The 48,946-nt window shown below is 70.2% G+C and carries 45 protein-coding genes, 3 tRNA genes and 1 pseudogene; 27 read left to right on the top strand and 22 right to left on the bottom strand.

Going from position 1 to position 48,946, the window contains the following annotated elements; genetic code table 11:
- On the bottom strand, positions 1–761 hold a 761-nt coding region (locus tag TR46_RS17560; protein ID WP_152626542.1), incomplete at its 3' end, for a DUF2637 domain-containing protein.
- 237 nt (positions 762–998) lie between these two features.
- On the opposite strand from TR46_RS17560, the gene TR46_RS17555 reads away from it, so the two are divergent.
- Together TR46_RS17555 and TR46_RS38065 are read left to right on the top strand one after the other, a co-directional pair.
- Positions 999–2,369 (top strand): DUF2786 domain-containing protein, encoded by a 1,371-nt coding sequence (locus TR46_RS17555; RefSeq protein ID WP_084718635.1) that lies wholly within the window; start codon positions 999–1,001, stop codon positions 2,367–2,369.
- 194 nt (positions 2,370–2,563) lie between these two features.
- A complete protein-coding gene (locus TR46_RS38065; RefSeq protein ID WP_052432891.1) occupies positions 2,564–4,939 on the top strand; it encodes a helicase-associated domain-containing protein in 2,376 nt (791 codons plus the stop codon).
- Between the two features lie 161 nt (positions 4,940–5,100).
- Here TR46_RS38065 and TR46_RS17545 read toward each other — a convergent pair whose 3' ends face one another.
- The 11 genes from TR46_RS17545 to TR46_RS17495 all read right to left on the bottom strand — a co-directional run bounded on the left by TR46_RS17545 (position 5,101) and on the right by TR46_RS17495 (position 20,745).
- A complete protein-coding gene (locus TR46_RS17545; protein ID WP_042401590.1) occupies positions 5,101–9,000 on the bottom strand; it encodes a DNA-directed RNA polymerase subunit beta' in 3,900 nt (1,299 codons plus the stop codon).
- Between the two features lie 104 nt (positions 9,001–9,104).
- Positions 9,105–12,578 carry a DNA-directed RNA polymerase subunit beta gene (rpoB, locus tag TR46_RS17540; protein WP_042401587.1) on the bottom strand — a complete coding sequence of 1,158 codons (3,474 nt, stop codon included), beginning with the start codon at positions 12,576–12,578 and terminating at the stop codon, positions 9,105–9,107.
- Between the two features lie 911 nt (positions 12,579–13,489).
- Positions 13,490–13,873: a 50S ribosomal protein L7/L12 gene (gene rplL / locus TR46_RS17535; protein ID WP_042401584.1), complete on the bottom strand. Its 384-nt coding sequence runs from the start codon at positions 13,871–13,873 to the stop codon at positions 13,490–13,492.
- An 88-nt stretch (positions 13,874–13,961) separates the two neighbouring features.
- Positions 13,962–14,525 (bottom strand): 50S ribosomal protein L10, encoded by a 564-nt coding sequence (gene rplJ / locus TR46_RS17530; protein ID WP_030251668.1) that lies wholly within the window; start codon positions 14,523–14,525, stop codon positions 13,962–13,964.
- 353 nt (positions 14,526–14,878) lie between these two features.
- Positions 14,879–15,712: an SCO4651 family lipoprotein gene (locus TR46_RS17525; protein ID WP_052432890.1), complete on the bottom strand. Its 834-nt coding sequence runs from the start codon at positions 15,710–15,712 to the stop codon at positions 14,879–14,881.
- A 137-nt stretch (positions 15,713–15,849) separates the two neighbouring features.
- Positions 15,850–16,572, bottom strand: a complete 723-nt coding sequence (gene rplA, locus TR46_RS17520; RefSeq protein ID WP_042401580.1) for a 50S ribosomal protein L1 — start codon at positions 16,570–16,572, stop codon at positions 15,850–15,852.
- Between the two features lie 90 nt (positions 16,573–16,662).
- Entirely contained in the window at positions 16,663–17,097 is a 435-nt protein-coding gene (rplK, locus tag TR46_RS17515) for a 50S ribosomal protein L11 (protein ID WP_042401576.1), read from the bottom strand.
- Positions 17,098–17,248: 151 nt separating this feature from the next.
- Positions 17,249–18,994, bottom strand: coding sequence for a hypothetical protein (locus tag TR46_RS17510; protein ID WP_042401573.1), 1,746 nt, complete (start codon positions 18,992–18,994; stop codon positions 17,249–17,251).
- Between the two features lie 129 nt (positions 18,995–19,123).
- A complete protein-coding gene (gene nusG, locus TR46_RS17505) occupies positions 19,124–20,047 on the bottom strand; it encodes a transcription termination/antitermination protein NusG (RefSeq protein ID WP_042401571.1) in 924 nt (307 codons plus the stop codon).
- Between the two features lie 182 nt (positions 20,048–20,229).
- Positions 20,230–20,562, bottom strand: a complete 333-nt coding sequence (secE, locus tag TR46_RS17500) for a preprotein translocase subunit SecE (RefSeq protein WP_042401569.1) — start codon at positions 20,560–20,562, stop codon at positions 20,230–20,232.
- 110 nt (positions 20,563–20,672) lie between these two features.
- A tRNA-Trp gene (locus TR46_RS17495) sits at positions 20,673–20,745 on the bottom strand.
- A gap of 228 nt (positions 20,746–20,973) precedes the next feature.
- Here TR46_RS17495 and TR46_RS17490 point away from each other — a divergent pair.
- A complete protein-coding gene (locus TR46_RS17490) occupies positions 20,974–22,221 on the top strand; it encodes a pyridoxal phosphate-dependent aminotransferase (protein ID WP_042401566.1) in 1,248 nt (415 codons plus the stop codon).
- A gap of 145 nt (positions 22,222–22,366) precedes the next feature.
- Positions 22,367–23,404: an adenosine deaminase gene (locus TR46_RS17485; RefSeq protein WP_042401563.1), complete on the top strand. Its 1,038-nt coding sequence runs from the start codon at positions 22,367–22,369 to the stop codon at positions 23,402–23,404.
- Between the two features lie 93 nt (positions 23,405–23,497).
- On the opposite strand, the gene TR46_RS17480 is transcribed toward TR46_RS17485, so the two are convergent.
- From TR46_RS17480 to TR46_RS17445, 8 genes are all read right to left on the bottom strand, one after another.
- Entirely contained in the window at positions 23,498–24,556 is a 1,059-nt protein-coding gene (locus tag TR46_RS17480) for a UDP-N-acetylmuramate dehydrogenase (protein WP_042401562.1), read from the bottom strand.
- Between the two features lie 122 nt (positions 24,557–24,678).
- Positions 24,679–26,112, bottom strand: a complete 1,434-nt coding sequence (locus tag TR46_RS17475) for a DHA2 family efflux MFS transporter permease subunit (protein WP_042401558.1) — start codon at positions 26,110–26,112, stop codon at positions 24,679–24,681.
- Positions 26,113–26,237: 125 nt separating this feature from the next.
- Positions 26,238–26,798 carry a TetR/AcrR family transcriptional regulator gene (locus TR46_RS17470; RefSeq protein ID WP_236655365.1) on the bottom strand — a complete coding sequence of 187 codons (561 nt, stop codon included), beginning with the start codon at positions 26,796–26,798 and terminating at the stop codon, positions 26,238–26,240.
- Between the two features lie 171 nt (positions 26,799–26,969).
- Positions 26,970–27,398, bottom strand: a complete 429-nt coding sequence (locus TR46_RS17465) for a MaoC family dehydratase (protein ID WP_042401553.1) — start codon at positions 27,396–27,398, stop codon at positions 26,970–26,972.
- Between the two features lie 2 nt (positions 27,399–27,400).
- Entirely contained in the window at positions 27,401–27,853 is a 453-nt protein-coding gene (locus TR46_RS17460; RefSeq protein WP_042401551.1) for a MaoC family dehydratase N-terminal domain-containing protein, read from the bottom strand.
- Positions 27,854–28,079: 226 nt separating this feature from the next.
- The gene (rpmG, locus tag TR46_RS17455; protein WP_006604855.1) at positions 28,080–28,244 is read right to left on the bottom strand and encodes a 50S ribosomal protein L33; all 165 of its coding nucleotides are present in this window, start codon (positions 28,242–28,244) and stop codon (positions 28,080–28,082) included.
- Between the two features lie 87 nt (positions 28,245–28,331).
- Positions 28,332–28,407 (bottom strand) — tRNA-Met (locus TR46_RS17450).
- Between the two features lie 44 nt (positions 28,408–28,451).
- A tRNA-Thr gene (locus TR46_RS17445) sits at positions 28,452–28,524 on the bottom strand.
- Between the two features lie 285 nt (positions 28,525–28,809).
- Between TR46_RS17445 and TR46_RS17440 the strand changes: the two genes are divergently transcribed.
- The gene (locus TR46_RS17440) at positions 28,810–30,144 is read left to right on the top strand and encodes an amidohydrolase family protein (RefSeq protein ID WP_042401548.1); all 1,335 of its coding nucleotides are present in this window, start codon (positions 28,810–28,812) and stop codon (positions 30,142–30,144) included.
- Here the strand turns inward: TR46_RS17440 and TR46_RS38060 are convergent.
- On the bottom strand, positions 30,137–30,712 hold the full coding sequence (locus TR46_RS38060) for a GNAT family N-acetyltransferase (protein ID WP_052432889.1): 576 nt from the start codon (positions 30,710–30,712) through the stop codon (positions 30,137–30,139). The two genes, TR46_RS17440 and TR46_RS38060, sit on opposite strands and share 8 nt — an antisense overlap.
- Before the next feature lie 638 nt (positions 30,713–31,350).
- On the opposite strand from TR46_RS38060, the gene TR46_RS17430 reads away from it, so the two are divergent.
- The 3 genes from TR46_RS17430 (at position 31,351) to TR46_RS39520 (ending at position 33,817) form a co-directional block, all read left to right on the top strand.
- Positions 31,351–32,130: an HNH endonuclease signature motif containing protein gene (locus TR46_RS17430; protein ID WP_152626541.1), complete on the top strand. Its 780-nt coding sequence runs from the start codon at positions 31,351–31,353 to the stop codon at positions 32,128–32,130.
- Positions 32,131–32,498: 368 nt separating this feature from the next.
- Positions 32,499–32,918, top strand: coding sequence for a GntR family transcriptional regulator (locus TR46_RS17425; protein WP_369405997.1), 420 nt, complete (start codon positions 32,499–32,501; stop codon positions 32,916–32,918).
- Entirely contained in the window at positions 32,915–33,817 is a 903-nt protein-coding gene (locus tag TR46_RS39520) for a phosphotransferase enzyme family protein (RefSeq protein ID WP_084718630.1), read from the top strand. The genes TR46_RS17425 and TR46_RS39520 overlap by 4 nt, the downstream gene beginning before the upstream one ends.
- Positions 33,818–33,821: 4 nt before the next feature.
- On the opposite strand, the gene TR46_RS17420 is transcribed toward TR46_RS39520, so the two are convergent.
- Positions 33,822–35,195 carry an NsdA family TPR-like regulatory protein gene (locus TR46_RS17420; RefSeq protein ID WP_042401546.1) on the bottom strand — a complete coding sequence of 458 codons (1,374 nt, stop codon included), beginning with the start codon at positions 35,193–35,195 and terminating at the stop codon, positions 33,822–33,824.
- A 316-nt stretch (positions 35,196–35,511) separates the two neighbouring features.
- On the opposite strand from TR46_RS17420, the gene TR46_RS17415 reads away from it, so the two are divergent.
- The 19 genes and pseudogenes from TR46_RS17415 to TR46_RS17325 all read left to right on the top strand — a co-directional run.
- Complete coding sequence (locus TR46_RS17415) at positions 35,512–35,847, top strand: hypothetical protein (RefSeq protein ID WP_042401544.1); 336 nt, start codon at positions 35,512–35,514, stop codon at positions 35,845–35,847.
- The gene (locus TR46_RS17410; protein ID WP_042401542.1) at positions 35,844–36,854 is read left to right on the top strand and encodes a DUF2637 domain-containing protein; all 1,011 of its coding nucleotides are present in this window, start codon (positions 35,844–35,846) and stop codon (positions 36,852–36,854) included. Before TR46_RS17415 ends, TR46_RS17410 begins: the two co-directional genes overlap by 4 nt.
- Positions 36,851–37,171: a hypothetical protein gene (locus TR46_RS17405; protein ID WP_042401539.1), complete on the top strand. Its 321-nt coding sequence runs from the start codon at positions 36,851–36,853 to the stop codon at positions 37,169–37,171. Before TR46_RS17410 ends, TR46_RS17405 begins: the two co-directional genes overlap by 4 nt.
- Positions 37,172–37,191: 20 nt before the next feature.
- Positions 37,192–37,437 carry a hypothetical protein gene (locus TR46_RS17400; RefSeq protein ID WP_042401536.1) on the top strand — a complete coding sequence of 82 codons (246 nt, stop codon included), beginning with the start codon at positions 37,192–37,194 and terminating at the stop codon, positions 37,435–37,437.
- A gap of 101 nt (positions 37,438–37,538) precedes the next feature.
- Positions 37,539–39,887 (top strand): cell division protein FtsK, encoded by a 2,349-nt coding sequence (locus TR46_RS17395; RefSeq protein WP_152626540.1) that lies wholly within the window; start codon positions 37,539–37,541, stop codon positions 39,885–39,887.
- Between the two features lie 139 nt (positions 39,888–40,026).
- Positions 40,027–40,278 carry a hypothetical protein gene (locus TR46_RS17390; protein WP_042401533.1) on the top strand — a complete coding sequence of 84 codons (252 nt, stop codon included), beginning with the start codon at positions 40,027–40,029 and terminating at the stop codon, positions 40,276–40,278.
- Positions 40,279–40,368: 90 nt separating this feature from the next.
- On the top strand, positions 40,369–40,554 hold the full coding sequence (locus TR46_RS17385; protein WP_042401529.1) for a hypothetical protein: 186 nt from the start codon (positions 40,369–40,371) through the stop codon (positions 40,552–40,554).
- A 23-nt stretch (positions 40,555–40,577) separates the two neighbouring features.
- Positions 40,578–41,192 carry a hypothetical protein gene (locus tag TR46_RS17380; RefSeq protein WP_042401526.1) on the top strand — a complete coding sequence of 205 codons (615 nt, stop codon included), beginning with the start codon at positions 40,578–40,580 and terminating at the stop codon, positions 41,190–41,192.
- The gene (locus TR46_RS17375; protein WP_042401524.1) at positions 41,189–41,401 is read left to right on the top strand and encodes a hypothetical protein; all 213 of its coding nucleotides are present in this window, start codon (positions 41,189–41,191) and stop codon (positions 41,399–41,401) included. Before TR46_RS17380 ends, TR46_RS17375 begins: the two co-directional genes overlap by 4 nt.
- Before the next feature lie 29 nt (positions 41,402–41,430).
- A complete protein-coding gene (locus tag TR46_RS45330) occupies positions 41,431–42,423 on the top strand; it encodes a MazG-like family protein (RefSeq protein WP_063770606.1) in 993 nt (330 codons plus the stop codon).
- Complete coding sequence (locus tag TR46_RS17365) at positions 42,420–42,659, top strand: hypothetical protein (protein ID WP_042401519.1); 240 nt, start codon at positions 42,420–42,422, stop codon at positions 42,657–42,659. The genes TR46_RS45330 and TR46_RS17365 overlap by 4 nt, the downstream gene beginning before the upstream one ends.
- Before the next feature lie 15 nt (positions 42,660–42,674).
- Positions 42,675–43,268: a single-stranded DNA-binding protein gene (locus TR46_RS17360; RefSeq protein WP_084718628.1), complete on the top strand. Its 594-nt coding sequence runs from the start codon at positions 42,675–42,677 to the stop codon at positions 43,266–43,268.
- Positions 43,269–43,369: 101 nt separating this feature from the next.
- Positions 43,370–43,576, top strand: a complete 207-nt coding sequence (locus tag TR46_RS17355; protein WP_042401517.1) for a hypothetical protein — start codon at positions 43,370–43,372, stop codon at positions 43,574–43,576.
- Positions 43,576–44,103: pseudogene (locus TR46_RS43665) on the top strand (DNA cytosine methyltransferase); the annotation flags it as partial. The gene TR46_RS17355 and the pseudogene TR46_RS43665, both read left to right, overlap by 1 nt.
- Positions 44,104–44,712: 609 nt before the next feature.
- A complete protein-coding gene (locus TR46_RS43660; RefSeq protein WP_201776412.1) occupies positions 44,713–45,006 on the top strand; it encodes a hypothetical protein in 294 nt (97 codons plus the stop codon).
- Positions 45,003–45,224: a hypothetical protein gene (locus TR46_RS17340; RefSeq protein WP_042401514.1), complete on the top strand. Its 222-nt coding sequence runs from the start codon at positions 45,003–45,005 to the stop codon at positions 45,222–45,224. Before TR46_RS43660 ends, TR46_RS17340 begins: the two co-directional genes overlap by 4 nt.
- Entirely contained in the window at positions 45,221–46,369 is a 1,149-nt protein-coding gene (dnaN, locus tag TR46_RS17335; protein WP_042401511.1) for a DNA polymerase III subunit beta, read from the top strand. The genes TR46_RS17340 and dnaN overlap by 4 nt, the downstream gene beginning before the upstream one ends.
- Positions 46,370–46,437: 68 nt before the next feature.
- Positions 46,438–47,376 carry a bifunctional DNA primase/polymerase gene (locus TR46_RS17330; RefSeq protein WP_042401508.1) on the top strand — a complete coding sequence of 313 codons (939 nt, stop codon included), beginning with the start codon at positions 46,438–46,440 and terminating at the stop codon, positions 47,374–47,376.
- The coding region (locus TR46_RS17325; protein ID WP_063770605.1) for a YfjI family protein at positions 47,373–48,946 on the top strand (1,574 nt) is incomplete at its 3' end. The genes TR46_RS17330 and TR46_RS17325, both read left to right, overlap by 4 nt.

Raw genomic sequence — 48,946 nt, 5'->3', positions numbered from 1 at the left:
GGCGCGTCCTGCGCCGCGCCGGGCGCGAGCTGCGGCGCGGGCACCGGCTGGCTCTGCGCGGGCTGCTCCGCCTGCCGCGCCGCGGGCAGCGGGGCGCTGCGGATCACCTCCAGATCCAGCGGCACACCGTACTTGGCCAGCTTCAGCGGCAGCAGGGTCTCGATCGGCGCCTGCCGGCGCCAGCCGCGGCCGTACCTGGCCCGCAGATGGGTGCGGTAGACCAGCCGGTTCTGCTCCAGCCGCACCACGTCGTCGTAGGAGCGCAGCTCCCACAGCTTCATCCGCCGCCACAGCCGGAAGGTGGGCACCGGCGAGAGGATCCAGCGCATCAGCCGCACCGACTCCATGTGCCGGTCCGCGCTGATGTCGGCGATCCGCCCGATCGCGTGCCGGGCGGCCTCCACCACCACCACGAAGAGCACCGGGATGATCGCGTGCATCGCCATCGCCAGCGGGTCCCCCCAGGAGGAGGCGGCGTTGAAGACGATGGTCCCCGCGGTGAGCAGCCAGGCGGTCTGCCGCAGCAGCGGGAACGGGATCCGCAGCCAGGTCAGCACCAGGTCCAGCGCCAGCAGGACGGCGATGCCGACGTCCACGCCGATCGGGAAGACATAGGAGAAGTTCCCGAAGCCCTTGTGCAGGGCCAGTTCACGCACCGCGGCGTAGGACCCGGTGAAGCCGATGCCGGCGATGATGAAGGCGCCGGCGGCGACCACTCCGATGAGTGCGCGGTGCGTACGGGTTATCGCAGGGCCTGCCATCGCTCGTTCAACCCCTGGGTCTGCTCGTTCAATTGGGTTTGGCGGTCTCGTTGTGCTGCGGGCGGGGGACAGCTTGCCACAACGGAGTCCCTGCTTCTTCAGGCGATCGGGGATGTCACACCCTGCTGGGACACTGTCGCGGAGCGTGTTCGTCGGGGTCGGTCCCGCCCTTCCGGGACAATGGTGGTCGGCAATGTCTTCGGCATCTTCGGCGCCGCACACAGAAGGAGGGCCGTCATGGGCAAGCGCAACCCGCAGTACCGCCGGGTCAAGAAGCGGGACCAGACGGCCCACCAGCAGGCCCGGCACGCACAGCCCCCGCAGCAGCACGCCCGGGCGCAGCCCGGGGAGCCCCCACTGGGGCAGCTGGTGGAGGCGGCCTGCGGCGCGGTGCTGCACGCCGCCGAGGACGACTACCACCTCGCCCTGGACCGGGCTGCGAGCCTGCTCTCGGAGCCCGCCGCGCGCTGGCCGGAGACCGGGCGGGCGGTGCTGCTGGTCAGCGCGGCGCAGCTGGCCCGGCTGTGGCAGTCCGGCTGGCAGCCCGCCGACCTGGCCCGGGCGGTCCGGCGCGAGTTGACGCCGCGACACCTGCGGCTGGCGGTCGACCTGGTCGCCGCCGAGCTGCGCGGCTACGCGGCGGCCGGCCTCGACCCGCGCTGGGCCGGCCAGCTCCGCGAGCTGGAGGCCGCCGACTGGTGGGGCCAGGACGACGCCTTCCTGCCCGGAGTCGCGGAGCGCGAGCGGCTGGACCGCTTCTCGGTGGCGACCCTGCTGCTGGAGCTGTACCGGCTGATCGGGCGACTGCCGCGGCTGGCCCCGCTCGGACCGCCGCCGGGGGCCGTGCCGCGGGCCCAGGGGTCCGCCCTGCCGTTCGCGCAGAAGACCGGGAGCGAGCCGAGGATGCTCGGCCGGATCCGGGCGCTGCTGGCCAAGGCCGAGTCCACCGGGTTCCCGGACGAGGCGGAGGCGCTGACCGCCAAGGCGCAGCAGCTGATGGCGCAGCACAGCATCGACGAGGCGCTGCTGGCGGCCTCCTCGGGCAGCCGGATCGAGCCCGGGGCCTGCCGGATCGGGGTGGACAACCCCTACGAGGCGCCCAAGGCACTGCTGCTGGACGCGGTTGCCGGCGCCAACCGGGCCACCTCGCTGTGGACCAGGGAGCTGGGCTTCTGCACGGTGGTGGGCTTCCCGGCCGACCTGGAGGCGGTCGAGCTGCTGTACACCTCGCTGCTGGTGCAGGCGACCAGCGCGATGAACAGTGCCGGGATACAGAACGGCGGCGCCGGGAGTTCGAGGACCAAGGCGTTCCGGCACTCCTTCCTGCTGTCCTATGCGGCCCGGATCAGGGAGCGGCTCTCCGGGGCGACCGCGCAGGCGACCGAGGAGGCCCTGAACGGGCTGCGCGCGGAGGGCCGCGAGGACTCCTCCTCGCTGCTGCCGGTCCTGGCCGCCCGCGAGGAGGCGGTACGCCGCTCCACCGAGCAGATGTTCCCCAACGCCCGCGCCGGCCGGGCGATAAGAGCCAGCGACTACGAGGGCTGGACCCAGGGGCGCGCTGCCGCCGACCGCGCGCAGTTGCGGGGGCACGGGGAGCTGTCGCAGTAGCGGTGCAGCCTGTGCATGGTTGTTCGCGCAGTTCCCCGCGCCCCTGACCCATGGCAACCGGGCCAGTTGCAGCCAGGGGCGCGGGGAACTGCGCGACAAGCCCCCTACGGTCCGCACCGGAGCTCCCACAGAACCGCCCGCCCCGGACCCCGCACGCGGTAACGTCGAGTGACCGTCGCACCTGGAGTTCGCCCGTGAAGTCCGTTCAAGCTCTCGCCGAGCACCTCGCCACCCGCTCCGCCGACGAACTCGCGGACCTGCTGGAATCGCGGCGGGTCCAGAGCGACACCCGCGGCGGGCGTATCCCGCAGAGCCTCGACGCCCTGGCCCAGCAGCTCCTGGAGGACCGTTCGGTCGGGGCGGCCGTCAGCCGACTCACCGCGCCGGGGCTGCAACTGCTGTCCGCCGGGGTGTGGCTGGCCGCCCGGCGGCACGGGGCGCTGCTGCCGCAGCCCTACTGGACCGCGCTGGAGCCGTCCACCCGACCGGTGGCGACCGAGGCCCTGCTGGACTTCCTCGCCGGCGACGACAAGGGCCTGCGAGCCGCCGCAGAGCGGGTTCTGACGGAGCTTCAGCGCCTGGCGCTGGTGCTGCCGGCCGGGGCCGGGGAGCTGGCGCTGCCCGCGTTCCTGCACCGGCACCTGGCCGAGGCGATGGGCCTGAGCCGCCCGGTCGCCCAGCTGATGAGCGAGGCCTTCAACGCGCCGGAGGTGCACCGGATCGCAGCCGGGCTCGACCTGCCGCCCAGCCGCAACCGCGACACCGCGCAGGCCGCCGTGGTCGCGGCGCTCGGCGACCGGGAGCTGGTGCAGTCCCTGCTCGCCTCCGCCCCACCGGCCGTCGGCGAGATGCTGCAGCCGCTGGTGGAGGGGCCGCACCTGATGCGCACCCACTGCTTCGCCCCGCTCGGCGGGTACCACTACGGCCCGGGCACCAAGTACCGGCTGCGGCCCGGCGGCTCGGGCGACCCGGCCACCGACTGGCTGGCCGAGCACGGTCTGCTGGTGCCGGTCGGACCCGACCTGGTGGAACTGCCCTACGAGGTCCTGGAAGCAGCGGCCGACGGGCGGTTCCAGGTGCGCTTCGATCCCGAGCCGCCGGTGCTGACCGCCGGCGTGCGCCCGGTGCCGGAGGCGCTGAGGGAGGCCCAGGCCGCCGCCGCCTCGGCCAGCCGCAAGGTGGAGCTGCTGCTGGCCGCCTGCGCCGCCGCTCCCCCGGGCATCCGCAAGTCCGGCGGTCTGGCCGTCAGGGACACCAGAAGGCTGGCCAAGGCCATCGAGGCGCCCGAGGAGCAGACCCGGCTGTGGCTGGATCTCGCCTACAACGCCGACCTGCTCGCTGACCACCAGGAACTGCCGGACGTCCCCGCACCCCGTGGCCGCAGCCGGCGCCCGGCCGTGCCGACCGCGCCGCTGCGGCTGCTGCCGACCGGGCGCTACGACGACTGGCTGGCCAGCGCGCCCGCCGAGCGGCTGGTACCGCTGGTGGCCACCTGGGCGGTCATCCCCGAGGTGCTGACCTGGTGGCCCGAGTACCGGGAGGAGACCCCGGTCGCCCTGGTCGCGCCGCAGGACCAGGAGGCGGTGCCGCTGCGCCGCGAGCTGCTCCGGGCGCTGGCCTCGCTGCCGCCCGGCCAGGGCCTGGGGCCGGTCGGCGGCTTCGACGCGCAGATCCTGGAGGAGCTGGTCCTGCTGGTCGGCTGGCACAGCCCGGGCCTGGTCACCCTGGACAGCGACGGACTGACCCGGGTGCTGGCGACGCTGCTGGAGGCGGAGCAGTTGGGCGTGCTGGCCCACGGCCGGCCGACGCCGCTGGGCGAGGCTGTGCTGGCCCTGCTGGAGACCGACGCGGCCGACTGGTTCCCCTGCGTCCCGGGCATCGCGGCCAAGGGCGGCGACGCCTACCAGGAGCCGCTGCGGCTGCTCATGGAGGCCTGCACCGCGCTACTGCCGGCCCCCCAGCAGAAAGCCAGGTTCCAGGCCGACCTGACCGCGGTCGCCGCCGGCGCGCCCTCGGCGGCGCTGGCGGAGCTGATGGGGTCGGCCGCCGACCGGGAGTCCGAGGGCCATGCGGTGGTCTGGCGGTTCAGCGCGGCCTCGGTCCGCCGGGCCCTGGACGGCGGCAGGAGCGCGGACGACCTGCTCGCGGAACTGCGCGACGCGGCCGAGGGCGGGCTGCCCCAGCCGCTGGAGTACCTGGTCAGGGACACCGGCAGGACCCACGGACGGGTCCGGGTGGTCCGCTCCGCCTGCTGCGTCCGCTCCGACGACGAGGCGCTGGTGCTGGAGCTGTCGAAGACCAGGGTGCTGGCCAAGCTGGGGCTGCGCCGGATCGCGCCGACGGTTCTGATCAGCACCCACTCCCCCAGCGCCACCCTGGACGCCCTGCGCGCCGCGGGGTACGCGCCGGTCCTGGAGGCGGAGAGCGGCGTGACGGTGGTCGAACGCGCCCCCGGCACCAGGGCCGAGCAGCGGATGCCCGGCTACGACCGGCTGCGCCGCAACCGCGTCGGCGCCGACGCGCAGGAGCCCGACCCGAGGACGCTGGCGAAGCTGATCATGAACGGCTGACACCACCCACGCTGACACCACCGACGCCGGCGCCGCCGCGGACGACGCCGCCGCGGACGACGCCGCCGCGGACGACGCCGGGAGCACCGGCAACGCCGCAGGGCGGCCGCCCCCTCTCGGGAGCGACCGCCCTGCGGTGTTGTGCGTACTGCCTGCGACGGTCAGCCTGTGTAGGGGCCGTAGTCGTAGTCGTCCAGCGGGACGGCCTGGCCGGAACCGGTGCCGAAGGGCGAGTAGTCGATGTCGTCGTAGCCGACGGCCGAGTACATCGCGGCCTTGGCCTCCTCGGTCGGCTCCACCCGGATGTTGCGGTAGCGGGGCAGACCCGTACCGGCCGGGATGAGCTTGCCGAGGATGACGTTCTCCTTCAGGCCCAGCAGCGGGTCCGACTTGGCGTGGATCGCCGCGTCGGTGAGCACCCGGGTCGTCTCCTGGAAGGAGGCGGCCGACAGCCAGGACTCGGTCGCCAGCGAGGCCTTGGTGATACCCATCAGCTGCGGACGGCCGGAGGCGGGCTGGCCGCTCTCGGACACCACACGACGGTTCTCGGTCTCGAAGCGGCCGCGCTCGACCAGCTCGCCGGGCAGCAGCTCGGCGTCGCCGGACTCGATGATCGTGACCCGGCGGAGCATCTGCCGGATGATGATCTCGATGTGCTTGTCGTGGATCGACACACCCTGCGAGTTGTAGACCTTCTGGACCTCGGCCACCAGGTGGATCTGGACGGCACGCTGGCCCAGGATGCGCAGGACGTCGTGCGGGTTGACGGTACCGGCGGTCAGCTGCTGGCCGACCTCCACCCGCTCGCCCTCGGACACCCGCAGCTTGACGCGCTTGGAGACCGGGTAGGCGATCTCCTCGCTGCCGTCGTCCGGGGTGACCACGAGCTTGCGGGTCTTCTCGGTGTCCTCGATCCGCACCCGGCCCTCGGCCTCGCTGATCGGGGCGACACCACGCGGGTTGCGGGCCTCGAACAGCTCGACGACACGCGGCAGACCCTGGGTGATGTCGTCACCGGCCACACCACCGGTGTGGAAGGTACGCATCGTCAGCTGGGTGCCGGGCTCACCGATGGACTGGGCGGCGATGATGCCGACCGCCTCACCGATGTCGACCAGCTTGCCGGTGGCCAGCGAGCGGCCGTAGCACATGGCGCAGGTGCCGACGGCGGACTCGCAGGTCAGGATCGAGCGGGTCTTGACCTCGGAGATGCCGCGGCGGATCAGCTCGTCGATCAGGACGTCGCCCAGGTCGGTGTTGGCCGGGGCCAGCACCTCGCCGTCGACGACGATGTCCTCGGCGAGCGCACGGGCGTAGACGCTGGTCTCGACGTCCTCCGCCTTGTGCAGCGCGCCGTCCGAGCCCACGGTCGCGATCGGCAGCCGAAGGCCGCGCTCGGTCCCGCAGTCCTCCTCACGAATGATGACGTCCTGGGAGACGTCGACCAGACGACGGGTGAGGTAGCCGGAGTCGGCGGTACGCAGGGCGGTGTCGGCCAGACCCTTACGGGCGCCGTGGGTGGAGATGAAGTACTCCAGCACGGAGAGGCCCTCACGGAACGACGCCTTGATGGGTCGCGCGATGGTCTCGTTCTTGGCGTTCGACACCAGACCGCGCATACCGGCGATCTGACGCATCTGCATCATGTTTCCGCGAGCCCCGGAGTCCACCATCATGAAGATGGGGTTGGTCTTCGGGAAGTTCGCGTTCATGGCGTCGGCGACCTCGTTGGTCGCCTTGGTCCAGATCGCCACGAGCTCCTGCTGGCGCTCGTCCTTGGTGATCAGACCGCGCTCGTACTGCTTCTGGACCTTCTCGGCCTGCGCCTCGTAGCCCTCGAGGATCTGGGGCTTGTTCGGCGGGACCACGACGTCCGAGATGGAGACGGTGACGCCCGAGCGGGTGGCCCAGTGGAAGCCGGCCGCCTTCAGGTTGTCCAGGGTCGCCGCCACGACGACCTTGGGGTAGCGCTCGGCGAGGTCGTTGACGATCGCCGAGAGCTGCTTCTTGTTGATCTCGTCCTCGACGAACGGGTAGTCCTCGGGCAGCAGCTCGTTGAAGAGCGCGCGGCCCAGGGTGGTGCGCAGACGCAGCTGCTCACCCTCCTGCCAGGTCGGCTTCCCGTCCTCGTCCACCGGAGCGGTCCAGCCGCGCGGCGGCACGGTGCCCAGCGGCAGCCGCAGGTCGATCTCGGCCTGCAGGTCCAGGGTCTTGGCGTCGAAGGCCATCACGGCCTCCGGCGTCGAGCCGAACGCCCGGCCCACGCCGCGGAGGGTCTCCGGGTCCCGGGTCGAGGTCAGGAAGAACAGACCCAGCACCATGTCCTGGGTCGGCATGGTGACGGGGCGACCGTCGGCCGGCTTCAGGATGTTGTTGGAGGACAGCATCAGGATGCGGGCCTCGGCCTGTGCCTCCGCGGAGAGCGGAAGGTGCACGGCCATCTGGTCACCGTCGAAGTCCGCGTTGAACGCGGTGCAGACGAGCGGGTGGATCTGGATGGCCTTGCCCTCGACCAGCTGCGGCTCGAAGGCCTGGATGCCGAGGCGGTGCAGCGTGGGCGCACGGTTCAGCAGCACCGGGTGCTCGGCGATGACCTCTTCGAGGACGTCCCAGACCACCGGGCGGGCGCGCTCGACCATGCGCTTGGCCGACTTGATGTTCTGCGCGTGGTTCAGGTCCACCAGGCGCTTCATCACGAACGGCTTGAAGAGCTCCAGCGCCATGGCCTTCGGCAGACCGCACTGGTGCAGCTTGAGCTGCGGGCCGACGACGATGACCGAACGGGCCGAGTAGTCGACCCGCTTGCCGAGCAGGTTCTGGCGGAAACGACCCTGCTTGCCCTTGAGCATGTCGCTCAGGGACTTCAGCGGGCGGTTACCGGGACCGGTGACCGGACGGCCACGGCGGCCGTTGTCGAACAGCGCGTCCACGGCCTCCTGAAGCATGCGCTTCTCGTTGTTCACGATGATCTCGGGCGCGCCGAGGTCCAGGAGCCGCTTGAGACGGTTGTTGCGGTTGATCACGCGGCGGTACAGGTCGTTCAGGTCGGAGGTCGCGAAGCGGCCACCGTCCAGCTGCACCATCGGACGCAGGTCCGGCGGGATGACCGGGACGCAGTCCAGCACCATGCCCGAGGGCTTGTTGGTGGTCTGCAGGAACGCGGAGACGACCTTGAGGCGCTTGAGCGCACGGGTCTTCTTCTGGCCCTTGCCGGTCTTGATGATCTCGCGGAGGCGCTCGGCCTCCTCCTCCAGGTCGAAGGTCTCCAGGCGCTTCTGCAGCGCCGCGGCACCCATCGATCCGGAGAAGTACGTGCCGAAGCGGTCGCGCAGCTCGCGGTAGAGCAGCTCGTCGCCCTCCAGGTCCTGGACCTTGAGGGACTTGAAGCGGGCCCACACCTCGTCCAGGCGGTCCAGCTCGCGCTGGGCCCGGTCACGGAGCTGCTTCATCTCGCGCTCGGCGCCTTCACGCACCTTGCGGCGGACGTCCGCCTTGGCGCCCTCGGCCTCCAGCTCGGCGAGGTCTCCCTCGAGCTTCTTGGCGCGGGTCTCCAGGTCGGCGTCGCGGCGCTGCTCGATCTGCTGGCGCTCGACGGAGACCTGGGCCTCCAGCGAGGACAGGTCGCGGGTGCGCCGCTCGTCGTCCACCCACGTGATCATGTAGGCGGCGAAGTAGATGACCTTCTCGAGGTCCTTGGGGGCAAGGTCCAGGAGGTAGCCCAGGCGTGACGGCACGCCCTTGAAGTACCAGATGTGCGTGACGGGAGCGGCCAGCTCGATGTGGCCCATCCGCTCACGGCGCACCTTGGCGCGAGTGACCTCGACGCCGCAGCGCTCACAGATGATGCCCTTGAAGCGGACGCGCTTGTACTTGCCGCAGTAGCACTCCCAGTCCCGGGTGGGGCCGAAGATCTTCTCGCAGAAGAGCCCGTCCTTTTCCGGCTTGAGGGTGCGGTAGTTGATGGTCTCGGGCTTCTTGACCTCGCCGTGGGACCACTGACGGATGTCGTCAGCGGTCGCCAGGCCGATTCGCAGTTCATCGAAGAAGTTGACGTCGAGCACGGGTCGTCAATCCCACCTTCGGGGTCGAAGTCTTACATCTGGTCTGAGGGGGTCCTGGGGGCGGCGGGCCGGCGCTGCTTGGACAGCGCCGACCCGGACCCTCGTCAGACCTCTTCGACGCTGCTCGGCTCGCGCCGGGACAGGTCGATACCGAGCTCCTCGGCGGCGCGGAACACGTCCTCGTCGGAGTCACGCATCTCGATGGACATGCCGTCCGAGGACAGCACCTCCACGTTCAGGCAGAGCGACTGCATCTCCTTGATGAGCACCTTGAAGGACTCGGGGATGCCGGGCTCGGGGATGTTCTCGCCCTTGACGATGGCCTCGTAGACCTTCACCCGGCCGAGAACGTCGTCGGACTTGATGGTGAGCAGTTCCTGGAGGGCGTAGGCGGCGCCGTACGCCTCCAGCGCCCACACCTCCATCTCACCGAAGCGCTGACCACCGAACTGCGCCTTACCACCCAGCGGCTGCTGCGTGATCATGGAGTACGGACCGGTCGAACGGGCGTGCAGCTTGTCGTCGACCAGGTGGTGCAGCTTGAGGATGTACATGTAGCCGACCGAGATCGGCATCGGGAACGGCTCGCCGGAGCGGCCGTCGAACATCCGCGCCTTGCCCGAGGAGCCGACCAGGCGGTCGCCGTCCCGGGTGAGGGTGGTGTGGTCCAGCAGACCGGTGATCTCGTCCTCGCGGGCACCGTCGAAGACCGGGGTGGCGAGGTTGGTGCCACCGGTGGCCTTGTCGGCCCCGATCTTCTGCAGGCGGCGGGCCCACTCCTCGGAGAGTCCGGAGACGTCCCAGCCGGTCTTGGCGAGCCAGCCGAGGTGGGTCTCCAGCACCTGTCCCGGGTTCATTCGGGACGGCACACCGAGGGGGTTGAGCACGATGTCGACCGGGGTGCCGTCCTCGAGGAAGGGCATGTCCTCGACCGGAAGGATCTTGGAGATGACACCCTTGTTGCCGTGGCGGCCGGCCAGCTTGTCACCGTTGGTGATCTTGCGCTTCTGGGCCACGTAGACCCGGACCAGCTGGTTGACGCCGGGCGGCAGCTCGTCGCCCTCCTCGCGGTCGAAGACGCGGACGCCGATGACCTTGCCCTGCTCACCGTGCGGCACCTTCAGCGAGGTGTCGCGGACCTCACGGGCCTTCTCGCCGAAGATGGCGCGCAGCAGGCGCTCCTCCGGGGTCAGCTCGGTCTCGCCCTTGGGCGTGACCTTGCCGACCAGGATGTCGCCGGTGGTGACATCGGCGCCGATCCGGATGATGCCGCGCTCGTCCAGGTCCGCCAGGACCTCTTCAGAGACGTTCGGGATGTCCCGGGTGATCTCCTCCGGGCCGAGCTTGGTGTCACGGGCGTCGACCTCGTGCTCCTCGATGTGGATCGAGGAGAGGACGTCGTCCTGCACGAGGCGCTGCGACAGGATGATCGCGTCCTCGTAGTTGTGACCCTCCCAGGGCATGAACGCCACGAGCAGGTTCTTGCCGAGGGCCATCTCGCCCTCGTCGGTGCAGGGACCGTCGGCCAGGACCTGCCCGACCTCGATCCGCGCGCCCTCGTCCACGACGACCTTCTGGTTGAAGGAGGTGCCCTGGTTGGAGCGGGTGAACTTGGCCACGCGGTACGTGGTGTAGGTGCCGTCGTCGTTGGCCACCGTGACGTAGTCGGCGGAGACCTCCTGGACCACGCCCGACTTCTCGGCCGCGATCACGTCGGCGGCGTCGACCGCGGCGCGGTACTCCATGCCGGTGCCGACCAGCGGGGCCTCGCTCTTCAGCAGCGGCACCGCCTGACGCATCATGTTCGCGCCCATCAGGGCGCGGTTGGCGTCGTCGTGCTCCAGGAAGGGGATCATCGCGGTGGCGACGGACACCATCTGGCGCGGCGAGACGTCCATGTAGTCGATCTCGACACCGGGGATGTAGTCGATCTCGCCGCCACGGCGGCGGACCAGCACACGGCCCTCGGCGAAGTGGTTGTCATCGGTCAGCGGCGCGTTGGCCTGGGCGATGACGAACCGGTCCTCCTCGTCCGCGGTGAGGTAGTCGATGTTGTCGGTGACGACACCATCGGTGACCTTGCGGTACGGGGTCTCCACGAAGCCGAAGGCGTTGACCCGGCCGTAGGAGGCGAGCGAACCGATCAGGCCGATGTTCGGGCCTTCCGGGGTCTCGATCGGGCACATGCGTCCGTAGTGGGACGGGTGCACGTCACGGACCTCGAAGCCGGCCCGCTCACGGGACAGACCACCGGGGCCCAGCGCGGACAGACGACGCTTGTGGGTCAGCCCCGACAGCGGGTTCGTCTGGTCCATGAACTGGGACAGCTGGCTGGTGCCGAAGAACTCCTTGATGGAGGCGACGACCGGCCGGATGTTGATCAGGGTCTGCGGCGTGATCGCCTCGACGTCCTGGGTGGTCATGCGCTCGCGCACGACCCGCTCCATACGGGCGAGACCCGTACGGACCTGGTTCTGGATCAGCTCGCCGACATTGCGGAGGCGGCGGTTGCCGAAGTGGTCGATGTCGTCGTCCTCGACGACGATCGTGCTGCCGTTCGGGGCGACCGTCTCGGTCTCACCGGCGTGCAGCTGGACCAGGTACTTGATCGTGGCAAGGATGTCGTCCGTGGTGAGGACGCCGCCGTCGAGCGGCTGCTCCACCCCGAGCTTCTTGTTGATCTTGTACCGGCCGACCTTGGCGAGGTCGTAGCGCTTCGGGTTGAAGTAGAGGTTCTCCAGAAGCGTCTGCGCGGCCTCGCGGGTCGGCGGCTCGCCCGGACGCAGTTTGCGGTAGATGTCGAGCAGTGCGTCGTCCTGGCCCTGGGTGTGGTCCTTCTCCAGGGTGGCGCGCATCGACTCGTACTGGCCGAACTCCTCCAGGATCTGCTCGGAGGTCCAGCCGAGGGCCTTCAGCAGCACCGTGACCGACTGCTTGCGCTTGCGGTCGATGCGGACACCGACCATGTCGCGCTTGTCGATCTCGAGCTCGAGCCAGGCACCACGGGACGGGATGACCTTGGCGGAGTAGATGTCCTTGTCGGACGTCTTGTCCAGGGTGGTGTCGAAGTAGACGCCCGGCGAGCGCACCAGCTGCGATACGACGACACGCTCGGTGCCGTTGATCACGAAGGTGCCCTTGTGGGTCATGAGCGGGAAGTCGCCCATGAAGACCGTCTGCGACTTGATCTCGCCGGTCTCGTTGTTGGTGAACTCGGCGGTGACGAAGAGCGGTGCCGCGAACGTGAAGTCGCGGTCCTTGCACTCGTCGATCGAGTTCTTGGGGGGCTCGAAGCGGTGGTCGCGGAAGGTCAGCGACATCGAACCGGAGAAGTCCTCGATCGGGGAGATCTCCTCGAAGATCTCCTCCAGACCGGACTTCTGCGGGACGTCGTGTCCTTCTGCGAGCGACGCCTCGACCCTGTCCTTCCACGCCTGATTGCCGAGGAGCCAGTCGAAGCTCTCGGTCTGCAGGGCGAGGAGGTTGGGAACCTCGAGGGGCTCACGAATCTTCGCGAAGGAAATACGGAGCGGTGCGGTGGATGCGGAGTTGTTCGAGGCGTTGCGCGAGGCGGCCAAGAGGGGGTCCTTCCGAGGGCTCGGACTCACTACGCGCGTACCGGGCCCACCCCTCGCACGGGTAGCATCCGCGCTTCCACACGAGCTCAGGGGCCTGGACGTTTCTCCAGGTCGGAGCCAGTGCGCAAACGGGGTGCCACCCCTGGTCGGGGAGGTGCAGACTCCGGGGGTCGAGTCACGGAGCAGCTAAAAGGCAGCGCAAAGGGACAGTGTAGCCAGACGGCACACTGCTGTCCAGTCCGGATTCGGAGACCGAATCTTCGAACTCCCTACCTCGCGGTGCAACCCCTGTCGAGGGCGCCCCTGGGGCGGTTACTGCCTACTGGGTGTGTATTCCCCACCACACCCCGGTTCCATGCCTGGAACCTGAGATTTGCTCGCTGCCGTGCCGCTGTCATGCCGCCGCCGTGCTCGCTGCGCTGCCCGCCGCGACCTCCCGGTGGAGGCACAACCTCGCGTCCTGAGAATTGCGCGCCGCGTGCGGTTCGTCAAGGGCGAGCCCCCGGGGAACCCCTCGGAGGACTCGTCCGGACGCCCCTCGGCGGGGGCTCCCGCCCGGCTTCCGGGGCCGGCGGTCGGGCCGGGCGACTGCCCTGGTGGGGTGGCCGCGCGGCGACCGCTGGTTCGGCTCCAGGAGGGGACCCGGACGCCTGCGGCGCCCGCTGCGGACAGGTCGTACCCGCAGCGACGACGATCACCATACTCGCCCCGGGAGGCGCTGGGGAGCACCTCGGCGACAGAAGTGGCGAATCGTCATAGACCGGACAGCAGGGGCACGGTGAGCGGCGGTCAGACCCGGCAAACAAAAAACCGAGGCGCTCACCCGTCAGGGTGAACGCCTCGGTTCAGAGGTTCGTACCGGCCTCACGGCCGGCGGGCGAACCGCCTGTCAGTAACCCGAGTGACCGGAATTACTTGACGGTGACGGAAGCGCCGGCGCCCTCGAGAGCAGCCTTGGCCTTCTCGGCCGCGTCCTTGGCAACCTTCTCCAGGACGGTGGCGGGCACGCCGTCAACGAGGTCCTTGGCCTCCTTCAGGCCGAGGGAGGTGAGGGCGCGCACCTCCTTGATGACCTGGATCTTCTTGTCACCGGCGGCGGTGAGGACGACGTCGAACTCGTCCTGCTCCTCAGCGACCTCGGCGACGGCGGCAGCGCCACCACCGGCGGCGACGGCCACGGGGGCGGCAGCCTTGACGTCGAACTTCTCCTCGAACGCCTTCACGAACTCGGAGAGCTCGATGAGGGTCAGGGTCTCGAACTGCGCGAGCAGCTCGTCCTGGGACAGCTTCGCCATGATGGCGTCCTTCCACTATTTCGGCAGGTGCCGGATGTACGGATAGGCGGGCGTACGGGCCCGCTGCAAGGCAGGGACGGCGGAGTGGTTACTCCGCCACCTCGTCCTCGGCGGCGGGAGCCGGCGTACCGGCACCGCCCTGCTCGACCTTGGCCCGGAGAGCTTCCGCGGTGCGGGCGAACTCCGTGAGGGGAGCCTGGAAGGTGGCGGCGGCCTTGGCCATCGACGCCTTCAGGCCACCGGCCAGCTTGGCGAGCAGCACCTCGCGGGACTCGAGGTCCGCGAGCTTCTTGATGTCATCGGCGGACAGCGCCTTACCGTCAAGGACACCGCCCTTGATGATCAGCGCAGGGTTGTCCTTGGCGAAGTCACGCAGAGCCTTCGCCGACTCCACCGGGTCACCGGCGACGAAGGCGACAGCCGTCGGACCCGAGAACAGGTCGTCGAGCTCAGAGATCCCGGCCTCATTGGCCGCGATCTTGGTCAGCGTGTTCTTCACCACGGCGTAATTGGCGTTGTCGCCGAGCGAGCGACGCAGCGTCTTCAGCTGCGCCACGGTCAGACCGCGGTACTCGGTCAGCACCGCCGCGTTGGAGCCACGGAACTTGTCCGTCAGCTCTGCGACAGCAGCAGCCTTGTCGGGCCTTGCCATAGGCTTACGCCTCCTTCCGTGATGTCGATGCGTGGCCGACCGTTGAGTCGACCTGCTACGCCCGTACCGCCGGAAGAAAGTGTTCGAGAAAAACAGAACGGCCCCGGCGCAGGCGCACGGGGCTTCACATGCTCAACGGGGGACATGCCTGGCGGCATGCATCCGGAGCGCGATTGTCCTCATCCATCCTGCGCGGGTCGTCCGCATTCGCGGAGCCTTCGGTCATCACGTCCGCCCCTTGCAGGGCACGCGACGACAACCAGCGGTCTGTGGCAAGGACCAAGGTACGTGATGAGCCGCCCGGCGGGCAAATCGCCCGCCGGACGGCTCCTGCGCCGCCGTCCGGCGGTCCGCTACTTGCCGAGTGAGGACAGGTCCTCGGTGTCGCTCGCCGGCGGCGGGGTGACCGTCACCGGAGTGTTGCCGAAGTCGGAGTACTCGATGGTGGTGTCCACCGGGCCCTGCGAGCTGGTGGCGGTCTCGTGGACCTTGACCGGCAGGTTCTGGTCGTTGACCCACATGTCCACGGTCTCGGTGGTCATCCCCAGCTTCGTGGCCGAGTCCAGCAGCGACTTGAGGTCCGGGTCGGAGGCCGAGAGCTTCTTCAGGTCCACGGTGCCGGCGTAGTGCGTGGTGGAGACGCCGTCCACGGTCTCCGTGCCCATCCGCTTCACGTCCCCGGAGGAGGTCAGCAGCTTGACCGAGGTCGAGGGGGACTGGGTGTTGCTCTTGTTCAGGGCATCGGCCAGGGCCTTGCCCTCGGCGCCCATGGTGGAGAAGTCCATCTTCAGCCAGTGCTTGCCGTTGAACTCCTTGGCGCCGGCGTCGCCCATGTTCATGTACTCGGTGGTACCGGACATCAGCACCCGCATCCCCTGCGGAAGCTGCGGATTGGTCATCGTCATGTCCATCGCCAGCGGATTGCGGGACATCGACCCGGTCATCACCGTGCTGCCGACCTTGGGCACCACCATCGTCATCCTCACCTTGGACGAGGTGTAGGACGACGTCTTCTTGGTCGTCAGCGACAGCGCGTCGGCGACGGTCAGGACGGCGCTCTTGGCCCCGCCGGCGCCGTTGGCGGCTGCGGTCGAGGCTGCCTTGGTGGCCGAGGCCGAGCAGGCAGACAGCGCGGTCAGGGCCGCGGCGGTGGTGACGGCGAGACATATCGCACCTGTGCGGCGCATGTGGAACCCCCCAGTGATTCGTACGAGATCTGTGCGCAGACGCTACACCGGGGCAGTGACACGAGGACGGGCCGGTCCCCCTTCCGTTGCGGAAGGGGGACCGGCCCGTCGGACTGCCGTTACCGACTGATCAGGGATCAGACCGCAGCGGGGTCCTCCTCGACGAGGAGGTTGCGCGTACGGCTCGGGTCGACCTGGATGCCGGGGCCGATCGTGGTGCTGATCGCGACCTTCTTGATGTACCGGCCCTTGGAGGCGGACGGCTTGGCGCGGAGCACCTCGTCCAGGGCGGCCGCGTAGTTCTCGACCAGCTTCTCGGTGTCGAAGGACACCTTGCCGATGATCAGGTGCAGGTTCGAGTGCTTGTCGACGCGGAACTCGATCTTGCCGCCCTTGATCTCGGTCACGGCCTTGGCCACGTCCGGGGTCACGGTGCCGGTCTTCGGGTTCGGCATCAGGCCGCGGGGGCCGAGCACGCGGCCCAGACGACCGACCTTGCCCATGAGGTCCGGGGTGGACACGACGGCGTCGAAGTCCAGGCGGCCCTTGGCGACCTCGTCGATCAGCTCGTCGGCGCCGACGATGTCGGCGCCCGCAGCACGCGCGGCCTCGGCGCGGTCACCGGTCGCGAAGACCAGGACCCGGGCGGTCTTGCCGGTGCCGTGCGGGAGGTTGACGGTGCTGCGGACCATCTGGTCGGCCTTGCGCGGGTCGACACCCAGACGCATGGCGACCTCGACGGTGCCGTCGAACTTGGAGGTGGAGGTCTCCTTGGCGAGGCGGATCGCCTCGAGGGGGGCGTACAGACGCTCGCGGTCGATCTTCTCCGCCGCGGCGTTCAGAGCCTTGCTGCGCTTCACTGCTGCTCCTGTGTGGATTAAAGACGTGGAGTTGTGGTGGCTGCGGGCCGCGCTCGGCCCTACCACGACCGTTCAAGCGCTGAGGAGTGCTCAGCCCTCGACGGTGATGCCCATCGAACGGGCGGTGCCCGCGATGATCTTGTCGGCCTGCTCCAGGGAGTTGGCGTTCAGGTCGGGCAGCTTGGTGGTGGCGATCTCGCGGACCTGGGCAGCCGTGATCTTGGCAACCTTGGTCTTGTGCGGCTCGCCGGAGCCCTTGTCCACGCCTGCGGCCTTGAGGATCAGCTTGGCGGCCGGCGGAGTCTTGGTGATGAAGGTGAAGGAGCGGTCTTCGTAGACCGTGATCTCCACCGGCACGACCATGCCACGCTGCGACTCGGTCGCGGCGTTGTAGGCCTTGCAGAACTCCATGATGTTGACGCCGTGCTGACCCAGGGCAGGGCCGACGGGCGGCGCGGGGTTGGCCGCACCGGCGTTGATCTGGAGCTTGATAAGCCCCGTGACCTTCTTCTTCTTGGGAGGCATGCTCTCTCCGGGTCCTTACGAGAGGTGTTCCCGACCGGCGTGCGGAAGCACGGCGGCGGGGCCTTGGGTTTCCGTGCGGCTCGCCGACCGAACGGTCCGGCTCCGCGCACACATCGAACCAGGATAGCCCGAAAGGTGCAGCGATCCGAAATCACGCCTCGCGGGGTGGATCCGCGGGCCGTTCGGCGGCCTCGGCGGCGCGCTCCCGGCGCTCGCCGAACCGGATGCCGGCCGCCACGACGCAAGACACGACGCCCGACAGCACCTGGGCCGCGGTCTCGACGGCGGACTTGACCGGCTTCGGCAGGACGGCGTCCCCGAGCGGCCCCCCGGAGAACGCCACCGTGGGAGTGCCGGGCGGGGCGGTGAGTACGAACTCCCCGGGGTCGACGGAGTCCGGGAAGCTGAGGTCGCACAGCAGTTGGCGCTGCCCTATGCGGTCGCCCTCCAGACCGGTGAGGCTCAGCAGCACCCCGGTGCCGGCGTCGATCAACAGCTCGGTCCGCTCCGAGTACACCGTCTCATGGCCGGGGACGCTCCAGCGCCGGCGCACCGCGCGGGCGCGGATCACCCGGCGGCCTGCGCAGTCGGCGAAGCCGAGCGGGGTGAGCTCGGCGCCGAGCAGCCAGGAGGGGTCGACCATGCGGTCGACCTGGGACTCCAGGGCGTCCGCCTCGGCCAGCACCAGGCGGTCCGGGAACCGGCGGTACTGCCGGGCGCCGTCGCGGGCAACCAGCGGCGCGGTGGTCGGGTCCGCTCCGCGCAACTGCTCGACCCGGTAGTGCTCCGGGTCGCGGACCAGGAACCGGACGGTCCGGTAGCCGGTGCGCGGGCCGCCTGGGCCGTCCTGGCCGCCCTCACTGTCCGAGCCGTCCGGGCCGACCGAGCCGTCCGGGCCGGGGAGGTCCGGTTCGGCGGCGCCGGCCAGAGCCCGGTAGTCGATCCAGTGGTGCAGTTCCGCCGCCACCGCGCGGCCCTCCAGCCCGGCCCGGTAGAGCAGCAGGGCCAGTTCGGCGACCGAGGGCGGCTCGTCCTCGCTGGGGACCACCGTCGGGTCCAACCGGTCCGGCCAGGGCCCGCCGTCCTGCGGGTCCATCGCGGCCCGAAAGCCCTGCCGGTACCCGCGGTCCAGGGCGACGCGGGCCAGGAGCAGCAGCCCGGACCGGGCGCCTTCGGCCATGGCCTGCGGAGGAGGCGCCCATGCGCCGGCGTCGGGACCGCCGACCGTCGCCACGTCCGGGAGCGTGAAGCGGCAGGCGTCCGGCTCGGGACCGTCGAACTGATGATCCATCAGCCGGAGGGTCCGGACCGGGCGTCCCTCGAAGACCTCGGTGAGCGACAGCAGGACGCCGTGCTCGGCGTCGGCCACCGCGTCGAGGTACTCGATGCCGTACTGCCGTGCCCGGGAGGTCAGCGTCGGGCCGCCCCGGCGCGGGGTCGCCCGGAAGCGAACCGCCGGCCGGCCGGACTCCGTGGTCGGCTGGACACCGCTCACTTGGTGGCCGGTGAGCAGCCAGGTCGGGACCAGCATCAGCAGCGCCGGCGCGTCGTGGGGCGGCCCGTAGCCGGACCTGGCGCCCCGGTCCCCGGTGCGGCTCCAGTGGACGGCGCCGTCGCCCAGGAGCAGTTCCGCCCGGGCCGGACGCTCGAACCGGTAGCGGCCGGCGGGGGCGGCGGTCAGCTCGATGGCCTCCTCGGCCTCGGTCTCGGCCGGCTCGGCCATGGCCTCCGGGAGGTAGCTGCCGGACCGGGAGACCATGGCGCGGACCGCCCGGTTGCCCAGGTCGGTGAGCCGGCGTTCGGCCTCCGGGTCCCGCCGGATCACCAGGTCCGCACTCAGGCGGTGCTCGGCGCCGGCCCCCCGGTAGAGCAGTGCGACCAGCGCTGCGACATCCATCCCGGCTCCCCCCGCAGGCCCGGTGGGGCCCTCTGTGGCAGGGGTCTACCCATGCCCGAGGGCCCCGTACCTCGGCGGTACGGGGCCCCCGGGCGGTGCTCGGTCGGGCAGTGCTGCGAACGGTCGGCGTCAGTCGTTCTTGGCGATCTGGTCGAAGGAGAGCTCGACCGGGGTCTCCCGGCCGAAGATCTCGACCAGGCCCTTGACCTTCTTGGAGTCCGGGTTGATCTCGTTGATGGTCGCCTGGAGGGTGGCGAAGGGGCCGTCGGTGACCGTGACCGAGTCGCCGACCTCGAAGTCCAGGACCTGGATCTCGGAGGAGCTGACCTGCACCGGGCGGCCCGCCTCGCGGGCGGCGGCGCGCTCGACCTCGGGGGCGAGCATCTTGACGACCTCGTCCAGGGTCAGCGGGTACGGGTCGTAGGCGTTGCCGACGAAGCCGGTGACGCCGGGGGTGTTGCGGACCACGCCCCAGGACTCGTTGGTGAGGTCCATTCGGACCAGCACGTAGCCGGGGAGCTTGTTCTGGCGGGTCGTCTTGCGCTCGCCGTTCTTGATCTGGACGACCTCTTCCTGGGGCACCTCGGCCTGGTAGATGTAGTCCTCGACGTTGAGCGAGACGGCGCGCTGCTCCAGGTTGGACTTCACCCGGTTCTCGTAGCCGGCGTAGGTGTGGATGACGTACCACTCGCCGGCGGCGGTGCGCAGTTCCTCGCGGAACGCGACGATCGGGTCGACCTCGACCTCGTCGGCCTCCGTGACCTCGGTGACCTCGATGTCGGTGACCTCGGCTTCGGCTTCCTCCGCCGCTTCGAGGGCCTCGGACTCGTCTGCGGAGACCACGGTCAGCGCCTCCTCCTCGGAGGACCCGCCGGCGGCGGCGTCGGCAGCCTCGACCTCGTCTTCGTCACCGTCGGCGTTCTCGACGATCTGCTCGGCGGAGTCGTCGGCCTCGGCCCACGCAGACGCGTCCTGCTCCGCAGCGTCGGCCGACTCGACGGCTTCGTCAGCCTCGGGGGCCTGCGCGGCGTCGTACAGGTGGGACTCAGACACGTTGGCTGCTTCTTCCTGGAGATGAAGGGTGGGACGGTACCGGACCGTCCACAGGGAGAAGCAGGGCTTGGCTGCGGGCGGCTCGGATACTCAACGATACCGACACAACGGTAGCGGAGCGCCCGGACCGGGTTGTCCCACAGGGCTCGGACCGGGCCGACCCGATCGGCGGAGAGCGCCGGTCAGGCGAAGACGAGCTTGGCGAGCGACGAGAAGCCGGTGTCCAGGCCGTACACCAGAGCCATGATCACCACGACGAAGACCACGACGACGGTCGTGTACGTGGTGAGGTCATTGCGGCTCGGCCAGACGACCTTGCGCAGCTCGGCGATGATCTGCCGGTAGAAGAGTGCCACTCGGGCGAAGATGTTGGGGCGATCCCCACGCTTCTTCTTGCCGTCCTTGCCCGCAGCCTTGTTGGCACGCTTGCGGTCACGGCGGGACAGAGTCTCGCTCTGTTCGTCCGCCGCGTTACCACTGTCAGGTGTCGCGGTGGAGCCCACGGTCTCCGTCACTCGTCCCTCACCTGAATCCGGGTACCTGTTGCGAGATCCGCAGTGCTTGCGGTCTCGGGAATGCAGTGCTGACGGTACCGCCTGTTGCCGTTCTGCAACAGGGCGGCCAGCAGGGCCGGAGGGACTTGAACCCCCAACCGCCGGTTTTGGAGACCGGTGCTCTACCAATTGAGCTACGACCCTTTGAATCCGCGACCAGCGGATTCGCGAGGCCCAACCTACCGTATCGGGGTGGCTGCGCGGTGAACGCTGCCCCCTGAGCCTTCGGGCGGGACCATCGAGGCTTGAGTGTAGGGGGTGGAGCGGCGATTGGTCGAATGGGTAGTCCCGGCAGGACCGGTGGTGATCTGCGGACGCGTCGATCCGTGAACGTCGCCGCCCGGGCGGCGCGGCTTCTGGGAGCATGCAGACATGAGCGCTGCGTTTCCCCACCCAGACCCCAGCATCCGTCCGGCCGACCGTCGGGTCTCGGCCCGTATCGGCGCCATCGCGGAGTCCGCGACCCTCGCCGTCGACGCCAAGGCCAAGGCCCTCAAGGCCGCCGGACGCCCGGTGATCGGCTTCGGCGCCGGCGAGCCCGACTTCCCGACGCCGGACTACATCGTGGACGCGGCCGTGGCCGCCTGCCGCGACCCCAAGAACCACCGGTACACCCCGGCCGGCGGACTGCCCGAGCTCAAGGCCGCCATCGCGGCGAAGACCCTGCGGGACTCCGGCTGGACCGTCGAGCCCTCGCAGGTGCTGGTGACCAACGGCGGCAAGCAGGCCATCTACGAGGCCTTCGCCGCGATCCTCGACCCGGGCGACGAGGTCGTCGTCCCGGCGCCGTACTGGACCACCTACCCGGAGTCGATCCAGCTGGCCGGCGGTGTCGCGGTCGAGGTGGTGGCCGACGAGACCACCGGCTACAAGGTGACGGTGGAGCAGCTGGAGGCCGCGCGCACCGAGAACACCAAGGTGCTGCTGTTCGTCTCGCCCTCCAACCCGACCGGCGCCGTCTACACCCGCGCCGAGGTGGAGGCGGTGGGCCGCTGGGCCGCGGAGCACGGCCTGTGGGTGCTCACCGACGAGATCTACGAGCACCTGGTCTACGGGGACGCGGAGTTCGTCTCGATGCCGGTGGCCGTGCCCGAGCTGGCGGACAAGTGCATCGTGGTGAACGGGGTCGCCAAGACCTATGCGATGACCGGCTGGCGGGTCGGCTGGATGGTCGGCCCCAAGGACGTGATCAAGGCGGCGACCAACCTGCAGTCGCACGCGACGTCCAACGTGAGCAATGTCGCGCAGGTGGCGGCGCTGGCGGCGGTCTCCGGCGACCTGGCGGCCGTGGACGAGATGAAGACGGCCTTCGACCGCCGCCGGCAGACCGTCGTGCGGATGCTCAACGAGATCCCCGGCGTGGTCTGCCCCGAGCCCGAGGGCGCGTTCTACGCGTACCCGTCGGTGAAGGGGCTGCTGGGCAAGGAGATCCGGGGCCGGCGGCCGCAGTCGTCCGCGGAGCTGGCCGCGCTGGTCCTGGACGAGGCCGAGGTCGCGGTGGTTCCCGGCGAGGCCTTCGGGACGCCGGGATACCTGCGGCTGTCGTACGCGCTGGGCGACGAGGACCTGGTCGAGGGCGTGTCGCGACTGCAGAAGCTGCTGGGCGAGGCCCAGGACTGAGTGGTTCCGGGGCCTCCCCCGGGGCCTGACACCCGGGGCCCGTCGGCCCGGCCGCGGCCGGGCCGACGGGCCCCTACTTTCACCCGATCGAGCGTCTTGACCTGGTTGTTTTCCGCCATCAGGCTGAATACGCAAAGATCTGTGGATGGAACAGGTACCCACCGCGCCGGCCGTCCGCGATGTTCGTCTGCTGCCCAAGGCCCATCTGCATCTGCACTTCACCGGCTCCATGCGTCCGGCCACGCTGCTGGAGCTCGCCGACAGGCACGGAGTGCACCTGCCCGAGGCATTGAGCTCCGGCACCCCGCCGAAGCTCAGGGCGACCGACGAACGCGGCTGGTTCCGGTTCCAGCGGCTCTACGACATGGCGCGGTCGGTGCTGCGCGACGAGAACGACATCCGGCGGCTGGTGCAGGAAGCCGCGGAGGACGAACGGGCCGACGGCAGCGGCTGGTTGGAGATCCAGGTCGATCCGACCTCCTACGCGCCCAGGCTGGGCGGCCTGATCCCGGCGATCGAGCTGATCCTCGGGGCGGTGCAGGACGCCTCACGGAGTACCGGGGTCGGCATCAGGATCCTGATCGCCGCCAACCGGATGAAGCACCCGCTGGACGCCCGCACCCTGGCCCGGCTGGCGATCCGCTACGCCGACCGCGGCGTGGTCGGCTTCGGGCTGTCCAATGACGAACGGCGGGGCATGGCGAGGGACTTCGACCGGGCCTTCGCCATCGCCAGGGACGGCGGGCTGCTGGCCGCACCGCACGGCGGCGAGCTGGCGGGCCCGTCCAGCGTCCGGGACTGCCTGGACGACCTGGGCGCCGGGCGGATCGGCCACGGGGTGCGCGCCGCCGAGGACCCCCGGCTGATGCAGCGGCTGGCGGACCGTCAGATCACCTGTGAGGTGTGCCCCGCGTCCAATGTGGCGCTGGGCGTGTACGAGAAGCCGGAGGACGTACCGCTGCGCACACTGTTCGACGCCGGGGTGCCGATGGCGCTGGGCGCCGACGACCCGCTGCTGTTCGGCTCGCGGCTGGCCGAGCAGTACCAGTCGGCGCGCACCGTGCACGGTTTCAGCGACGCCGAACTGGCCGAGCTGGCCCGGCAGTCGGTACGCGGTTCGCGGGCGCCGGAGGACGTGAAGAAGGAACTGCTGGCCGGGGTGGACAGCTGGCTGGTGGGCTGAGCCGACTGACGGGCTGAGCCGGCGGGCGGCGTTCGCGGACGAGGTTCGTGGACGAGGTTCGCGGGTGCGGTTCGTGGGCGGCCTTCGCCGGTGTCAGAGCTCCACGCCGACCAGCACGGGTTCGATGACCAGGGTCACGCCGAAGGCGGCCAGGACGCCGCTGCGGATCTCCCGGGCGAGGGCCAGCAGGTCCTCGGTGGTCGCCTGGCCGCGGTTGGTCAGTGCCAGGGTGTGCTTGCCGGAGAGGCGGGCCCGGCCGGAGCCGTACCCCTTGGCGAAGCCGGACTTCTCGATCAGCCAGGCGGCCGAGGTCTTGGTGCTGCCGTCCGCCGCCGGATAGGCGGGGAAGGCGGCCTCCGGGCCGAGCCGGTCGCGGACCCGGGCGGTGAAGGCGGCGAACTGCTCGGGGGCCAGGACCGGGTTGGTGAAGAAGGAGCCGGCCGACCAGGTGTCGTGGTCGTCCGGGTCGAGGACCATGCCCTTGCCGGCGCGCAGTTTCAGGACGGCTTCGCGTGCCGCGGTGAGCTCCGCCCGCTCCCCCGGCTCGACGCCGAGGGTACGGGCCGCCTCGGCGTAGCGGACCGGAGTGGAGCGGCCGCCGGCGTCCTCCAGGGCGAAGCGGACCCGGAGAACCACATAGCGTTCCGGCGCGGCCTTGAACCGGCTGTTCCGGTAGGAGAAGTCGCAGTCGGCCGCGGCCAGGGTGACCACGCGGTCGGTGGCGCGGTCGAAGGCGACGACCTCGGTGACGGTGTCGGCGACCTCCTGCCCGTAGGCACCGACGTTCTGGACCGGCGTGGCACCGACCGAGCCGGGGATGCCGGCCAGGAACTCGATCCCGGCCAGGCCGTGCCGGAGCACCGTCTCGCTGACCAGATCGGCCCAGACCTCGCCGGCCGCCGCCTCCAGCACCGTTCCGTCGAGGCTGCGGCCGAGGGTCGCGATGTGCAGGACCGTGCCCTCGAAGCCCTTGTCCCCGATCACCAGATTGCTCCCGCCGCCGAGGACCAGCAGCGGTTCGCCGGAGCGGTCCGCCTGCCGGACGGTCTCGACGACCTCGGCGTCGGTGGTCGCGGTCACCAGCCTTCGGGCCGGTCCGCCCAGGCGGAAGGTGGTCAGCGGGGCGAGGGGGGCGTCCTGGAGTTCCTGCACGGGACCAGCCTAAGGGTGGACCCGGAGCCGCCCCGCCCGCCCTATCTGGGGCGGACGGGGCGACCGGGCGGATCGGGCGGATCGGGAGTGCCCGGCGGGCAGGGCCGGTCCGGACGGCGCCGTCAGGCGGCGGGGCTGAGGGCCGGCGCAGCGTCCCCGGCGTCCGTCGGGTCCGGGACCGTGGCGGCGGCGCGGCGCCACCGCGGGACGATCAGCGCCGCCACGGTGGCGGCGGCGATCGCGGCCGCGCCGACCCAGATCGCCGGGCCCAGGCCGTCGGCGTAGCGCTGGGCACTGCTGAAGTCCCCGTTGGCGGTGAAGACCGAGGTGAGCACCGCCACACCGAGGGCTCCGCCGATCTCCCGGAAGGCGTTGTTCGCACCGGAGGCGACCCCCTGCTCCTCCGGCCGCACCGATCCCATCAGCACCGTGGTGACCGGGGCGAAGAAGAGCGCCATCCCCACGCCGGAGAGGACCAGAGCCGGGATCTGCGAACCGTAGGAGACATGGGCGGCGGTGATCAGGGCGAACCAGACCAGTCCGCCGGCCTGCAGGGCGAGCCCGGCGGCGATGATGATCCTTCCGCCGATCCGGTCGGCCAGCATCCCGGCCAGCGGGGCGACGAGCATGGGCATGGCGGTCCACGGGAGCATCCGGACGCCGGCCTCCATCGGGCTGTAGCCCTGGGCGGTCTGCAGCCACTGGCTCAGCAGGAAGATCGAACCGAACATGCCCAGCGACATCAGCAGTGAGGCGCTGTTCACGGCGGCGAAGGCACGGTTGCGGAACAGCCGCATCGGCAGCAGCGGGGCGTCGGTGCGCAGTTCCCAGACGACGAATCCGACCAGCAGCAGGATGCCGGAGACCAGGGCGGCCAGCACGGTTGAGCTGGTCCAGCCGTCGGCGTTGCCGCGGATCAGGGCGAAGACGATGCCGAAGAGAGCGGCACTGGCCAGGGCGGTGCCGGGGATGTCGAGGCGGCTGTTGGGACCGCGGCTCTCGGTCAGCCGCAGTCGGGCCAGCGGCAGCAGGGCCAGCCCGATCGGGACGTTCAGGGCGAAGATCCACTGCCAGGAGAGGTGCTCGACCACGGTGCCGCCGATCAGCGGTCCCATGGCGACAGCCATGCCGTTCACCGCGCCCCAGGCGCCGAAGGCCAGACCGCGCTTGGCGGGCGGCACGGCCGAGGTGAGCAGGGTCAGGCTGACCGGGGTGAGCAGGGCGGCTCCGACGCCCTGGGCGGCGCGGGCGGCGATGAGCTCGCCGATGCCCGGCGCCAGCGCCGCGGCCAGCGAGGACAGGGTGAACAGGCCGAGGCCGACGGTGAAGAGGCGGCGGCGGCCGAAGCGGTCGCCCAGCCCCGCGCCGAGCATGAGCAGCACCGCGAAGGTGAGGGTGTAGGCGTTGACGGTCCACTCCAGGTCGGTGATCCCACCTCCGAGGTGGGTCCTGATGGAGGGCAGGGCGGTGGTGACGACCAGGTTGTCCAGCGCGGCCATGAAACCGGCCGTGCTGGTGATCACGAAGGCCCAGACTGCTGGGTTTCCCTTGCGCATGACGGTTCCCTTTGGTTGATGCCCCCCGGCTCGGGGGGAACCTGATGAGTTATTGATCAATAACTTTCGAGGGCGGGAGAGGGCTCGGGAAGGGGGCGGTCCGCGTCGGTCGGGGCAGACCGGCCCTAACAGCCCGGGGCGTCGCCGAAGCCCTGCCAGAGCCGGTGCTCCGGCGGGAAGCCCATCGCGACCAGTGCGTTGATCAGCATGCCGTGGGCGAAGAAGCCGGTGGCCTCCTCCGGGGTCATCCCGGCGGCCGTCGACACGGCATCCCAGAGCTCGACCCACATCGCCCGGACCGCCTCCCCCACCTCGGCGTCACCGGCCGACTCAGCGGCGAAGGTGGAGACGTACATCTGCATCTGCATCAGCAGCCGGGTGCGGTCGGTGATCAACTCGACATAGGCGAGCCCCATGGCCTCGCGTGCCTGCTGGCCCTCCAGCCCCTCGGCGGCCTTCAGGAAGGTGTCCCTGACGTCGTCCATGCAGCGCCGGACAACGGCCTCGAAGAGCGCCCGCTTGCTGGGGAAGAGTCGGAAGAGATAGGGCTGGGACACGCCGACCCGGGTCGCGATCGCCTGGGTGGAGGTGCCGTGGTAGCCGCGCTCGGCAAACTCGACCAAGGAGGCGCGGATGACGCTCTCACGCCGCTCCTCCGCCGACATCCGCACGCTCGTCTTCGCCATGGGTTTAAAGTTAGTGGCTGATTACTAACTCCGCAAGGGCTGACCGGCAGGTCGGGAAAGCGAGAAGCGCCCCTCCGGAAGTCTTGAGTGAAGTCCGGGGGGCGCCTGTATCACCGCCTGCGTCACCGCCTGTATCACCGCCTGCGTCACCACGGATCAGGCCACCACAGGTCAGGCCAGCTGGACCACGGCGCGGGACATGCCGAGCACCTTCTCGCCGGCACTGGTGGCCACCAGGTCCACCCGGACCCGGCGGTCCTCCAGCTTGGCCGCGACCTTGCCGGTTACCTCGATCACGGCACCGGCCTCGTCATTGGGAACGACGACCGGCTTGGTGAAGCGGACGCCGTACTCCAGCACCGCGCCGGGGTCCCCCAGCCAGTCGGTGACCACCCGGATCGCCTCGGCCATGGTGAACATGCCGTGTCCGATCACGTCCGGCAGGCCGACCGAGCGGGCGAACGCCTCGTTCCAGTGAATGGGGTTGAAGTCCCCGGAGGCGCCCGCGTACTGCACCAGCGTGGCGCGGGTCACAGGAAAAGAGCCGGCCGGCAACTGCGCACCGATCTCGACCTCGTCGTAGTTCACCTGTGCGGTCATCGTCACTCCCCCTCGGCGGCGCGGGCCACCAGCATCATGTGGGCGGTCACCACGTGCTCGCCGCTCTCCTCGTGGACGTCGCCACGGACCGTGAGGATGTCGTTCCCGGCCAGGGACTTGATCGAATCAATGGTGCAGGTGACCGAGAGCCGGTCGCCCGCCCGCACCGGACGGGTGTAGCTGAAGCGCTGGTCGCCGTGGACCACCCGGGAGAAGTCCAGGCCCAGCTCGGGGTCGTTCACCACCTGGGCCGCGGCCCGGTAGGTCAGCAGGAAGGGGAAGGTCGGCGGGGCGATGACATCGGGGTGGCCCAGCGCCTTGGCCGCATCGGCGTCCAGATAGGCGGGGTTGGCGTCACCGACGGCCTCGGCGAACTCGCGGATCTTCTCGCGGCCGACCTCGTAGGCCGCGGTGGGCGGGTAGCTCCGCCCGATGAAGGAAGGGTCGAGCGGCATGGGCAGCTCCTCGTCGTACAACACGTCAGTAGGCAAGTCGTTCACGCCGTCCGGATGACATGGCGTCCTGAGGACACGGCGTCCAGGGGACACGCGTTCAAGGGAGACGGCGTTCAAGGAGAAAGGTAACCGGCCGCGACGCAGCGAAGGCCGCCCCCACGGGTGGGGGCGGCCTTCGCCGTTACAGCCTTGGCGATATCGCCGGACGTGCGATGGAACGCAGTGGTCAGCGGGTCTCGCGGTGCGCGGTGTGCGAGTTGCAACGGGGGCAGTGCTTCTTCATCTCAAGACGGTCCGGGTCGTTACGCCGGTTCTTCTTGGTGATGTAGTTCCGCTCCTTGCACTCCACGCAGGCCAGCGTGATCTTCGGGCGGACATCAGTGGCGGCCACAGGAGTGCCTTCCTCGGACAGACAACGTTATGAACACAGACAAGAGTAGCCGACCGGGAGGGTTACCCTACAATCGGCTACACGGCGTGGTAGCGGTGACCGGACTTGAACCGGTGACACAGCGATTATGAGCCGCTTGCTCTACCAACTGAGCTACACCGCCACGACGATTGAGCGCCCCGCCGAAGCGGGGCACCCTCTCATCCGAGCCCCCATGCGGAATCGAACCGCAGACCTTCTCCTTACCATGGAGACGCTCTACCGACTGAGCTATAGGGGCTGGCCGAGGAAGACATTACACGCTCCCCGGCCGATCCGTGAAATCCGTTTCCGCCCCCGCCGATCCCAGGCCTGGAGCGGCATCCCGCCCTTCCGGGCAGTCCACGCTGACGTTGCATCGCAGCTCAGACGTTCGCCCGAGAGAACCCCGGCAACGACCCCGCCGCTGCCTCCCGCCGCGCCCTGGTAACGCTCCCGGAGCGCCCGCGCGCCTCCCTGCCGGGTCCGCACCCGCGGCCTAGGCTCGCAAGCAGCGATCATGAGCCCCGGCGGGAAGGAGCAGCGGATGCCCGCCGAGACGCCCGCCGGTGAACCGACCGCCCCTGTTGGACCTGCTCTGCTGCTCTCCGGTGCCCGGCAGGCCGACGGCCGGGCGGTTGACGTACGGATCCTCGGCGACCGGATCGAGTCGGTCGGGCCGGCGGGCAGCCTCAGCGCACCGGACCGGCTGGACCTCACCGGGTATCTGCTGCTGCCGGCCCCGACCGAGCCGCACGCACATCTGGACCAGGCCTTCAGCGCCACGCCGCCGGTCGAATCGGGTTCCGGAGCACCGTCTGCGGGCGGCCGCGTCGGCAGCCGCGCCGGCGGCGGAGCCGACAGCGACGCCGGCAGCGGAGCCGAGGACTCCGCCGCCGAGGGTACCGAGGCCTTGCAGCGTCGGATCACCGAGGCCGCGCTGAGCGGGCTCGGCTACGGCGCCACCGTGCAGCGCACCCATGTGCGGATCGGCGGGGTCCATGGGCTGACCGCGGTGACCGCCGCGCTGCAGGCGGCCCGTGCCCTGCACGGACTGATGGAGCTTCAGGTGGTCCCGCTGCCGGGCCCGCTGACCGGGCGGGCCGGCGCGGAGGGGCGCGCGGCCCTGCGCGAAGCGCTGGCCATGGGGGCGCACGCCGTCGGCGGCTGCCCCGAGGAGGACCCGGATCCGGAGGCCCACCTGGATGTGGTGGCGGCCCTCGCCGTGGAGCGCCGGAGGCCGGTCGACCTCCACGCCGACCTGGGGGATCCGCTCCGACTGGCGCGGCTCGCGGCCGTGTTCGGCCAGTTCCCGCAACAGGTGACCGTCGGCCCGTGCGCGGCGCTCGACCTGCTGCGCCCCGAGGAGGCGGCGCTGGGCATCGAACGGCTCGCCTCGGCCGGGATGGCGGTTGTGCTGCTGCCGCAGAGCGGGTACTGCGTGGGAGCCGCGCCGGAGCGCGGGCCGGGCCGGGCCAGGGTCCCGCAGCGGGCGCCGGTCCGGCGGCTGCTGGCGGCCGGGGTCGCGGTGGCCGCAGGCAGCGGCGCCCTGCGGGACCTGGCGAATCCGGTCGGCCGGGTGGATCCGCTGGAGTCGGCGTTCCTGCTGGCCGCCTCGGGCGAGTTGGACGAGGCGGAGGCGTACGAGCGGGTCAGCGGTGCGGCACGGTCGGCGGTCGGGCTGGCTCCGGTGCTGATGGCGGCGGGCTCCTCGGCGGACATCCTCGCGGTGCGCGGGGAAACCCTGCGCGGGGTGCTGTCCGGCGGGCACAGCAGAGTGGTGGTGCATGGCGGCCGCGTGGTCAGCCGGACCAGCGCGGTACGGGAGTTCGCCGAGGCCACCGCGCCGGCCGTGCCCCGTCAGGGGCGGGAGGTCAGGTGACCAGCGCGCGGCGGTAGTGGACCAGTAGCTCGCCCCAGTCGTCCACCTTGACCCGGCCGCTGCGGCGGAACCCCATCGCCTTGTACAGCCGGTTGGCCCTCAGATTGTCGGCGTGGGTCCAGAGTTGGGCCTGGTTGAAACCGCGGGCCACGGCGCGGTTGATGGTCTGCTCGACCAGCAGCCGTCCGATGTGCTGGCCCCAGCGGTCGGGGGCGACGCTGAGCAGGGATATGTGCACCAGCCCGGCGATCGGCGGCCCCGCGCCGTCGCTCTCGCGCCCCTGGATGCCCATGATGGTGCCGATGATGCCGAATCCGTGCTCGGACTCCTTGTCGGGTTCCTTCTCGGGCTCCTTGCCCGGCTCACGGTCCGACTCCGGGTCCGACTCCCCGTCATGGGCCAGCAGGACTAAGGCCTCCGGCGACGCCATCCGGTCGTGGACCGAGGTGATGTGAGCCTCCGGCAGGGGCCTGCCGTTGCGCCTCACGACATGCGAAAGCGTCCACAGCGCCACGGCGGCGTCCAGATCCGCGGTTGCGGCCTCACGCACGGTCACTACCTCGCCCATACCGAACCCCCTGCCCCACCCGTCGAGCCCGGCGCTCCCCCACCGGATCACCCGTTTTCTACCACGCCCCTGTGACAACCGGGTTCGGCCATCGGCCATGGGGCTGCTGCGACCCTACTCGCGCCCATCCGCCGCGCACAGAGCCTCCGGGGCAGGCAGGCCGGGAACAGGCGCGGCTCAGGCCGGGGTCGGCCGTCGGAGAATCACTCCGCACGGCCGCCGCCGACCCAGGACCGGCGCCCCGTGGCGGGACCGCGCGTCAGCGGACCAGCGGTTCCGCCGCAGCACGACGAAGCGCCCCTCGCCTGCGTTTCCGCAGGTGAGGGGCGCTCCCGTTCCCTGGTGGCGGGTATAGGGTTCGAACCTATGTAGGCAGAGCCGGCAGATTTACAGTCCGTTCGCCCCGAAGCGCCTTGGATGCCTCTCACCTGCTCGCGAGCACTACATTCGGCTATCGGTTCGTCACCCCGTCCACTGGACGTCCAGATCAAGACCATCGGGCGACCAGGGTGGTGAGTCCGAACCTCCGCCGACGGCAGCACTCTTGCACGCAAATCGCGCATGGAGCCTCCGGCTGCCCTCTACGGTGAGTTCCCGTATCCCCACATGTGAGCATGCAGTCCGACACGCCAACAAGGATGAGGATCTTCGTGAAGGTGGAACGCAAGAAGATCTCCGCCGAGGTGAGACGGCACGTCCGGCAGCGCTGCCACTTCGGGTGCGTCATCTGCGGCCTACCCCTGTACGAGTACGACCACATGTTCGACTATGCAGTGACCGGCACGCACAAGGAGGAGGAACTGACACTCCTATGCGACCGACACCACTCGGAGAAGACCAAGAAGCTGCTACCGCGCGAGACCGTCATCGCCGCGAACAAGGCCCCGTTCAACAAGACCCACGACGTCAGCGAACCGTACGGCTTCCACTTCTCGGGGAGCCGCTGCGAGTTCGTTCTCGGCGGCAACAATCGATTCCTCGCCTCGAAAGCCCGCTTGGTTCCCATCCTGGTCAACGGTGATGAGGTCCTGGTCTTCGACTTCCGGGATGGACACTTGCTGCTGAGTGCCATGATCCGTGACCGGAACGGCCAGAAGATCCTCTCCATCGAGGAAAACGAGCTCACCTACTCCTCGGGTACTTGGGACATCGACTTCGTCGGCCGAGAGCTGACCTTGCGCAATGGCCTGCGTGACTTCCAGTTCCAAGCAACGTTCGAGACGCCCGGGCGCGTCGTCGTCAGCCGCCTGGACATCAGATACGGCGACGTCCGCGTTTACGTCGACCCGAAGGGGATCCATGTGCGCGGTCCGGGTGAGCGGTCTCGCGACCTCAGCAGCGTCACGATGCTCGGCGGCTTCGAGCATGCCGTCGTGCTGGACAGCCACGGAGTTCGCGCCGCTGGCCTGATCCTCTGATCAGCGACAAGGCGGCGGTTGGCACCCCATCTTCAGGTCGCGTCCTCGGTGTAGCTGATCACTGGGTCGGGGTGTGAGTGGACCATCGCAGCTTTCAAGAGCACCACAGCGAGCGGTAGGTGCGGGTACAGCTCCAAGGCGGGGAATCTGGCCACAGATTGGCCGCAGGCACCACCTCCATGCCACGAAGTGACGTCCAAAGGGGACGCCAGGGCACCACGGGTTGCCCGGGCTGCGCAGCAGTCCGCCGCCACCGTGCCCGCGTTCGGTCATGGGAAGCTAGAGGCGAAGCGGTCTGCGCGAGGGTCGCCGCGAGAACCGGGGAAGGGATGGAGCGCGTGCCAGAGGCCAGTCCGCGAGGTACGTACTTGCAAATCTCGAACACTTTGCGCCTGAAAATCGAACAAGGCGCCATCACCGAACGTCTGCCGTCCAAGGCAGAGCTGATGAAAATGTTCGGCGTCGGAGCCAGCACGATCGAGCGCGCGCTCCAGGCGCTCAAATCGGACGGCGTGGTTGAGTCCGTACAAGGCGCCGCCGTGTTCGTAACGGGGACCGGAGATCGCAGGCCCTTGGTGGAGAAGATCCGCGAGCTAATGCGCACCGAGGGCCTGCAGGTAGGCGACGACTTCCCAACCGAGAAGGCGTTGAGCATCCGCTTCGGAGCGTCGCGCACGGCCGTGCGGACCGCAGTCGCCCAACTGGAGGGTCAAGGTCTTATCGCGCGCACAGCGAAGCGCCGACGCATCCTGGCCCTGCCTGTCGGCGAGAAGGGGCAATCCCTGTGACGGAGGTCGAAAGCCCAGCGTTCGACTGTCAGACGGCAGCCTGCATCCTTCGCGAAGCGTGCTCAGCCGTGGATGTCGACCCGAACGGCATCGAGCTGGTGCGATTGGGGGACCACGCTGTCTTTCGTCTTGAAGGTGGCGATGTCATCGCCCGGGTAGGACGTAGTCCGAGCCGACTTCCCTCGGTGCAAACTGAGGTAGCAGTCGCCAATTGGCTGGCTAAGTCTGCGTTCCCATCAGCCAGGCTCATCCCGCACAGCATGCAGCCCGTTGTTGTTGACGGCTACCCTGTGACCTTCTGGATGTCAGCTGGAGACGGCGATACGTACGCCAGCACCCGGGAAATGGGCATTCTGCTGCGTCGCCTCCATGACTTGCCTGCTCCTAGCTTTCCGCTTCCACCACTTCGCCCATTTGACAAGGCAGCGAAGCGCCTAGCGCAGGCCCAAATTCCAGGAGAGACCCGAGAGTTTCTAGAAAAGCGGATCGCAGTTCTTGCCTCGGAGTACGACGAACTTCACTACGCGCTCCCACTCGGCACCCTGCATGGCGACTTCAACATTGGAAACGTCCTGCTCGACAGTGCAGGATGCCCGACAGTCATCGACCTGGACGGCTTCGCGATAGGGCCCCGGGAGTGGGATCTGATGCAGACAGCCATGTACTTCGATAGCTTCGGATGGCACACCGCTGAGGAGTACGCCGACTTTGCCAATGGCTACGGCTTCGACGTGCGGCAGTGGTCAGGGTATCCAGTCCTTCGCAGCGTTCGAGAGCTACTGATGGTGCTCTGGCTGATCCAGAATGCCGGAGTTGACCCGCGCGCAGCCAATGAAGTTGAGCGGCGAGTTGAGTCACTCCGTTCCGGGACATCTCGACGGGACTGGGCTCCGTTCTAGTTTTTCAGGACGCCTTCCCCCACAACCGGAAGTCCCGTGCTCGTTCCGCAAAATCCCGGAATTCAGTCGTCCTCTTCATTCCAGCCGTAATCCTCCCCTGAAATTCCGTCACGTACGACGCGCAACGCGCGGACTTCAGCCCCTCCCCCAACGCCAGTGCTGTCAATGCCCTCTCGCACCCCTCGCCCATTTCGCCCTGAATGAGGTACGCCTCAGCCTGGACCATCGTCGCAAAGAAGTCGCTCCGGTTATTCATACCGTCACCGACGATGGAGGTGACACCGCGCTCCGTCGCCTGAATCGAGCGCCCAAGATCTCTGAAACAGTGCCCGAATTCGGCTGCCAATTCGACCTCATCGAAATATGCGATGTAGGCCGGATCGCTGTCCGGAGTCCGGCGGGCGAGGTAACTCTCCGCCTCAATCAACGCCAAATCCACCCCGCGCGCATCACCAAGGCGAGCCAGAGCCCGTGCCTCCATCGCGCGGAATTGGGCCGTCAGTGTCGGGGTAAGCGCAACGCCCACTCCGGTGAGCGCTGCACGAGCCAGCGTCGCGGCTTCGCGATAGCGCCCGAGGAAGGTGGCCTGGTGGCTCATCGCCGAAAGGACGCTCCCCCCAAGCAGCCTGTCATCTGCGGCATGTGTCATCCGAAGCGCCTGAATGAAGTAACGCTGAGCGATGGCGTGCAAACCGCTGTCGTAGGACATCCACGCTGCGAGCAAGAGCGCTTCCGCGACAGCCGAACGAAGCTGTCTGCCGACTTCATCGCCATGTCGTCCACCGAGCAGGGGGCGGACATCAGTGTGCAGGTACTGGATCAATGCTCTACGAGCATGACCGCCGCCGTACCTACCGTCCAGTGCGCTGAACATCGCAGCGGTTGAACGAACCATCTCTACCTCGGCGCCGCCGACACGCCCGTAACCCGCGCCGGCAGCATCGCCGTCGGGCGGGGAGACGAGCCACTGTACTGAGGCCTCATGCCAAGCTGCGGAGTCGGGCTGTCCACGCATCAGGACGTCGACCTCTGCCAGGTCAGCCCGCCACAGATCAGTGATGGTCGTGGTCGCAGTCGTCGCGCTCTCCGCGAAGTCTAGGCCCAGACTCGCATCCACTGCGGCGACAGCGGCGGCACCCATGCCGATGTCGTCAAGCGTGACGGGTCGCCGCAGTTTGCGACCTACCGCATCCGCAATGAAGCGCGGCATGTCACCTCGGGGAATCGCTCCCCGCAGCCATCGGGTGACATACGTGTGATCACACGGGACGGCACTGCCAGCGCGGGCAGCGACATCTGCCACTGCGCGGGCAAGCGACTTGTGCGAGAAGCCCGCTTCCGCCATGAGCGCCAACAGCTGATCGTTCCGGTCAGCCATGCTCCCTCCCGTTCGCGCGGGCTCAAAACCCGGCTGATTCACCGTCACTCTACGCAGGTCAGACCCGACCTTCAGCAGATTCAGTCTCGCAATCGCACGAGTGCACCCCCAAGTACACCCTGCCGAACTTGCTCTCCATTGGCGACAGTTGAGCCATCAGCACGGGGCACTGAGGCCCTGGCGATAGCCACCAGCAGAGGGGTTGACGCCGGAGCTTCGGTCTGCCAGCTTGAGAGGTAGGTAATACATACCTCGCATGCAGCCGAGGTATTCGGCCGCGCCGTCGGGGTCCAGCGATCCAGAGGAGATAGGTCCGTTGAGAAACATCGTTGCAGGTCAAGAGGTTGTCACGAGGGCGGAGTACCTCGAACTGGCTGCCGGCTTCGACCCCGAGTTGTTCGCCGGGGTGCCCGGTGAGTCCGCTGAAGAGCGGGCCGCGCGGTTGGATGTGGCGGGCGATGTGGTCGCTGAGCTGCGCGAGGAAGACCCCGAGGCGGCCGAGATGGCTTCGGAGCTGATGCGTACTGCTGCGGTTCCGATGGCGCGCCTGTCCTTCCTGCTGGGGAGCATCCCCCGCAGTGGAAAGTCGGGCCTGCGTCGTCCCGCTCGCTCCACCGCAGAGTTCTCGTGGTCTGGGGAGGAAGCGGCATGAACGCCAATGTCCCGCCCCTGGGTCAGGGGGAAAGGATGCTGCTGCGCACCGTGGCCGTCGCTGCCGTGGGTGTGGGCGGAGTGGGCTTCGCGGTCTCGTTTCAGGCGGTTTCCGCTGCTGGGGCCCGGTGGGGTTTCCAGGTTCCGCAGATGCTGCCGATCGGCATCGACACGGCCATTCCGGTGTTCACTGCCGCCTACCTGCTGCTGATCCGGGTGGACACCCCGCTGAGCTGGGTGCGGTTCGTGCCCTGGGCACTGACAGCTGTGACCTGCTGGCTCAACATCGCCGCCGGCACGACCCTGTCCGCGAAGCTGGCGCACGGCACCATGCCGCTGCTGTGGGTAGTCCTGTCCGAGGTTGCAGCCCACGTCTATGCCTCGCGGATCGGCGCGGTGACGGGGCGCCGAATGGAGAAGATCCGCCGCAGTCGCTGGCTACTGGCCTTCCCGTCCACGTTCGCGCTGTGGCGCCGGATGACGCTGTGGGAGATCACCTCTTACGCCGTCGCCCTGGAACGAGACCAGGAGCGGCAGTTGGCCATCGCCGACCTGCGCGAGACCTACGGGAAGAAGTGGCGCCGGCAGGCCCCGCACCGTACCCGCGTCCTGCTACGCCTGGGCAAGACCGCACCCGCGCCCACTCCCCCTATCCCCGCGGATGCGCCCCCCGCCGAGGCCTCGGTATACCGCGACCCCGACCCCGCGCCACTGGCTGAGGTCACTGCGCTGCCGGCCGCGGTCAAGACGGCGGCGGCGAGCGTGCAACGTCCGCGCCGGGCAACCGGCAGTCTGCCCCCGGCTGCCCGCTCCCCGCGTCCGCCTCGCTCGGATGCCGAACTCCTGGACCAGGCCCGCACCCTGACTGCGGACTGGCCGCTGAAGCGGCTGACCGCGGACAGCCTCCGCGCCGCCGTGCACTGCTCCTCTGCCAGTGCCCGCACCCTGCGCGACGCCCTCAAGGCCGAACGCGAGGCCGCGGACCAGGCACCGGAAATGGCGTCATGACCGACACCATCCACTCGCAGGCCGGCGCCGTTCAGGCCTTGGCTGCGATCCTCTCCGCCTTCCCCACACTGCCCACTGCTGGTCTGGAAGCCATGGAACTGGCTCACCCGGACGTCCAGGGGCTGGGCCTGCGGATCAGCACCTACGACACCCCGGTGCATTTCGAGCAGTGGCGCGAGGCATTGGCTGTGAACCCCGATCGGCTGGTCCTGGTCAGCCTCAACAGCTCCGGTCACGTTCTGCGCGGTCACGGCTGCTTCGCCGGCATCCCGGTACAGCTGCTCGGATTCTTCCCCCTGCTGAACCCCGCCGCCTAACCCGAGAGGACACACCACCCATGGACAGCACCATCTACCTGCACGCCGACCCCGACAGCACCGTCACCGCCGAGACCCAGACCGCTGAGGGCTACAGCTACGCGGTGATGCACCTGCACGGACCGCACCTGCACCTGGCCCTGCTCGGCCCACTGCCGACGGAGAGCGCCGCGACGCGGCTGGACTTCGCCCGCTCCCTGGTCCAGACAGCGACACAGTTCCTGGCCATCGAAGAGCAGCACGCCACGCAGGTCATGGCGCTCTAGCTGTGCCGCCGGGGCGCGTCACCGCCTGGCAGCAACTGCCGCGCCCCGGCTTCCTCCCTGCTCCACCAGTCGCACGGACCCGAAGAGACAAGGAAGTGAAAGTGAATCACGCCATGGATGACGAGGGCGCCGAGCGCGACCCCCTGCACCCGAACGAGCACACCCCCGCGGCCGGCGAGGTGGACGGCGGGGAGGTGGTGGACCTGGACCAGGCCCGCACCGACCGCGCCCGGTTCGTCACCGACTCCAAGAACGCCCCGGACTGGGCCCTGTTCACCGGCGCCTCGGTCTACACCGACGGCGACAGCGGGGCGTCTCCGTTCGCGGACCGCAGCGGGGAGCGGCAGGATGCTGGCCCTGGTGAGTGGGTGGTAGAGCTGCCGGACCCGGACCGGGAGGACCCCACCGCGACCGAGGGCGAGAAGGTCGACCTGCCGCCCGAGCACTACCCCGCCTCGCTGGCCCTGGTGATGCACGCCAAGGACCAGGCGCGCCGCCCGATCGTGGCCCCGTGGCTGCGGTCCAAGGCGGAGCGGCACGCCGTGCTGCTGTGGACGGCCAAGCACTACGCCTCCACCACCGCGTTCCACGCGGTGCGCTGCCCCTGGTACGCCACCCGACTGCTTGGCTACGCCCCGCGCGGCCTGGCCCGCCTGATCGGCCGCTGGTCCCGGTGGCTGTGGGACGCCGAGGGCGCCCCGGTCCGTGCCCACGCGGTCAGGGAGGAGGACGCCGGGGAGTACCTGCGGCTGTCGCGTCAGCGCGACGCGAGGGTGCGCCTGCGCAGCGTGCTCAGCCTGGGCTTCGGCTTCAGCGGCCTGGTCTCTGGCCTGGTGGTGTGGGCCATCGCGCCGGTGTGGCTGGCGGATCTGACCCTGGCGATTGCCACCTCGGGTGTCGGGGTGGTCGGCGCGCCGTCCGACCGGCCGATCGTGGAATCGGCGCTGGTCCAGTTCCGCAACCGCAAGCTGACCTCGGATGTCGTCTCCCGGGCGTTCATGGCGGCGGGGCTGACCAAGAAGGATCAGGGCATCAGCTTCCCGCAGCCGATCCGCCAGGACGGCCAGGGCTGGCGCGTGGTGGTCGACATGCCGTACGGCAAGCGCTTCGCCGACGCGCAGAACGCTCACGGCGCCCTGGCCTCGGGCATCGACGTGGCCGCGAACCAGGTGTTCCTGGACAAGGACCCGTCCAGCGAGCGGCGGGTGCAGATGTGGGTGGCCAACGAGGACCCGCTCGCGATCCCCGTCGGGCGTACGCCGCTGCTGAAGATGGAGCGCGTGGACTTCTGGCAGCCCTTCCCGTGGGGCCGCGATGAGCGCGGCAACGAGGTCGCCGCCACCTTGCTGTGGCTGTCGATGCTGGTCGGCGCCGTACCCAGGCAGGGCAAGACGTTCTCGGCGCGCACCTTGGCCCTGGCCGCGGCGCTGGATCCGCATGTGCGGCTGAACGTGTTCGACGGCAAGGCCTCCCCGGACTGGCGCTCCTTCGCCAAGGTCGCCCACCGCATCGGCTTCGGCACCGTGCCGCGCGCCGGCACGGACCCGGCCGATCACCTGGTCGCCACCCTGCTGGAACTCAAGGCCGATGTGGAGGACCGCTACCACCGGCTCTCGGAACTGCCGCTGCACCGCTGCCCCGAGGGCAAGCTCACCCCCGAACTGTCACGCGACAAGACCCTGAACATGCCGCTGACGCTCACCGTCATAGACGAGGTCCAGGAGTACCTTCAGCACCCCGAGCTGGGCAAGCTGATCCTGGAACTCCTGGTCTACCTCGTACGCGTGGCTCCGGCGGTCGGCGCCCCGCTGCTGATCGCCACCCAGAAGCCCGACGACAAGGCCTGCCCGCCCAAGCTGCGCGACCAGTGCCAGGCCCGGTTCTCCCTGCGCGTGGGGTCCTACCAGGTGTCCGAGGTCATCCTCGGCGCCGGCTCCTACGGCGAGGGCCTGGACGCCTCCCGGCTGGAGCGCACCCACAAGGGCGTGGGCCTGCTCAAGGGCATGACCGACACGGACGGGATCGTGCGCACCTACCTGGCCGACGGCAAGGACGCCGAGGTGATCCTGACCCGCGCCCACGCCCTGCGCCAGGAAGAGGGGACCCTGTCCGGCGACGCCGTCGGCCAGGCCCCCGCCAACGACGGCGCGGCCACCCTGCCCGAGGACATCGCCGCCGTCCTGGAGCGCAGCGAGAAGAAGGTGTGGTCCGAGACCATCGTGGACCGCCTGGCGACCTTCAAGCCCGAACTGTACGGAGCCTGGGGCGAGTTGGAAGGGCGCGCCAAGGCCGACCAGCTGTCCACCGCGCTCAAGCCCTACGGCATCGGCACCGTGCAGATCAGCCGGCGCAACCCGGAGACCAACAAGCAGGACAACAAGCGCGGCATCACGGTCGCCGACCTCCACGCCGTGATTACGGAGCGCAACAAGAAGCGGGCCGCGAGCTGACCGAAACGGTCGCTACCGGTAGCACCAGCGCTCGCTACCGGTAGCAACCTCGCTAGCAATCGAAACCCGCACTGATCAGCACGCTAGTAAGTAGCACCCCACCTGCGAAAACCCCGAAAACCGGCCTGGGAGGCCTCTGATGGTGCTGCCCGCCCTCGCTATCGCCTGCCTACTGCTAATCACTCTCAGTTACGCCGCTGTGTGTGCGGGACAACCGTTCGCCACCTGCCGGCACTGCCACGGACTGGGCTTCCAGCTCAAGACCGACCGCAAGGGACACCCCAAGCGCGGCAAGGACTGCCGCCGCTGCAAGAACACCGGCCTGCGGATCCGCAAGGGACGCCACCTGTGGAACCTGTGGACCCGCACCCGCGACAACGGCACCCGCTAAGCCACTGGAACAGCACCACCACTCTGCCCGCAGCAGGGGCCCGCACCGCCCCTGCCGCACCCCTCCCCGACCTGCAAGGAGACCCCGACCGTGGCCGTCACCCTGTCGCTGGCCTTCATCTTCGCCGTCATCACCGGCGCCCTGATCGCCGCCAAGCGCATCAGCGCCCCCGCCGCCCTGTTCGTGTGGCTGTCCGGCTTCACCCTGGCCGGCACCAGCTGGGGCGCCCCGGGCGCCCACTTCCTCGCCTCCCTGATCAGCGCCATCCACCACTGACCCGGAAAGGACAACTCCCCGTCATGGAACGCGACCTGACCCCCAAGACCGCCGCCGACCTGCTCCCCAAGGCCGCACCCGCCCTGGCCACCACCACCGTGCTGACCCTGGCCCGCATCTGGAACGCCAACGGCGCCCACCACTCCACCGGCGACGCAGCCCTGATGACCATCCTGGCCATCGCCGCAGGCGCCGCAGGCGGGGCGACCAGCGGGCACAGCGACACCACCACCTCCACCATCGCGTTCACCGCCTCCGGCGCCCTGGCCCTGGCCGGCGTGGCCGCCTACGCCACCGGGCTGGCGCTGCCGCTGCTGCTGTGGTCGGTGGCCACCGTGCTGGCCTACGTGCTGTCCGCCAAGCACTGGCGCACCGAGCGCCGTGAAGCCGTCGCCCACCAGCGGACCACCGAGATCTACCGCGAGGACCACAGGCACGTGGAAACGGTGGAGTCCATCCGTGCCCGGGCACAGATCGAAGTCGCCCAGCACGCCACCAGCTACGCCCTCGCCCTGGAACAGGCCCTGGCCTCCCGCGCCGCACTGCCCGGCTACAACCCGAACGCGATCACCGCCAACGGGCTGCCCGCCCTGCCCACCAGCCAGCCGGCCGCGATCGAGTCGGGCGAAGCGGCATGAGCGCCGACCCGCGCACCGCCCTGGTCGCCCTCGCCGTCGGTGCCACCCTCGCCACTCTGGCCCGACGCCGACCCGTCCGCGTGATCCGACTCCTCCCCGCCTCCCGGCCCGACCCGGACCCCGACGACACCCCGCCCGTCTCCGGCCTGCGCCGTTCCACCCGGGGCGACCTGGCCACCGTCATCCCCTTCCCGCGCCGCGCCGCATGACCCCGGCCCTCGCAGACAGGACACCGACCATGACCCACACCACCATCTCGCCCGACCGACCGGACCCGGTGCACGGCACCGTCGAGCAGTGGGCCGACTACCTCACCGACCAGTACGTGCGCGAGGCCGCGAACCTGCTGCGCGAGTCGGGCAGCACCGTGGCCGCCGCCGGACTGGAGAACCTGCTCGACTGCCACCGCCACCTGAGCGTCCCCGAGCAGTGCGCGCCCTGGCCGGACATCGCCACCGTTGTCGACTGGCTTAACGACACCAACGGCGTCAGCGAGCAGGAGACCGCGCTGCGGCTGCTCAAGGTCACCGAGGAGGCCGGGGAGGCGGCCGCCGCCTACATCGGTGCCACCGGACAGAACCCCCGCAAGGGCACCACCCACACCGCGGACGACGTCGCCGACGAGCTGTGCGACGTGATCGTGTCCGCGATGGTCGCCCTGCACTCCTTCACCGACCAGCCCGCCCGCCACCTCGCCGCCAAGGTGGACCTCGTCACCGCCCGCATCGAGCAGGCCAAGCGGATCGTGTTCGAGCCACGGCCCGAGGACGTCGACCACTACGGCACGCACTACGGCGTCACCCTTTGCGGCTACGGCGAGGACGGCGACCTGCTCGCCCTGGGCCACGTTCCGGCCCGCCGCGCCCTGGCCGCCGCAGCCCGCGCCCGCCGCACCATCGAGGGCATCCGCATCCGTCCCTCCCCCGGCGACGACCTGCCGCACCTGCGCCACACCTGGGGCTCGTTCACCTACCTCCCCGAGGGCGAACTCCTGGACTGGGAGTGCATCGAGCACCCCGACCAAGTCGACGGCGCCGTACCGATCACCGTCCTGGACGGCGAGATGGGGACCCCGGAGTTCCTCGGCAACCCGGTCCGCTGCCCGGCCTGCGGGCGGATGTCCACCTCCAGCACGCCCACCGGCATCGACCACCGCCGTTGCGCGTCCTGCCACCACCGATGGACCACCCCGGGCACCTACCGCCCCGCCGGAACCGGCGGCGAGCGGTGAGCTCCGCCGACCTGGCCGAACTGCTGGAACGGGCCGAGGCCGACCTCGCCGCCCAGGGCCGCGCCTACCGCACCGAGTCGGACGAGGACGGGTTGTGGCGCGCGTCCTGGAACACCTGGCGCACCCTCGGCGAACTGCTCCCCGCCGTCCGCGACCTGATCGACCAGCCCGCCGAGGACGTGCCCGCGCGCCTGGCCCTGGTGCCGCCGCTGCGCCCCAGCACCCGAGCCGCCTGACTGCGCTTCGGCTGTATGACCCGAACTTCCTTCCGCACCACGGTACTTGACCTGCTCCACCCCTTGTTGTCCTGGGAGGACACCGTGTCCGTCGGAGAGACCACCATCACGATCGTCGGCAACCTGACCGACGACCCCGACCTGAAGTTCACCCCCGCCGGGGTGGCGATGGCCAGCTTCACCGTCGCCTCCACCCCGCGCAGCTACGACAAGACCACCGGCCAGTGGGTGGACGGCACGGGGATGTTCCTGCGCTGCACCGCCTGGCGCGAGCTGGCCGACCACGCCACCGAGTCCCTGGCGCGCGGCATGCGCGTGCTGGTCACCGGGCGCCTGCGTCAGCACAGCTGGAAGAACGACCAGGGCGAGAACCGTTCGATGCTCAAGGTCGAGGTCGATGAGATCGGCCCCTCGCTGCGCTTCGCCACCGCCAAGGTCAGCAAGGCCGACCGCGCCGCCACCAACGGCAGCCGCAACGGCGGCGCGAGCAGGCCCGCGCAGGACGACCCGTGGGCCAGCAGCCCCCCCGCAACCGCCGGAGCAGGCCGCGGATGGGGCAGCACGGCCGCCACGTCCGGCAGCGGCTTCAGCGACGAACCGCCCTTCTAGCACGAGCAGTTGAGCGCGCGACGGCCGGGTCTCCCCGACCCGGGCACGTCCGGCCGCCGCCGCCCCGCACCCCACACCAGCGCTACCGGGAAGGCCATGCCGTGAGCTGCCGCCGCTGCACCGAGCACCCCACCGAACCCCTCAAGTCCTTCGCCGCCGGCGACCCCGCCGCCTCGCTGCGCGCCGCCGCCCGCGCCCGCGCCGCCCGCGACCAGGACTCCCACGCCGACATCCACGTCCACTACGACCAGCGCGCCGACGCGTTCGTGGTCCTGCGCAGTCTCGACACCGCGCAGGTGGCCGCCTGATGGCCGCCCCGCTTCGGCTCGGGTCGCTGTGCTCCGGCTACGGCGGGCTGGACCTGGCCGCCGAACAGGTACTCGGCGCCGAAACCGCCTGGTACTGCCAGTACGAACCCCCCGACGCCAACGGCCGACCCGACAAGAACCAGTACACCGCCCGCATCCTGGCCCGCCACTGGCCCGAGGTGCCCAACCACGGCGACATCACCGCCGTCGACTGGACCCAGGTCGAACCCGTCGACGTGCTCACCGCCGGCTTCCCCTGCCAGGACGTGTCATCTGCCGGCAAGCGCGCGGGCATCGCCCCGGGCACCCGCTCCGGGCTGTGGCTGCACGTGGCCCGCGCCATCGAGGTACTCCAACCGTCCGCCGTCGTGATCGAGAACGTGAGGGGACTGCTCAGTGCGCCAGCCCACAGCGACCTGGAACCCTGCCCGTGGTGCCTGGGAGAAGGCGACGACAAACCTGCTCTGCGGGCACTGGGAGCCGTACTTGGAGACCTGGCCTCCCTCGGGCTCGATGCGGAATGGCACGGCCTACCCGCCGCCACCGTCGGCTGCGCCCACGAACGCTTCCGCGTCATCGTCCTGGCCTGGCCTGCCCACTCCCCGCGCCCGCGACTCCAAAGGCCCCGGCTACCCGGACGCCCTGCCGAACACGGTGGCGCTGCTGCCGACCCCGACCGTCTCGGAGGCCAACGGCACCGGCCCGGCCGACAGCCCGCGCAACGACACCCTGCGCGCACAGGTCGCCCTGCTGCCGACCCCCAGGGCATCGGAGCGGGAGAACCGGCAGACCAAACGCTCACCATCGCAGGAGGCCGGGACGCACGGGAAGTCCCTCGCGGCCGAGGTCGGCACCCTGCTGCCCACCCCGACGGCGACACCGTACGGAAGCAATCGCTCCGCCAGCCCGGGAGCGACGGAACGCCCCTCACTGGAGTCCCTGGTCCCGCTGCTGCCGACGCCGCGGGCCAGCGACACCGGAACGCCAGGGCGTCGGGCGAGCGAGGGCTTCCGGCCGCCGCTGTCACAGGTAGTCCTGCCGCTGCTGCCGACGCCGATCGCTGGGGACTCCAAGGGCTCCCGATGGGCGACAGCCAAGCACCCGCGCACCACCTCGCCGACGCTGACGGACCTGGTGTGGCGTGGGGACCTTACGCCGCCGCCATCGCCCGCTGGGAACACGCCCTCGGACGCCCCGCCCCCGTCCCCGTCGACACAGCCGGACGCCTCGCCCCCGTCTTCGTCGAATGGCTGATGGGCCTCCCGGCCGGGTGGGTCACCGACACCCCCGGCCTGCCCCGCTCCGCCCAGCTCAAGGCCCTGGGCAACGGCGTGGTCCCGCAACAGGCCACCGCTGCCCTGCACCTGCTCCTGGACCGCATCGCCGAACCGCCCGCCACCGCCACCGCCACCGAGAGGACTGCGGCATGACCACCCCGACCCAGACCAGCATCCCCGGCCACTACGCGCCGCTGCGCGTCTCCGCCCGCCTGCACGACACCACCGTCGCCGACCTGCTCGCCGAACTCGCCGAGCTGCCCCCCGAAGCGCACGTGCGCCTCGCCCTGCCCGACAGCGACGACACCGCCCCGTTCTACGCCGTCCACACCCCCGGCCTGCTGGTCCTGCACCCCGAGGTGAGCGCATGAAGCTGACCGTGGACCGTACCGACCTCGCCCGCGCCCTGCACTGGGCCTCGCGCTCCATCCCCGCCCGCCCCACCGCACCGGTGCTGGCCGGGGTCCTGATCGAGGCCGACACCGCCGGCACGCTAACGCTGGCGGGGTTCGACTGGGACGTCTCCAGCCGCAGCGAGGTCGGCGCCGAGGTCGGCGAACCCGGGCGCGCCGTGGTCTCCGGCCGCCTGCTGGCCGACCTGGTCCGCGGCCTGCCCCATACCCCGGTCACCCTGGCTGCCCAGGACAGCCACCTGCACCTGACCTGCGGACGCTCCCGCCTGGACCTGCCCCTGATGGTCCTCAGGGACTACCCCCAACTCCCCTACCTGCCCCCGGTGGTGGGCACCGTGGACGGCGCCGAACTGGCCGCCGCCCTGACCAGGGTCACCCCCTGCGCCGGGCGCGACGCGGCCCGCCCTGCCCTGACCGGCGTCCACCTGACCGCGCGCGGCGACGGCCTGCTGCGGCTGGCCGCCACCGACGCCTACCGCGTGGCCACCGCCACCGTGCCGTTCACCCCCAACGGGCCCGCCGGCGAGTTCACCGCCCTGGCACCGGCGGAGAGCCTGACCGTGCTGGGCAAGGATCTCGCCGACTCCGGCACCCTGACTCTGGCCTGCGACGGGGCGGTGCTCGGGCTGGACGGCGGCACCCGCACCGCCACCACCCGGCTGCTGGACTGCGAGTGCGTCAAGACCGACCCCCTGTTCCCGGCTGAGTTCGGCACCACGGTGCGGGTGGACGCCGCCGAACTGGCCGCCGCCGCGGCCCGCCTGGCCCCGCTACTGTCCCGCGAGGCCCCGGTGGTCCTGGACGTCACCGCCGACGGCATCGACCTGCGCGCGGGCGACCAGGAGCAGGGCACCGGCACGGACGGGGTGGACGGCGAACTGCTGCACGGCGACCCGATCACCATCCGCCTCAAGCCCCGCTACCTCATCGACGCCCTGACCGGCCTGGACGCCGTCCACGCCGACCTGTCGCTGATCACGCCGACCAAGCCCGTGCTCATCACCGCCGCCGACGCCCCCGACCCCGCCCCGTTCCGCGCCCTGGTCATGCCCATCCGCGACCTCCCCACCAAGACGAGCACCCCCGCCGACCAGGCCGCCTGAACCGCCCGGCTGCCCGCCCGCCCCTGTCGGGCGGGCAGCCGTCCCCGCCGACCCCGAGGGAGCCCGCTGTGACCCCGTCCCCGGACCTGACCGCCCACGCCCTCACCGCCGCCGAACGCGGCTGGCACGTCTTCCCGCTGCGCCCCCGCGACAAGCGCCCCGCCCTGCACGGGGAACACGACTGCCCCCGCACCGGCCTGTGCGCCGAGCAGCACCTCGGCTGGGAGCCGCGCGCCACCACCGACCCCGGGCGCATCCGCGCCTGCTGGGCCGCCGGGCCCTTCAACGTCGCGGTGGCCTGCGGACCCTCGCGGCTGGTCGTGCTGGACCTGGACGCCCCCAAGGACGCCGACGACACCCCTCCGCCCGAGATCGCGGGTGCGGGCATCGTGGACGGGCTGGACGTGTTCGCCGCGCTGTGCGAGCGGCACGGGCAGCCCTTCCCCGCCGAGACCTACGGGGTGCGCACCCGCAACGGCGGCTGGCAGCTGTACTACAACGCCCCGCCGCAGGTGGAGTTGCGGAACACCTGTGGCGACAAGGGCCGCGGCCTGGGCTGGCACATCGACACCCGCGCCGCGGGCGGCTACGTGGTCGCCGCCGGCAGCACCGTCGCCCCCGGCAGGTACACCGTCATGCACGACGGGCCCCTCGCCGACCTGCCCGCCTGGCTCACCGCCCTGCTCACCCCCAAGCCCCTCGCCGCAGTGCCCCCGTCGGGGGTTCGGGTGCTGCGGGGCAGTCCGTCGGCCTACACCAGCGCCGCCCTGGAACGCGAGATCGAGAACGTCCTCGCTGCCCTGCCCGGTGCCCGCAACCACACCCTGTACAACGCCGCCTACGCCCTGGGGCGCCACGTCGGCGACGGACGCCTGCCGCGCGACCTGGCCGCCAACGCCCTGCACAGCGCGGGCGAGCAGACCGGCCTGCCCGGGTACGAGATCTTCGCCACCGTCCGCGGGGGCCTTGACCGCGGCGCCCGCGACCCCAAGCGGCTCGCCGCATGACCAACCACGACCCCCGCCCGGAGACCAGCGCCGCCGAGATCCTCGCCCGGCTCGGCGCCGAGGAACGCCTCGCCGCCCTGGACCACGAACCCCAACCCGAACCCTGGGAGGACCCCATCCCCCTGGGCGGCACCCGCACCCTGCCGCCCTTCCCCACCGACGCCCTGCCCCACTGGCTCGCCGCCATGGTCGACGCCGTCGCCGAGGAGACCCAGACCCCCGCCGACCTCGCCGGCTGCATCGCCCTGGCCGTCCTGGCCACCGCCGCCGGCGGACGCGCGGTGGTCAACATCCGCGGACGCTGGCGCGAACCCCTCAACCTCTACATCGCCGTCGCCCTGCCCCCCGCCAACCGCAAATCCGCCGTCTTCTCCCTGATGACCCACCCTCTGCTCACCGCCGAACGCATCCTCGCCGACGCCGCAGGCCACACCATCGCCGAAGCCGAGACCACCGCCCGCGTCGCCCGCGCAGCCGCCGAGAAAGCCGCCGCCAAGGCCGCCGGATGCACCGACGCCGCAGAGCGCGCCAACGTCACCGCCGAAGCCGTCGCCCTAGCCCAAGCCGCCGAATCCGCCACCGTGCCCCCGCGCCCGCAACTGGTCGCCGACGACGCCACCCCCGAAGCCGTCGCCTCCCTGCTCGCCGAACAAGGAGGACGCCTGTCGGTGCTCTCCGCCGAGGGCGGCATCTTCGACACCATCGCCGGCCGCTACTCCGGCGGCACCCCCAACATGGAGGTCTTCCTCAAAGGCCACGCCGGAGACCTGCTCAAGGTCAACCGGCAGACCCGCCGCGAATACATCGAACACCCCGCCCTGACCATGGGCCTGGCCCTGCAACCCGCCGTCCTGGAAGACATCGCCCGCAACAAGGGCTTCGACGGCCGCGGCCTGCTCGCCCGCTTCCTCTACTCCCTGCCCGAGTCCCTGGTCGGCCGCCGAAAGATCCTCACCACCCCCATCCCCGAACCCGTCGCCGAGACCTACGAACGCACCATCGCCGCCCTGACCCTGGCACTCGCCGACTGGACCGACCCCGCCGTCCTGCCGCTGACCCCCGAGGCCAACACCCTGATGGCCGACTACCAGCAGCACACCGAGGACGCCCTCGACCGCGGCGGCGCCCTGGCCCACATCTCCAAATGGGCCGGAAAGCACGACGGCACCACCGCCCGCATCGCCGGACTGCTGCACCTGGCCACCCACCCCAACGACGGATGGTCCCGCCCCATCCACGCCGACACCCTGCACGCCGCCATGCGCCTGGGCGACTACTTCAAGACCCACGCCCTGGTGGTCTTCGACGCCATGGGCGTCAACACCGCCCACAAGGGCGCCCGAACCGTCCTGGAATGGCTGCACGCCAACCCCACCCCCGGCTTCAAACGCACCGAACTCTTCAGCAAGGTCAACCGCGCCGACTTCCCCACCATCCCCGACCTCGAACCCGCCCTCGACCTGCTCGAAGACCACGGCTGGCTACGCCGCCTGGCCACCCCCGCCCGCAACCCCCGCGGCGGACGCCCACCCGCACCGAGCTACCTCACCCACCCCGCCCTCTACGACCC

It is taken from the genome of Streptacidiphilus carbonis (assembly GCF_000787775.1).
GTDB classification, from domain to species: Bacteria; Actinomycetota; Actinomycetes; order Streptomycetales; family Streptomycetaceae; genus Streptacidiphilus; species Streptacidiphilus carbonis.
Note: the sequence above shows the minus strand (reverse complement) of the source record. Positions and strands in the feature narration are given on the sequence as shown.

What these genes read in the sequence shown, in the direction of transcription:
- TR46_RS17555 (WP_084718635.1), top strand. Translation starts at nt 999, where the DNA reads ATGGGCAAGCGCAACCCGCAGTACCGCCGGGTCAAGAAGCGGGACCAG.
- rplL (WP_042401584.1), bottom strand. Translation starts at nt 13,873, where the DNA reads ATGGCGAAGCTGTCCCAGGACGAGCTGCTCGCGCAGTTCGAGACCCTG.
- rplJ (WP_030251668.1), bottom strand. Translation starts at nt 14,525, where the DNA reads ATGGCAAGGCCCGACAAGGCTGCTGCTGTCGCAGAGCTGACGGACAAG.
- TR46_RS17525 (WP_052432890.1), bottom strand. Translation starts at nt 15,712, where the DNA reads ATGCGCCGCACAGGTGCGATATGTCTCGCCGTCACCACCGCCGCGGCC.
- rplK (WP_042401576.1), bottom strand. Translation starts at nt 17,097, where the DNA reads ATGCCTCCCAAGAAGAAGAAGGTCACGGGGCTTATCAAGCTCCAGATC.
- TR46_RS17510 (WP_042401573.1), bottom strand. Translation starts at nt 18,994, where the DNA reads ATGGATGTCGCAGCGCTGGTCGCACTGCTCTACCGGGGGGCCGGCGCC.
- TR46_RS17490 (WP_042401566.1), top strand. Translation starts at nt 20,974, where the DNA reads ATGAGCGCTGCGTTTCCCCACCCAGACCCCAGCATCCGTCCGGCCGAC.
- TR46_RS17485 (WP_042401563.1), top strand. Translation starts at nt 22,367, where the DNA reads ATGGAACAGGTACCCACCGCGCCGGCCGTCCGCGATGTTCGTCTGCTG.
- TR46_RS17475 (WP_042401558.1), bottom strand. Translation starts at nt 26,112, where the DNA reads ATGCGCAAGGGAAACCCAGCAGTCTGGGCCTTCGTGATCACCAGCACG.
- TR46_RS17470 (WP_236655365.1), bottom strand. Translation starts at nt 26,798, where the DNA reads ATGGCGAAGACGAGCGTGCGGATGTCGGCGGAGGAGCGGCGTGAGAGC.
- TR46_RS17465 (WP_042401553.1), bottom strand. Translation starts at nt 27,398, where the DNA reads ATGACCGCACAGGTGAACTACGACGAGGTCGAGATCGGTGCGCAGTTG.
- TR46_RS17460 (WP_042401551.1), bottom strand. Translation starts at nt 27,853, where the DNA reads ATGCCGCTCGACCCTTCCTTCATCGGGCGGAGCTACCCGCCCACCGCG.
- TR46_RS17440 (WP_042401548.1), top strand. Translation starts at nt 28,810, where the DNA reads ATGCCCGCCGAGACGCCCGCCGGTGAACCGACCGCCCCTGTTGGACCT.
- TR46_RS38060 (WP_052432889.1), bottom strand. Translation starts at nt 30,712, where the DNA reads ATGGGCGAGGTAGTGACCGTGCGTGAGGCCGCAACCGCGGATCTGGAC.
- TR46_RS17430 (WP_152626541.1), top strand. Translation starts at nt 31,351, where the DNA reads ATGAGGATCTTCGTGAAGGTGGAACGCAAGAAGATCTCCGCCGAGGTG.
- TR46_RS17420 (WP_042401546.1), bottom strand. Translation starts at nt 35,195, where the DNA reads ATGGCTGACCGGAACGATCAGCTGTTGGCGCTCATGGCGGAAGCGGGC.
- TR46_RS17410 (WP_042401542.1), top strand. Translation starts at nt 35,844, where the DNA reads ATGAACGCCAATGTCCCGCCCCTGGGTCAGGGGGAAAGGATGCTGCTG.
- TR46_RS17405 (WP_042401539.1), top strand. Translation starts at nt 36,851, where the DNA reads ATGACCGACACCATCCACTCGCAGGCCGGCGCCGTTCAGGCCTTGGCT.
- TR46_RS17400 (WP_042401536.1), top strand. Translation starts at nt 37,192, where the DNA reads ATGGACAGCACCATCTACCTGCACGCCGACCCCGACAGCACCGTCACC.
- TR46_RS17390 (WP_042401533.1), top strand. Translation starts at nt 40,027, where the DNA reads ATGGTGCTGCCCGCCCTCGCTATCGCCTGCCTACTGCTAATCACTCTC.
- TR46_RS17380 (WP_042401526.1), top strand. Translation starts at nt 40,578, where the DNA reads ATGGAACGCGACCTGACCCCCAAGACCGCCGCCGACCTGCTCCCCAAG.
- TR46_RS17375 (WP_042401524.1), top strand. Translation starts at nt 41,189, where the DNA reads ATGAGCGCCGACCCGCGCACCGCCCTGGTCGCCCTCGCCGTCGGTGCC.
- TR46_RS45330 (WP_063770606.1), top strand. Translation starts at nt 41,431, where the DNA reads ATGACCCACACCACCATCTCGCCCGACCGACCGGACCCGGTGCACGGC.
- TR46_RS17360 (WP_084718628.1), top strand. Translation starts at nt 42,675, where the DNA reads ATGACCCGAACTTCCTTCCGCACCACGGTACTTGACCTGCTCCACCCC.
- TR46_RS17340 (WP_042401514.1), top strand. Translation starts at nt 45,003, where the DNA reads ATGACCACCCCGACCCAGACCAGCATCCCCGGCCACTACGCGCCGCTG.
- dnaN (WP_042401511.1), top strand. Translation starts at nt 45,221, where the DNA reads ATGAAGCTGACCGTGGACCGTACCGACCTCGCCCGCGCCCTGCACTGG.